The organism is Verrucomicrobiales bacterium (assembly GCA_016793885.1).
GTDB lineage: Bacteria > Verrucomicrobiota > Verrucomicrobiia > Limisphaerales > UBA11320 > UBA11320.
Map to the genome: position 1 here is coordinate 1 of JAEUHE010000017.1, position 57,636 is coordinate 57,636.

General features: G+C 59.7%; 33 protein-coding genes. 16 read left to right on the top strand and 17 right to left on the bottom strand.

Annotation, left to right across the window (positions count from 1 at the left end):
• Positions 1 to 700, top strand: a 700-nt coding sequence (locus JNN07_02315) for a hypothetical protein (protein MBL9166558.1), incomplete at its 5' end; no start/stop codon positions are given.
• 77 nt (positions 701 to 777) lie between these two features.
• Here the strand turns inward: JNN07_02315 and JNN07_02320 are convergent.
• Positions 778 to 2,055, bottom strand: a complete 1,278-nt coding sequence (locus JNN07_02320) for a hypothetical protein (protein MBL9166559.1) — start codon at positions 2,053 to 2,055, stop codon at positions 778 to 780.
• Positions 2,056 to 2,129: 74 nt separating this feature from the next.
• Positions 2,130 to 3,173 (bottom strand): MBL fold metallo-hydrolase, encoded by a 1,044-nt coding sequence (locus tag JNN07_02325; GenBank protein MBL9166560.1) that lies wholly within the window; start codon positions 3,171 to 3,173, stop codon positions 2,130 to 2,132.
• Positions 3,174 to 3,494: 321 nt separating this feature from the next.
• Here JNN07_02325 and JNN07_02330 point away from each other — a divergent pair, with 321 nt between their 5' ends.
• From JNN07_02330 to JNN07_02340, 3 genes are all read left to right on the top strand, one after another.
• Positions 3,495 to 5,699, top strand: coding sequence for a hypothetical protein (locus tag JNN07_02330; GenBank protein ID MBL9166561.1), 2,205 nt, complete (start codon positions 3,495 to 3,497; stop codon positions 5,697 to 5,699).
• Between the two features lie 36 nt (positions 5,700 to 5,735).
• Complete coding sequence (locus JNN07_02335) at positions 5,736 to 7,736, top strand: hypothetical protein (GenBank protein MBL9166562.1); 2,001 nt, start codon at positions 5,736 to 5,738, stop codon at positions 7,734 to 7,736.
• 644 nt (positions 7,737 to 8,380) lie between these two features.
• Positions 8,381 to 9,514 (top strand): hypothetical protein, encoded by a 1,134-nt coding sequence (locus JNN07_02340; GenBank protein ID MBL9166563.1) that lies wholly within the window; start codon positions 8,381 to 8,383, stop codon positions 9,512 to 9,514.
• Between the two features lie 288 nt (positions 9,515 to 9,802).
• Here the strand turns inward: JNN07_02340 and JNN07_02345 are convergent, their stop codons facing one another.
• Together JNN07_02345 and JNN07_02350 are read right to left on the bottom strand one after the other, a co-directional pair.
• On the bottom strand, positions 9,803 to 10,735 hold the full coding sequence (locus JNN07_02345) for an alpha/beta hydrolase (protein MBL9166564.1): 933 nt from the start codon (positions 10,733 to 10,735) through the stop codon (positions 9,803 to 9,805).
• Between the two features lies 1 nt (position 10,736).
• Positions 10,737 to 15,863, bottom strand: coding sequence for a ThuA domain-containing protein (locus JNN07_02350; GenBank protein ID MBL9166565.1), 5,127 nt, complete (start codon positions 15,861 to 15,863; stop codon positions 10,737 to 10,739).
• Between the two features lie 488 nt (positions 15,864 to 16,351).
• On the opposite strand from JNN07_02350, the gene JNN07_02355 reads away from it, so the two are divergent.
• Positions 16,352 to 17,839, top strand: coding sequence for a hypothetical protein (locus JNN07_02355; protein ID MBL9166566.1), 1,488 nt, complete (start codon positions 16,352 to 16,354; stop codon positions 17,837 to 17,839).
• Between the two features lie 227 nt (positions 17,840 to 18,066).
• Here JNN07_02355 and JNN07_02360 read toward each other — a convergent pair whose 3' ends face one another.
• Together JNN07_02360 and JNN07_02365 are read right to left on the bottom strand one after the other, a co-directional pair.
• Positions 18,067 to 18,429, bottom strand: coding sequence for a dihydroneopterin aldolase (locus JNN07_02360; GenBank protein ID MBL9166567.1), 363 nt, complete (start codon positions 18,427 to 18,429; stop codon positions 18,067 to 18,069).
• Positions 18,422 to 19,525 carry an NUDIX domain-containing protein gene (locus JNN07_02365; protein ID MBL9166568.1) on the bottom strand — a complete coding sequence of 368 codons (1,104 nt, stop codon included), beginning with the start codon at positions 19,523 to 19,525 and terminating at the stop codon, positions 18,422 to 18,424. The genes JNN07_02360 and JNN07_02365 overlap by 8 nt, the downstream gene beginning before the upstream one ends.
• A gap of 367 nt (positions 19,526 to 19,892) precedes the next feature.
• Here JNN07_02365 and JNN07_02370 point away from each other — a divergent pair, with 367 nt between their 5' ends.
• Both JNN07_02370 and JNN07_02375 read left to right on the top strand, forming a co-directional pair.
• Positions 19,893 to 22,097: a DUF1553 domain-containing protein gene (locus tag JNN07_02370; protein ID MBL9166569.1), complete on the top strand. Its 2,205-nt coding sequence runs from the start codon at positions 19,893 to 19,895 to the stop codon at positions 22,095 to 22,097.
• A 67-nt stretch (positions 22,098 to 22,164) separates the two neighbouring features.
• Positions 22,165 to 23,499 carry a DUF1501 domain-containing protein gene (locus JNN07_02375; GenBank protein ID MBL9166570.1) on the top strand — a complete coding sequence of 445 codons (1,335 nt, stop codon included), beginning with the start codon at positions 22,165 to 22,167 and terminating at the stop codon, positions 23,497 to 23,499.
• Here JNN07_02375 and JNN07_02380 read toward each other — a convergent pair.
• Both JNN07_02380 and JNN07_02385 read right to left on the bottom strand, forming a co-directional pair.
• Positions 23,496 to 24,722 (bottom strand): aspartate kinase, encoded by a 1,227-nt coding sequence (locus tag JNN07_02380; protein MBL9166571.1) that lies wholly within the window; start codon positions 24,720 to 24,722, stop codon positions 23,496 to 23,498. The genes JNN07_02375 and JNN07_02380 overlap by 4 nt on opposite strands.
• A 109-nt stretch (positions 24,723 to 24,831) precedes the next feature.
• Entirely contained in the window at positions 24,832 to 26,073 is a 1,242-nt protein-coding gene (locus tag JNN07_02385) for an argininosuccinate synthase (GenBank protein MBL9166572.1), read from the bottom strand.
• A gap of 350 nt (positions 26,074 to 26,423) precedes the next feature.
• On the opposite strand from JNN07_02385, the gene modA reads away from it, so the two are divergent.
• Genes modA through JNN07_02405 form a run of 4 tightly spaced genes read left to right on the top strand, consistent with a single transcriptional unit; the run spans position 26,424 to position 30,340 of the window.
• Positions 26,424 to 28,001, top strand: a complete 1,578-nt coding sequence (gene modA, locus JNN07_02390) for a molybdate ABC transporter substrate-binding protein (protein MBL9166573.1) — start codon at positions 26,424 to 26,426, stop codon at positions 27,999 to 28,001.
• Entirely contained in the window at positions 27,998 to 28,870 is an 873-nt protein-coding gene (locus tag JNN07_02395; GenBank protein ID MBL9166574.1) for an ABC transporter permease, read from the top strand. Before modA ends, JNN07_02395 begins: the two co-directional genes overlap by 4 nt.
• Positions 28,867 to 29,526 (top strand): ATP-binding cassette domain-containing protein, encoded by a 660-nt coding sequence (locus JNN07_02400; GenBank protein ID MBL9166575.1) that lies wholly within the window; start codon positions 28,867 to 28,869, stop codon positions 29,524 to 29,526. Before JNN07_02395 ends, JNN07_02400 begins: the two co-directional genes overlap by 4 nt.
• Entirely contained in the window at positions 29,516 to 30,340 is an 825-nt protein-coding gene (locus JNN07_02405; GenBank protein MBL9166576.1) for a HesA/MoeB/ThiF family protein, read from the top strand. The genes JNN07_02400 and JNN07_02405 overlap by 11 nt, the downstream gene beginning before the upstream one ends.
• Positions 30,341 to 30,618: 278 nt before the next feature.
• Here the strand turns inward: JNN07_02405 and JNN07_02410 are convergent, their stop codons facing one another.
• Positions 30,619 to 36,750, bottom strand: a complete 6,132-nt coding sequence (locus JNN07_02410) for a lamin tail domain-containing protein (GenBank protein ID MBL9166577.1) — start codon at positions 36,748 to 36,750, stop codon at positions 30,619 to 30,621.
• Positions 36,751 to 36,876: 126 nt separating this feature from the next.
• Between JNN07_02410 and JNN07_02415 the strand changes: the two genes are divergently transcribed.
• Positions 36,877 to 38,082: a 2-oxo acid dehydrogenase subunit E2 gene (locus JNN07_02415; protein MBL9166578.1), complete on the top strand. Its 1,206-nt coding sequence runs from the start codon at positions 36,877 to 36,879 to the stop codon at positions 38,080 to 38,082.
• Here the strand turns inward: JNN07_02415 and JNN07_02420 are convergent.
• The 3 genes from JNN07_02420 to JNN07_02430 form a co-directional block, all read right to left on the bottom strand.
• The gene (locus JNN07_02420; GenBank protein MBL9166579.1) at positions 38,079 to 38,897 is read right to left on the bottom strand and encodes a metallophosphoesterase; all 819 of its coding nucleotides are present in this window, start codon (positions 38,895 to 38,897) and stop codon (positions 38,079 to 38,081) included. The two genes, JNN07_02415 and JNN07_02420, sit on opposite strands and share 4 nt — an antisense overlap.
• A 98-nt stretch (positions 38,898 to 38,995) precedes the next feature.
• Positions 38,996 to 40,459 (bottom strand): adenosylhomocysteinase, encoded by a 1,464-nt coding sequence (locus JNN07_02425; GenBank protein ID MBL9166580.1) that lies wholly within the window; start codon positions 40,457 to 40,459, stop codon positions 38,996 to 38,998.
• Between the two features lie 79 nt (positions 40,460 to 40,538).
• Positions 40,539 to 41,717, bottom strand: coding sequence for a methionine adenosyltransferase (locus tag JNN07_02430; protein ID MBL9166581.1), 1,179 nt, complete (start codon positions 41,715 to 41,717; stop codon positions 40,539 to 40,541).
• Between the two features lie 228 nt (positions 41,718 to 41,945).
• Between JNN07_02430 and JNN07_02435 the strand changes: the two genes are divergently transcribed.
• The gene (locus JNN07_02435; protein MBL9166582.1) at positions 41,946 to 42,878 is read left to right on the top strand and encodes an ArsR family transcriptional regulator; all 933 of its coding nucleotides are present in this window, start codon (positions 41,946 to 41,948) and stop codon (positions 42,876 to 42,878) included.
• 141 nt (positions 42,879 to 43,019) lie between these two features.
• The gene (nifS, locus tag JNN07_02440; GenBank protein ID MBL9166583.1) at positions 43,020 to 44,264 is read left to right on the top strand and encodes a cysteine desulfurase NifS; all 1,245 of its coding nucleotides are present in this window, start codon (positions 43,020 to 43,022) and stop codon (positions 44,262 to 44,264) included.
• A 50-nt stretch (positions 44,265 to 44,314) separates the two neighbouring features.
• On the opposite strand, the gene JNN07_02445 is transcribed toward nifS, so the two are convergent.
• Together JNN07_02445 and JNN07_02450 are read right to left on the bottom strand one after the other, a co-directional pair.
• Positions 44,315 to 48,526 carry a lamin tail domain-containing protein gene (locus JNN07_02445; GenBank protein ID MBL9166584.1) on the bottom strand — a complete coding sequence of 1,404 codons (4,212 nt, stop codon included), beginning with the start codon at positions 48,524 to 48,526 and terminating at the stop codon, positions 44,315 to 44,317.
• A gap of 146 nt (positions 48,527 to 48,672) precedes the next feature.
• A complete protein-coding gene (locus JNN07_02450) occupies positions 48,673 to 50,340 on the bottom strand; it encodes a hypothetical protein (GenBank protein MBL9166585.1) in 1,668 nt (555 codons plus the stop codon).
• A gap of 333 nt (positions 50,341 to 50,673) precedes the next feature.
• Here JNN07_02450 and JNN07_02455 point away from each other — a divergent pair, with 333 nt between their 5' ends.
• Entirely contained in the window at positions 50,674 to 51,648 is a 975-nt protein-coding gene (locus tag JNN07_02455) for a TIM barrel protein (GenBank protein ID MBL9166586.1), read from the top strand.
• A 167-nt stretch (positions 51,649 to 51,815) separates the two neighbouring features.
• On the opposite strand, the gene JNN07_02460 is transcribed toward JNN07_02455, so the two are convergent.
• Together JNN07_02460 and JNN07_02465 are read right to left on the bottom strand one after the other, a co-directional pair.
• The gene (locus JNN07_02460; GenBank protein ID MBL9166587.1) at positions 51,816 to 52,607 is read right to left on the bottom strand and encodes a DUF4197 domain-containing protein; all 792 of its coding nucleotides are present in this window, start codon (positions 52,605 to 52,607) and stop codon (positions 51,816 to 51,818) included.
• A gap of 98 nt (positions 52,608 to 52,705) precedes the next feature.
• On the bottom strand, positions 52,706 to 53,215 hold the full coding sequence (locus JNN07_02465; GenBank protein ID MBL9166588.1) for a hypothetical protein: 510 nt from the start codon (positions 53,213 to 53,215) through the stop codon (positions 52,706 to 52,708).
• A 481-nt stretch (positions 53,216 to 53,696) separates the two neighbouring features.
• Between JNN07_02465 and JNN07_02470 the strand changes: the two genes are divergently transcribed.
• Complete coding sequence (locus tag JNN07_02470) at positions 53,697 to 56,330, top strand: PAS domain S-box protein (protein ID MBL9166589.1); 2,634 nt, start codon at positions 53,697 to 53,699, stop codon at positions 56,328 to 56,330.
• Between the two features lie 410 nt (positions 56,331 to 56,740).
• Here JNN07_02470 and JNN07_02475 read toward each other — a convergent pair whose 3' ends face one another.
• Positions 56,741 to 57,169 carry a GxxExxY protein gene (locus JNN07_02475; protein MBL9166590.1) on the bottom strand — a complete coding sequence of 143 codons (429 nt, stop codon included), beginning with the start codon at positions 57,167 to 57,169 and terminating at the stop codon, positions 56,741 to 56,743.
• Between the last annotated feature and the right edge of the window lie 467 nt (positions 57,170 to 57,636).

The following is a 57,636-nucleotide window of genomic DNA, read 5'->3' on the forward strand; positions in this document are numbered from 1 at the left end:
GGTGTTCACCAAAGGCTACACCTTGCTGGGATATGCAGCTCAGGGACTGCCGGCCGACGCGTTGACGGATTCGGCGGTGCACCATCTGGCGGTCATCCAAGGTCGCGACGGTCAGTGGCACAACAATCTTCCCCGTCCCCCCATCCAGACGGGAGACATTGGTGCGACCGCACTCGCCGTGCATGCCTTGCAGCGCTATCCGCTGCCTGGCCGTCGGATGGAGTTTGCCGGGCGGGTGGAACGGGCCCGTCGTTGGCTCCTGCGTTCCACCCCGCAAAATACCGACAGCCGGGCATTCCAGCTGCTCGGCCTCGCCTGGGCCGGGGAATCGCCTGCGCGGTGCCGTGACCAGGCGCGCGCGCTCACTTTGGAGCAGCGCGCCGACGGCGGGTGGTCGCAGCTTCCAGGGCTCTGTAGCGATGCCTACGCCACCGGCCAGGCATTGTATGCCTTGCAAGTGGCGGCCGGGCTAAGCGACTCTGACCCTGTGATCCTGCGTGGGCGGCGATTCCTGTTGCAGACTCAGCACGAAGACGGCTCCTGGCACGTTCGACGTCGGGCATTCCCCTTCCAGCCCACCATGCCCAGCGGCTTTCCACACAGCCGCGACTCGTGGATCTCGGCGGCTGGCACCAGTTGGGCGGTGCTGGCCTTGAGTTTGAGCCCCCGACCAACTTCCACCGTGGCTCAAGGAAACTAATCGACGAAACGAGAACGCCCGCTGCCGACCTCGAGTCGGAAGCGGGCGGGTGATGGGTTAACGGCTAGGAGGTGGGTTTAGTTCCTCTTCGCGCGATAGAACCGGAGCGGCTGGTTCTCCGTGGAGTAGAAGCGTGTGACGGTTCCGCCATTACCATTGATGGTGGCCTCGATGGTGGTCCAGTCCTGCAGATTGGCGGAGCCTTCGATGCGATAGCTGATGCCTTTGCCGGCATTGAAGCGGAATTCCACGGCGGTGCGGATCGACGTGGCAGACTCGGGTGTGCTGGTGGCTAGGGTCGGGTTGAATCCGCCTGCCACTTCCGCACCGTCGTCAAAGGCATCGCTGTCGGTATCGGCGAGCAGCGGATTGCTGCCCGTGTTCGTTGCGTTGACGAAGGTGCCGGTGTTCGTTTCCGCGCCGTCATTGAGCCCGTCGCCGTCCGTGTCGGCCTTGACGGGATTGGTACCGGTGTTGGTCGCGCTGACAAATGTGCCGGTGTTGGTTTCCACCCCGTCTTTCAATCCATCCTCGTCAGTATCCGGATTGTTGGCTTTGGTGAGGGCGATGTATTCGGCCAGATTGCTGAGGCCGTCATTGTCCAGGTCCAGCGCGCTGTCGTTGACCGACGAGTTCAGTCCGTTAGCCGCCTCGTAGATATCAGGTATGCCGTCGCCATCAGCGTCGTCGGGCGTACCGACGAGCTCATTGACGAGTCCGTAGTGATGGAAGGTGTCTCCATCGCTGAGGGCGTTCATGATCATCACCAGAGTTCCGTCGGCTGACGCGACGTAGTCATAGCTGATCGCGGCTCCCGGGCTTCCTGCACCGGTGGACTCATAGAAGTCCGGATTTTCGGGGTCGGGGACCCAGCGGGTTCCATCCCGGGCAATACGGGTACTCACCCCGGGAGCGTCACTGGCGGTGATGTCCACCGCCGGCGTGCCCCAGCCGCTGACGAAGAAGGTCAGCCGGTAAGTGTGGGCTTCCCGGAGTCCGGTCAGAGTGAGTGTTTGGATACCGTCCGCTGCTCCCGCATAGAAGAAGTCTGTAAACAAGTCACCTAGACCCGTGCCTGCGTAGGAGCCTTCGCCATTGTTCACAAAGTTTCCGCCCGGCCCGATGAGAGTGTAATTGGGTCCCGTTAGCCCTTTGGAAGTAAACTGGACGCCATTGATCGTCGCAGCTTCTGCATCCGAACCGAAATCGATCAGATGTGTGTAGGTCTTGGAGGCATCGATCAACGTATCCTCATCCGTGCGGATGTTTGTAAAACTGAAAGTCCCGGCCGAGACGTTCAGCGGAATGAGACCGAGCGCGATGGATAAAGTTCCTAAATGAATGGAATGTTTCATAGACATTAATGGATTGGGTGACTCCATTAAGAAGCCGGAATTTGAACCGCCCGTCGATGAAAATCGGGTTCAGTTCAGTACCATTTACGCAGCAGCACCTCGACGTCGAGGTCGGTTCCGACCAGTTGTTTGAACTGGGTGACGTTGCTGCTGGAAAAGTGGTAGGGGAAGACCCGGCGAGGCCGGAATTCGCGAGTGGCGCTGGCGGCTTGTTGGATATCCATGGTAAAAGGCAGGTTCATGCACACGAAGGCGACATCGATGTTACGCAGGGCGCGCATCTCGGGGATGTCTTCCGTGTCCCCACTGAGGTAGATACGCCGGTCCCCCAGAGTCAGCACATACCCGTTGCCCCGTCCCTTGCTGTGGTAGTTGAGACGTCCGGCGGTGAGGTTGTACATCGGGATGGCTTCGATGGTGAGGCCGGATACCGCCAGGTTGGCTCCATTGGCCAGCACCCGACTGACAGCGCGCACGCCGCTCGAGAGCATGGGGAGCACCGCGGAGGGGATGACCACGACAGCATTGGTTCCGCCGATGCCATTGATCGTGGTGCTATCCGCATGATCCCCGTGAATATCGGTCACCAGAATGAGGGTGGGACGGGGGAGATTGCGGTAGAGGGAGGCCCCGCCGACGGGATCTGCGTAGATGACCTGATCTTTCCAGGCCATGACGAGGGAGGCGTGGTTGACCGGGTGGATGATGAGATCTCCTTCGCTGGTGGCCAGGTGGTCTCCGGTAAGTGCGTTGGTCTCCGTGAGTTGCACGATTCGGTAGAACGTTCTCGCTTCGAAACGAGGGCTGGCGTCCACGTGCTGTTGCGTGGCGGAGGTTCGAGGGAAGGTGTAAACCCCGTTCCAGTCCACCAGGTTGGCGGAGCGTTCAAGCCGAGAGTTGAATTGTGCGGAAGCTTGGAACTTTAGGGCGATTTCGCCGTTGGTCAGCGTGGTTTGGGTGATGGTCGGAAGTGCCTGGGAATAGGCTGAGTTGATCCCGATTGCCACCAGGAGCATGGCCGTCAGCCCTCGTGTGAGACGACTTGGGAGTTGTTGCAGATGGGGCATCCGGTCGGGGCGGGCGACGCGAAACCACTGGGTGTGAGAGTGAGTGAGCATGAACCACTGTGGCACTCATGATCCGATGTCGCAACGCGATTTATTGGAGCGGAGAGTTGAGCAGGTGTGCTTAGGTTCGCGCGAACCTTGATCGCCGATGAACCCGACCTTCTTGCCGGTTGCTCCGACTTGTTCAATTCGGTGTCGGCCAAGGCGAGACGTTGACGGATGAGTGACGGGCGAGTGAATTCGTCGCTGGGGTGTCTTCGGGGAAGGACCTCAATACAAATTTTGTTGCTAGGTTCGATCGAACGTGACTTGATCGCCTCGTTCCGTAACACCCACAACTAACTAAGTACGTAAGAAGTGAAAGATTAACTTATGCGAAGACATCAAGATAATCGCCCCCCCACACGGTCCCGCGCTTCATCGAACGCTTGGATCGCCATCATTGCCTCGCTGACTGTTACCGGTTCGGCGGCGCAAGCTCAAAAAGTGTATTATGAATCCTTCGACTCGTTGCCACTTGGCCCGAACGTCGAGGAAGGCCTCGTCGGCCAGAACGTTTGGACCGAAGTCCCTCCCGCCGGTTGGGTCCTGGATGACTCGCAGGTTCCTGGAATCGGCACCGAACTCAACGGCATCACGGAGTGGGCCGGCTGGAGTTTTGCCAACAAGGATTGGTGGGTTCAGACCGCCGGCAACCAACGTCGTGCTGAATTTGCTTATGGTCAGCGAACCGTCATGATCTCTGATCCGGATGAATGGGATGATGCCGGCCACGCACCTGGATTGCTGAACGAATGGGCCACCTCTGGTCCGATCGCAGTCACCGGGGCGGTCGAGAATACCCTTGTCATGACGATCGACTCCTCTTGGCGTCCAGAAGCGTTCGATGATGGTGCTCCCAATTTCCCCATCGACCCCGAAACGGGCAGGCCCATCAACCACCAAAATGGGGTGATCTACCTCAAAGCGGCGGACGGCACGGAAACCGAAATCTTGAATTTTGATTCCGACACTGCCAGCCCGAACTTCCACGCGGACAATCAGTTCATCAATGAACATGTGGTGATCCCCCTGAACAACGCGGCCGGCAACTCCAGCTTCTCGCTGAAGTTTGCCATGCTGACGGCGGCGAATGATTGGTGGTGGGCAGTGGACAACATCGCGATTGGTGTGCCGCCGTTTGTCAGCGGGGTCACCAATGACGGGGTCAGCTTCTCGGCACGCATCACCGAGGCCTTAGAGAAGACCGTCGACGAATCAAGCATCACTGCCGAATTGGACGGCCAAGCGGTCGTAGGAGCGACGGTGGAGCGTGATCAGCAAGAAGGTAAGCCGAGCCTCGTCTGGGTGACTGTTAACCAGGCTCCGGTGGTTTTTGCTCCGAACTCCAAGCACGTGGTCAAGTTGAAGTACACCACCGGTGAGGGTAAATCGGTAGAGGACAGCGTCGATTTCTATGCGCCGGGTTACGTGACTGCCTCGGCCACCACGAAAACGGTGCTGGCTTCCATCACAGAAACCTCTTGGTTGTCCGTGGATGAGTCCAAAGCCATCACCTTGGTGTTGGACGGCAAGCCCATCGTGGCCAGTTCCCTGACCAGGGTCGACAACGCCGAGCCGGCGTATGACGTCATCAACCTGGTCTATGACAACCCTGAGCTGTTTGACTCCGGATCCGGGCACACCCTTAAGGTGACCTTCACTACCGCGACCGGCCAGGTCTTGGAGGAGACGGTGACCTTTAAGTCTCCTGTCTATACGACCCTGCCGGCCGCATTCGCGACCGATCCGGGAACGGGTGTTGACGCCGGCATGCGCTGGCGCACTCATCAGCTCGCTACCGGTCGTGCCACCGCTCTGAGCGAAGTCGAGAGGCAACTTCTCGGCGAGCTCGGCGAGAGCATTCACAACCCCGACGGACAGGGTGAAGACGGCTATTTCTTGATCGATTTCGTGAATTTTGATCAGCGTCCTGGACCGGCCGGGAACTTCCGGGAAGGTGTCGACGAGCCGCAGAACGTTCCCGATGTGCTGATGCCGGGCATCAGTGGACCGGGCGACAATATCGCCGGTGAGGCATTGACTTTCCTTGAGTTCACTGCCGCGGGACTATACCAAATGGTGGTCAACAGCGATGACGGCTTCCGGGTCAGTGCTGGCCCGTCCTCAAACCCGACCCAGCTCACCCTCTCTCAGTTCGACGGTGGTCGAGGTGCGGCTGACTCGGTGTTCTACTTCCGCGTAGACAAAGTCGGTGTCTATCCCTTCCGCCTGCTTTGGTTCGAAGGCGGCGGTGACGCCAGTGTCGAGTGGTTCACGGTTAACGCCGATGGCTCACGCGCCTTGGTTGGTGGAACTCAGCCCGGTTCCGTTAGCGCCTTCCGCCAACGCACCGAGGCTCCGGCGGGTGGCATCCAGTCCATTGCCCGTCAGGCCGATGGCAAGGTGACCATTACCTTCAGTGGAACGCTGAAGTCGGCGACCACCGTCACCGGACCGTATGAAGCGGTTCAGGGCGCGGTCTCGCCTCTCTCCGTCACACCGGGTGACTCCCAGCGCTTCTATCGTGCCGAGTAGTCGACTCCGGTAATACGGCGTCTTCTACGTCGTTGTATGCGACGTTTCGTTCAAGCGCGTCCTTCCGTTTACCGGAGGGACGCGCTTTTTTCTGTGGTGGCGACCCTTGCCGCCATCCTCCGCGTTCGCACTAAGCCTCGTCACCTCGGCTCCTCGACTTCGCCGGTAGGATCCGAGGCGACGAGGCTTTGCCTCGTGCTGGGCTTCCTCTGCTGTCTTGCAACTCATGCGGCGGAGTCTCGGACGGGCGACGGTTCGCTTCCCATCATTGGCCCCCGGGACAATTATGTAACCTCCACCGCTTGCCAGGAGTGCCATCCGGATGAACACGCCAGTTGGCATCGCAGCTTTCACCGCACGATGACCCAGCTGGCCACGACCAACTCGGTTCGTGGGGCATTCGATGGTACGTCGGTTGAGGCGGAGGGGTTGATTTACCGAGTATTTTTCGAAAACGACCGGTATTGGGCCGAGATGCCCGATCCAGATCTGATGATGTATGCAGTCGAAGGAAAGCGGAAGGTCCCGCTGGAGAAGCTTCCCCGGGTGAAGCGGCCGGTGGTGATGTCGACCGGATCGCATCACTACCAGACCTATTGGGTATCGAGTGCCAGACATCCGACCGTCCTGCACACTCTGCCCCTGGTCTTCTTGCTGGATGAACATCGGTGGATTCCGCGGGAGGCTGCTTTTCTCCATGGTCCGGACGATCAGGAACGGTTTGAGGTGCAGTGGAACAATCAGTGCATCCGATGCCACAGCACCGGTGGAAACCCGGGGTTGGATGAAGCAACCGGCGGCCTGCAGACCAGGGTGGCGGAACTTGGAATTGCCTGCGAAGCATGCCATGGTCCGGGAAAGCCCCATGTCGAGAAGCAGCGTGCTTTGGCGAGTGGCGGCGCGCCTGCTAAGTCCTCGGGACGCGGGGACAACACCATCATCCAGCCTGCTCGCTTGGCGTCCAGAGCTGCCAACGAAGTTTGCGGTCAGTGCCACGGGGAATATGTGACTCGGGATGAATTTGCAATGGAGAACGCTAAGCATGGCCCGCTCTACAAGCCGGGGGACAGCCTTCACCGCACACGCTACTATATCCAGCACCCTCGGCCTGGTTCCGCCCGTCAGCGATGGCAAGATCTGGAAAAGAATCCCCAGTTTTTTCGAGAGCGATGGTGGCCCGACGGAACTATTTTGGCGGGGGGCCGCGAGTATACCGCGCTCCGCGCTTCCGCATGTTATCTGAAGGGGCAAATCTCCTGTCTCAACTGCCATTCCATGCATGACAGCGAACCGGATGACCAGCTCAAGAAGAGCGGGGGAAACTCCCGATCGTGTCAGGAGTGCCATCGTGAGCCTAAGTATAACAGCGAGTTGACCCGGCACACCTTCCATGCCGCCGGTTCTTCGGGAAGTGATTGCCTGAACTGCCACATGCCTCATACTTCCTATGCTTTGTTGAAGGGGATTCGCTCACATCAAATCAGCTCCCCACGCTTGGACAATCCGTTACGGCTTGAAGTTCCGAACGCGTGCAACCTTTGCCATCTGGATCGCACCTTGGCTTGGAGCTCCGAGCACCTCGCGAAACGATACCAGCAGCCGACCGTTCCACTCCACGCTGACCAGCTGAGCGTGGCCGCTTCCGTCCTCTGGGTGCTGAAGGGGGACGCTGCTCAAAGAGCAGTCACCGGATGGCACTATGGCTGGGCTCCCGCACAACAGATCTCTGGCACCAACTGGATGGCTCCGATCCTGGCCTCGCTCTTGGATGATGCTTATGGGGTGGTTCGACAGATCGGCTATAAGAGCCTGAAGACTGTGCAGCCGGGGGCGGCGAGTGGGTATGATTTCCTGAGCGCTTCGGATGCGAGGCGGTTGATTGTGTCATCGATCCTCTCTAACTGGCAGGCCTCATCGAACAGTCCGCTCAGCTCTCGCTCGAACGTCCTCGTGGCTGCGGATGGGAAGCTCATGACGAACGTCCTATCTCGCCTTCTTTCCGAGCAGGATCGTCGTTCGGTGACCGTTCAGGAGTGAGCAGGGGGAGGAATTCATTCCGGGTGAGGGCGTTTCCGTCCCAGCTGAAGTTCCCGACACCGTCGGGTCGTGAAAAGCTGTAGAGGGTGAGAGCAGTCCAAGACGCTTCGCGATGCGCTTGACGCTATGGAGTGCTGTAGCCCTCTCTAAGCATTACCCACAAGTTTTGAAGATCTTCGACCCCTATCCCAAAGGGATTGCGCCTCAAAGCCCAGGGTTGCGAGGAACGAGCTACCCTGGGAAAACGCCATAGAATCCTCAACCCCATCGTGGGTTGCGGTTTGTTTTGGGAGTGTTGGCCGATCCAGCCGCAACCCGCGATGGGGTTGACCACGAAGTGGTCCGAGGAGGCTTATAGTTCACTCGTGTCAGAAAACAACGACTAACCCAGGGTAGGCGCTCCTGCTTCGCGCCAACCCTGGGCTCTGAGGCGGAATCCCCTTGGGATTCTAAGATTTGGTCGAGGAACTTGTGGGTAATGCTTAGAGCCCTCTACAGCTTTCGTTCCTCCGACGTAGTCGGAATCCCTGGTTCTCACCCGGAAATAATCACACCCGGAGTGAGCCGGGGGCTCCATCGAGGCTTGCATGGACCGGGGTAGCTCACGAGACTGCGCTCATCCTGCCAATGACCGTAGACCTGTTATGAAACTCGCCTCCTTCCTCTTGGTTCTTTGCGCTGCGCTCTCATCGGGTGCGGGGGTTCGGTTGGAACGAATTCCTGGCGGTGGACTGCAACCGCAGGTGGTTTCATCAGGCGATGGAACCCTTCACCTGGTTTGTTTGGTCGGAGATCCCAAAGCAGCCGACGTGGAGTATCGACGTCGAGAACCAGGAATTACGAACTGGTCGAACCCTACCCGCGTGAACAGCCAGGCCGGCAGCGCGATTGCGATCGGGACCATCCGGGGTGTGCAGGTCGCCCTTGGCCGCGAAGGACGACTGCATGTCGTCTGGAATGGTTCGCAATCGGCTGAGCCCAAGCCGAGGGCCGGAGGGTCGCCCATGCTTTATTCGCGCTTGGATAGCGAGTCGAAGGGATTCACGCCGCAGCGGAATCTGATGACCGCGAGCTATCAGCTCGATGGCGGCGGTTCCATCGCGGCGGATACAGAGGGTCGAGTGTTCGTGTTCTGGCATGGGGCTCCGCCAGGAAAAAATGGTGAGACCAACCGTGCCGTCTTCTTGGCTCTTTCGAGCGATGATGGTCTGTCATTTGCAGGGGAGCGTCCCGTCAACCCACAAAACTCCGGCGCTTGTGGCTGTTGTGGACTGACTGCTGCAACGAATCCCCGAGGGGATGTGTTCGTTTTGTTCCGCAGCGCTCGATCGTTGATGGAACGAGACATGACCTTCCTCGCTTCGGTGGATCATGGAGAGCGCTTTACCGAGGTCATGTCGGACCCCTGGCCGATTGGCTCCTGTCCGATGAGTAGCGCGGGTCTGACGGGGGATCAGAAAGTCCAGTGGGCCGCATGGGAAACCGCTGGGCGAGTTCAGGTATTGCGAGGGGAAGCTGGCCGATGGGAGGGGCAGCCCCGTACCTTCGGCCCCTCAAAAGGCGCCAAACACCCGCGACTCGCGACCAATCAACGCGGGGACACTCTGGTCGTATGGACGGAGGGTACCGGATGGCAGCGCGGCGGAGCGTTCGCATGGCAGGTTCTTGATCTCAAAGGGGAACCTACTGCTGAGAAAGGGAGACAGGAGGGGCTTCCCGCGTGGGACTTTGCCGCACCTGTAGCCCTTGCGAACGGAGATTTCGCGATCGTTTACTAACCCTAGGAAGGAGGATGGAAACCACGGATTGAACGGATGATACGGATCCGCAAAGACTTGGAAGGACGACCTTGATCACTCCGACAGGGAGTGCGAACTCGTGCTCAAGAATGCCGCAACACCATCTTAATCCGCGTCATCTGTGAAATCCGTGGTAACTCCATTCCCGGATTTAGGCTAACACCTGTAGGGACCGTTTGTCCCGCCGTGGCTTCAAGCGAAGGCGGAACTTGAGAAGAACTCGTCGCCTTCCACCTCCGGTCTTAACTCTGGCGAAATGAGCATTCCCTACCGTTCTGCAGAAAGGTTTCTCGGCTCGAGAAACTTTTGAGCTTTAAGCCAATGCAGGAGATCCTGCATCCAGGGATGGTCTGTGCCCATGAGTCCCGTGCCGTGATCACCGTGCTGATAGAGGTGGAATTCGTGTGGGATGGAGTGTCGGTGCAACGCCGCTGCATACAACTGCGCATGTTCCACGGGAACCAATTTATCTTCCGCTGTGTGCCAGAGAAAGCAGGGAGGTAGGCCGGGATGCACCTGGAGCTCGCTGGAGGTCTGCTGCAACAACGCCTCGCTGGGTGAGTTGCCGACGAGGTGTTCGCGCGAGGTGAGATGCGGTTTGGTGATCATGCTGATCACCGGATAGCACAGAATCGCCAGATCGGGCTTTGAACTGACTGGATCTAGGTGGGAGCGACCCGGAATCTCGCCGTCCTGTGGACGGTTGATCAGCGTCGACACTAGGTGCCCCCCGGCAGAGAAGCCCATAACGCCGACGCGGTTGGTCTGGATCTTCCACTGCGTCGCCTTTCTGCGCATAGTGCGGATGGATTCGACCGCATCTTGGAGCTGGGCTGGATAGCGGTAGCCGGCCGCGCCCAAGCGGTAACGAAGCAAGAATACCGTGATGCCCTGGTCGACCAGCCAGCGTGCGAAGGGATCAGCCTGGCCCTCGTAGATGCCCTGATAACTCCCGCCCGGAATCAACAGCATCGCGCTTCCGTTTGCGTTGGTTGGGACGTAGGTTGTCAGAGTAGGCATATCCCCGGGCGATTTACCCAGGGCTCCCGGTGCCCCGTTAGGCCAGAGGGGCAGGGGAGTCGGAGGGGCGTCGGCTAGAGCCCCAGCGACGCTGAGGCTCAGGATGGCGCACAGAACCACGCTCATTCCGAAGACGCGGTACGCGAGTCGGTGCAGCTTACTTTCTGGCGGAGGACGCATTCTACCGAGCCGCTGTGGCCTTCTCATCCGCGGCCCAACGAATGGCGTTAATCAACATCTGTTTGTAGGCGGGATGGTCATGGCTGAGGCCATCGTGTCCGAGGGTGATATTCGCGATACGCGCCTTGGGGTGCTTCGTAATCCATACCTGCGGATGGGTTTTTCCGGTGGTCAGATTCTTCCCGATCGCCAGCACCTCAATGGGGGCGCCTTGCTCATCTTTTTGGAAGTGATACAGCTCATCTGAGATCCGAAACGTGGTCGGGACTCCCTTCATTAGCGGGTGTTCGGGCTGGGTGACAGTCACTTCGAACTCCCCGTAACGGTCGTGGCTACGCGCGCCACCTCCTACGAGCTGCTTGTTCCACTCCGGCCAGTCGTTCCAGATGTACCAATTGCCAGGATGGAGCAGTACCAAGCCTTTGCCCGCGTTGGCATAGTCCAGCAGGCTTTGGCGAAGGACGGGATCCTTCTGGGGTTGATTGGCGCTCCAGCCGAGCACTTGGATCTGGGAGAGCGCGGGGATGACTTCCCCATACCGCTCGGTGTAATTCACACTGAAGCCGCCGGCTGCGCGCAGCGTGGCGACATCCGCCAGGTTGAACCAGCGGTTGAAGTCATGGGAGCTTCCGCCGCCGACCAGCAGCGTTCGGATCCCCGGAGGCCAGTCGAAGGCCTTGGGCGCAGGGGCGGGACTCGCTGCGGCGGCGGTGACAGCTGTTTTGGGATCGCCCACCTCAGCCGTCATCGCTACGAAGGTCGGGGCTACCTGGTTGTCGAAACTCTCCAGCGTGATGCGCTTCAGTTCGCCGGTCCGTTTCAGCGCCTTGGTGAACCAGCGAACTTGCTGGTGGCGGGGAACGAGTCCTTCCACCCGGGCTGATCCCGGAACATCCGCGTTGCCGTTGTAATCGGCGAATTCGACGCCGTTTTTTAGGACATGTTCCTCGCGGTTCCCGTCGGCGAACTCAACGGTAACCTTGGTGACCGGAAGATCCTTGTTCTCCCCGCAGCAGGGATAGCCCCAGCCGGCGACTCCACCCAGGAAATGAAGCCGGTTGGCCATGATGCCTTTGGCGGGGATCTCGAGCTTTTGGGGAAAGCTTCTAGCCAACCCTTCTCCACCTTTGAGCACGATGACATTGCGTCCCCCGGGGGTCTTGGTGGGCGTCAGCACCTCGAATGGGACGCCTCCAGCCTGAACGATCCCGAACTTGCGGAACTTGAGGCTTTCCTCCGTGCTCTCGAGGCTTCGGTAGATGCCCTTGGAGCTGTCGGCGGTGAAGGCGCTGCGCAGGTCCAGGATTCGGAACCGTGAATCGGCGGCCGTCATGAACGCCAACAGATCGCGCAGTCCCTCGGCGCCCAGGGACTCGAAGCCTTCCGGCATCAGCGATCGGCCGGTGTTTTTCTGAGCCTTCACGTCGTCCCGTTTCAGCTCCATCTCCCCTGCAGCGTTGCGCAGGAAAACCGACGCGCGGTTTTCGCGAGCCACGATGCCATCATAGGACTCGCCATCCTTGGTTTCAAAATTCCAGGCGGCAAAGCTGGGATCCACTTCGCGGTTAGGATCCAGGATGTGCACGAGCAATTCAGCTGATCCGTGAGCGCCCATTCCTGTGAGCGCCGGTCCTACCTCCTTACCTTCCTCGTTCAACCGATGGCAGGTCGCGCAATTTTGTGTGAAGAGCAGGTGACCCTTCGCCTTGTCCCCAGGCTTCTCGACCTCGGGCGTGAGCTTGGAGATCAGGGCCTGCTTTTCCTTGGCCTCGGGGCCGCGGAGAGCTTCGATTGTCTCGGTGGCGAGCTTGGCCACCGCCGCATCCGGGTGGTAGCGGAGGCGATGCACGTTCGCAGGGCCAATGCTTCCCAAGGGAACCTGGCCGGCCTTGACGGCATCCAAAAGGGCGATCGACCAGTCGTTGCGTTTGATGACCTGGTTGAAGGCAGTGTTCTGCAGTTCTCCAGCCAGTTTAGGAAACACCGTAGCCAGAGCTTTGCCGACCTGTGCGTCCGGGATCTCGCCCATCGACTTGATGATTCGGTCCTGGAGGGAGGTGGTTTCGCTGCCTCCCACCAATCCGGCCACGGTGGGCACGATCTCCTCGCTAAACTTGCGCACGCCCAGGAGGCTGGTGGCGATCTGACTGCGCGAGTCTTCAGAAATAGATCGATCCTTCACTTTGAGGAGCAGTCCCGACACCTCCTGCTTGACCTCCGATGCGAGGCTGGACTGGGTGTCCCAGCGGGCCACTAGGGGGAGTGCAGCCAATTTCGTGGCGCTTTCCGGAGACTGGATCAGGCTGCGGATGGAAGCCTTGAGTGAATCGGTCCAGCCGGGTGTGGTCTCGGGCTTCAAGGATCTGGCGAACTGCTGCAAGATCCCTTGCTTCAGCTCCTCATTGGCACCGGGTTCAGTCAGCGCGTTGACCAAAGCAACTGCATCCTGCGGAGTGCCGCTGCGCCCCACTGTTGCGGCCAAAGCGTTGACCAGATTTGCCAGGGAAGCGGCCGACTTGCTCTGGAGGGCCGCTTTGATGGTCGCTACAGGCGACGAGGCGGCCGCGGTTTGGGCGGCGGCTTCGAGCCATCGGTCATTGAGGGACGGGTAGAGGGCAACCAGTCGAGCCGCGACTTCATCGCCTGGTTTCTGAGCACTGAGCGCAATCAGGGCTTGCAGCTGAACGGCGGGAGATTCGTTGGTGGCGGCGAGGATGAGAGCGTTTTGTAGTTTGGTTCGAGCAACCCGGCCCGCCGGGGTTTGTCCAGCGATGCGCGCGGCCACCTTGCGAACCCCGGCATCGGGATTCTTAAGCGCGGCGACCAAGACATCCTCCTCCACCCCGTAGAGTTGTTCGGCCACCCACAGCGCATGAACCCGGCTGAGCGGGCTGGCATTCTCGTTGTTGGCGATTCGGCTGATCTCCGCGTTGCCTCGCTCCAGAAGCAGGCGATGGGCGGACATTCGCACGGCGCGGTTGGGATGAGACAGAGCTGCCATAAGATCCTCGGCGGAGGTCGGAACGAGCCGAGCGGGAGGAAGAGGTTTTGCCTCCCGATGATCAATCCGCCAGACGCGGCCGAAATAGTGATCTCGGTCGGGGCGGACCGCGGCGTTCACCGCGTTGTGGGCTGGGCCGCGGGTGTCATTGTGAATCACCGCTTGATTGTAAAAGTCGAGGACGTATAGGGCTCCATCGGGTCCGATGCGCGTCTCGATCGGCCGGAACCAGAGATCACGGGAACCGACGAACTCCTCCGTCCGGAGTTTACGGCCCTGGTAACCTGCGCCCGCGGCGGTGATCTCCTCATGATGCACGATGTTGATGGTGGGTTCGGTGGTGAAATAATGATTGTGGTAGGACGCTGGCCAGGAGCCTCCGTTGTAGATGGCGGCACCGGCGGCGGCGGTGAAGCTGCCCACCCAATCGATTTGAACGTAGGCCATGTTTTCCCACTTCATCAGTGGATGCGCCTTGGGGCTCTTGATCACGACCTGGTAGCTGGTGGCCTTTGAGCCGGGGCTCTTGGCCAGGATGGCTTCGGGAAGTAAGACCGTCATGAGCAGGTCTCCACTCGTGGGCTGGGTGTAAAACAGATCGCCATCCCAGGAGAAGTCCAATCCCCACGTATTGCCCCCCTTCGACGAATACTGCTCGAAGGCGGAGCCATCTGGACGGAAGCGAACCACTCCTGAGCCAATCCGGCCAAACTCCTTGGATCCATTGGCCGATTTGACATCCCCGGCGCTGTAGCCATGGGTAGCGTAGATCCAGCCATCCATGCCCCAGCGCAGATTGTTGATCACTGCATGGGTATCGCTGGTACCGAGCCCGGTGTAAAGTGGCGTTACTTCATCGGCCTTTCCATCGCCGTCTCGGTCGCGAATCCACAGGATGTCCGGTGCAGCGGAAGCGATGACGCCATCGCGGTGGAACACAAAACCGGTGACGAGTTCCAGTCCCTCGAACCAGACAGTCTTTTTATCCATGAGCCCATCGCCATCGCTGTCGACGAGAATGCTGAGGCGATCCTGGGCGGGACGCTCCTGCTTTCCGACTTGGGCCACCAGCCCGCCGCCGTCCTTCCACTCATTGCCTTGCAGGGCTGGGCGCATTCCGCGGCGGCCGTTGGGGTATTCCACAGTCTCGGCGACCCACAGGCGACCTTGGTGATCCCAGTCCAGGGCGATGGGCTTGCTGAGGAGCGGTTCGGCTGCGACCAGCGTCATCTTGAACTCAGGATGAATCTCGAGTTTGGAGCCCGCCTGGTTCGGGGCGGTGGGGCCGCCTTCCGGGTAGCGCAGCGTGGCGAGTTCCTCCGGCTTGCACAATGAGTTCTCCGGACGATGTCCGGCCCAGGCAATTCCGCGCAACACCACGGCTCGGTAGTGGGGGAGTTGGAAGGTTGCATACTTGTGGCCCGGGAGGGACACGAATGCTCGGTAGGGTTTTCCCCCTGCGAGAGTGCGCTCGTAGGTCCACATTTGCGGGGCGGTGTCGTAGATGTGAGGCAGGGGGCGGCCATCCTTGTTGTTGCGCTTATCCGGGATCCAGGTGGAGGCTAGAATCTTTGCCTCCGGCATCATGTGGAGGTCCCAATACATTTCGTCATCGACATCGAAATTGGAGCAGCCGGCGGTGATGGGATGGTTCTGGTTCACATAGTAGAAGGAGATAGGCCCCTCGAACCATTTGGACCGACCGTGCTCCCAAGCTCCTCCGATGATCGTTTTAAACCAGGGCGCGTTGGTGCCGCACACTGCGTCATGCAAGCAGACCATGCCGCCTCCTCGGGTCAGAAACTTCTCCAGGTTTTCTCGATCGGTTCCGGCAATGGAACCCGCTTCGGCGGCGAACATGACCAGCACATCGGTGCGCTCCAGTTGTTCGCCCGTCGGAAAATTCATCGCACCATCCACCGTCGCCCCGCGTTCGGTGAGGAGTTGGGTGAACTCGCCGAGGAAGCGCGGATGGTCATGTAGACCGTTTTCCTTGGGGCCATGGGTTTTGGCTCCACCTCGGATAAACACGCGCAACGGGCTGTCGGCGCCCCAGGCATCTCCGGTCAGCCAGAGAGAGGATGCCAGAATCAAGACGGCAAACGATCTGAACGATCTTGTTTTCATAAGCGATTTGATGGGGTGACTCTAGACCGCCCTCGGTTCCAGCCAAGGGAATAGTGCAGGGGGGGAGGGGGGGGATTGGAAGTAGGGGAGAAAGGTGGTGGAGTCGCGACGGACTCGGCGGCCTTGTGCCGGGCTTTCAGCCCTTGATCGATGGAGGGATGGCCACCTGGGGTGACAACCCCAGGTTTCATCACCCCACACACGTTGAGGGCTGAAAGCCCGCACCATCGCAGGGAGTTACCCGCTGAATTCAACCTTAGCCTCACCCATTTATAATCGCACCCGAAGTGGGGTGTGATTTGAATTCGGTCAGACTCTGGAAAATCTGTTTGCGTGACCTGCCTGCACGAACCACTGTTTCGCCAATTATGGCATTCCCTTTCTGGTTGCGGTCACGGGGTGGTTTTGTCGTCATGGTCGGGCTGATCTCTACATTTCTTGTGGGGTGTGCGCACAAGAATGGAGCGGTGTGTGGTTGGTCTAAGGACATGTTCGTTCCACGAGATACCAACGCTCCGGTCCGGTTTGTCGTCCACTTTCCAGCAGCAGTGCATCCGGAACCGGTGACGGGCCGCGTCATTCTCTTCCTCTCCCGTTCGGCAGGTCGTGAGCCGCGATTCGCCCTGGATTTCTTCAATCTCCAGCCGGTTTATGCCATCGACGTGACCAATTGGGCCGCGGGCACTCCCTTGGTGTTCGACCGCCAGGCTTTTCGCGATCCTGACGCTTTGGCATTCCCGGGCCCGTTGCACCGTCTCCCCACCGGTGCTTACCAGGCTCAGGTCTTGATCGATCTGGACGGAACGCAACGCGATTTTGCCACGGGTCCCGGAAATCTCTTCAGCAAACCCATGGCCTGCACCCTGTGGGGCGATCGCGGTGGCGAATGGCGGATCACCTGTGATCAGCGCGTCGAGCCCGAGGGGGAGTTGACCGATACTGACTGGATCAAATGGGTTAAGGTGAAGAGCGATCGGCTCAGTCGCTTCCATGGCCGGGATGTGTATCTTCGAGCGGCAGTTGTGATTCCGCCGGACTATGCCAAGGAGCATGAGCGCCGATTTCCCACCTGTTACCTGGTTCCGGGTTTTGGTGGGAGGCATACCGACGCTCGCGGCTGGCTCGGTTCCGAAGCGGGCAGACGTTGGCAAGCCGGCCAGGCGCCGCTCCGCATGCTGCGGGTCTTCCTGGATCCGGATGTGCCGATGGGACACAGCGTGTTCGCCGATTCCGCCAACAACGGCCCGGTTGGTGAGGCCTTGACGCAGGAGTTGATTCCGGAGATCGAACGCCGTTTTCGAGCCATCCCGAGCCCCTATGGGCGTTTCGTTGCGGGACATTCCTCAGGCGGCTGGTCCTCCCTGTGGCTGCAGGTCACTTACCCGGAGGTTTTTGGGGGCTGCTGGAGCACGGCTCCGGACCCCGTCGATTTTCGTGCGTTTCAGACGATGAACCTTTACGAGGATCGCAACGGTCACTGGACGCGGGAGGGCTATCCACGTCCCGTGGCGAGAAATCGAGAGAAGGTTATGCAGACCTTCCAGCAGCTGAACTTGTGGGAGCTGGTCACGGGCTATGGCGGTCAGCTGGACTCCTTTGATGCGGTGTTTAGCCCGCGAGGTCCGGACGGCAGGCCCCTCCAGATCATGGACAAGCGAGTTGGAACGATCCATCGAGAGGTGGCCGAGTCTTGGAAGCGCTATGATATTAGGCTGGTTTTGGAGAGCCGCTGGGCGGAGCTTGGTCCCAAGCTCCAAGGGAAGATCCATGTCATCGCGGCGGGCTGGGATAGTTTCTACCTAGATCCTGCTGTTCAGTTGCTGCGGGACTTTTTGTCGACCAAAGACCATGGCGGCTATGTTGAAATTCTGCCGGGCGACCACGGAAGCGTCATGACCGAGCGCGTGAAGGATCGGATCCTGAAGGAAATGGCGGAGCAGTTCGAGCGGAGCCGTGCGTCCGTTTCGGCACCCTAATTCTCGGTCGGAAAGCGATTCACCACGGATTGCGCGGATGACACGGATCCGCAGAGACTTGGAAGGGTGACCCCATCACTCTGAAAGGGACTGTCACAACCCCTTTTTAATCCGTGTCATCTGTGGTATCCGTGGTCAGTTCATTCCCGGTTTTAGGTTCGATGTTTTGCCCATCCGTGCGATCCGAGAAATCCGTGGTTCTATTTGTCGTTTCCGCTGGGTCGACTTCAAGCGCGAAGCGGGCGACTTCGTTCGAGTCGGACCGACACATAGCGTGTTTCCGGGATGATGAACTTCTTCACCTCCACCGCGACGCGCTCGCAGGGGAATTCGGCGAGGATGAGCGCCGCGATGTCTCCCGCCAGTTTCTCGATCAACTTCCACTCCCGATGGTCTCCTAGCCGTTTCAGTCGTTCGCTGATGGCGAAGTAGTTGGTGGTGGTGTCGATCGAGTCCGTCTGGATGGCGGCGTTGAACTCTCGGAAGACTTGGATCGTCAGCAGCAGGCGTTGGGGGTTCTGGCGCTCCTCATCGGGCACCCCGACGCGGTAGCGAACCTCTAAATCGCAGAGGGTGATGCAATCAGTCATGGGCGGGCGGGGGCTGAGTGGGACGGCAAGCGCGTACCTGCTCGAGTAGGATTCGGGTAGGGGTGTTGAGCTTCATCGCCAGAGCTTGATCAAGTTCAACCCACCGATAGGTCTGAGCTTCTTCGTTGAGCCGAACGGTTTCAGAGGTGCCAGGAGCGACACGGCACGTGTAGTTGAGGAGCAGGAAATGGGCATCTCGGTAGAACTCCGTGGAATGGATACAGTCCTGAACCATAACGAATTGGATATCGGTGATGGCCAGATTCGTCTCTTCCTCGATTTCGCGAATCAGGGCCGATTCCGAAGTTTCCCCCCACTTGATCTTGCCTCCGGGAATCCCCCAGAGGTGGGACCACTTGTGAGTTTGTATCATGAGAACCTGGCCGGCGCTGTTGAAGATCAGGGCGCCTACCGTGCCGATCGGATGTCGTTCTCCCGAGGTCGCGAGCGGGGCACTGGGAGGAAATTGAAGCTGGCTCGCCTGGAGCAGACCCTGCAATTCGCCAAGGTGCTCGACGATGAGGTGGGGCTTCTGGGTGCGCAGTTGTGTCACCCCGGTGTAGCCGGTGAGTACGGCGCACGAGAACACCCCGGCGTGATGCGCGGTTTCGATGTCATGCTCCATGTCTCCGATGAATACCGTCTCGTCCGCTCGCAGACCGTTTTCCTGAAGGACTCGGTGGATCCACTCCTTCTTGTTCCAGGCCTCGATGTAGGGGCGATGGACGAATTGATCGAAACCGGTGACTTCGCACTGGGTGGCGTAGTGATCGCGATGGATGGTGCTGAGGACGAAGGTCTGGAGCTTTCGTTCCCGGCAGAATTCGAGAAAGCGTCGCGCGTGGGGAAGCTCGCGCACTTGGTGTTGAACCTCGCGAAACTTCCCATGGTACCATTCCTCAAGCTGGCTTAGTGCAATGTGAGGTGTATGACGCTGGTAAAAGCTTTGGAACGGGAGACGAAAATCACTGCGAAATTGCTCCAAAGTCAGCGGAGCAAGGCCCGCCTTCTCGAAGACATGATTGGTGGACTCCCAGACCGCAGGGAGATCGTCGATCAGCGTGCCTGACCAATCAAAGATGATGTTACGTAGCACGAGGCCAATCTAGATTCACTCTGTTCACGGAATCGAGGTAAATGAGTGGGCAGCCCGACTGGTATTTTATCTCTGGTTCTCGTTCCTCCTGCTTTTATTGGAGTTCCATCTTGAGCAGGTTCGGCGCGCGGACTTGCTTCGTGGCCGCATCCGCCTAAAGGCGGGACTCCGTACGGGGGACCGAGGCCTTGGGGTATGGAGTTCCTGCTTCAGCAGGTTCGGCGCGCAAGCTTACTTCGTGGCCACATCCGCCTAAAGCTAAAGGCGGAACTCCGTACGGGGGACCGAGCTTTCTCCAGAATTGATCACCCTCCCAAGCTCGTTGCCTTCGCTTGCGCTGGCCTGGTAAACCTGGTTGAATCCTGCCGTGTTCACGTCCCACGCGCCACTCGTCTCTGGTGAATGCCGCTATTGGCGGAGGCTGGCGTGTGGTGTGGTGGTTCGTTGCTTACTTCTCATCTCGCTCACTCTCGGACTTAGCGAGGCCAGCTTCGCGATCGAGCGCACCAAGGTTGAGGACCTCTGGTCGCTCAGACCCGTGGTGCGCCCCCCGTTGCCGGCCGGTACCGCTCCTTCGACTCATCCGATCGATGCGTTTCTAGGTGAGGTCCAGCGTGAAAAGGGCGTTCTGCCTCTTGGCCGGGCTGATAAGCTAACCTGGCTACGAAGGGTCCACCTGGATCTGGTGGGGCTGCCGCCCTCGGTCGAGGAGCAAGATCGGTATTTGGCGGATGAGTCGGCGTCAGCAGAGCAGGGCGTGGTGGAACGATTGCTCGCGAGTGAGCAACATGGCGTTCGCTATGGGCGTCGCTGGCTCGACGTTTTGCGCTATGCGGATCAGGATGAGTTCATGCCGTCCGAGTCCGGCATCTATCTGTGGCGGGACTGGGTGATCGATGCGTTGAATCAGGATCTTCCGTACGATCAATTTGTTCGGGCCCAAGTCTGTGGCAATCGCGCGCCTCGGCGGCAGGTGATTTCTCCGGCTGGGCATCTGACTCGAGTGGAACCGCGCCCGGAGGATGTGTTTGCCTCGGGCTTTTTGGCTCGTGGCGCGCTGACTCAGGCCAATGCCGATCAAGAGTTGGCGCTAGCGGCGGTCGATACCGTCTCGCTGGCATTCATGGGTCTTACGGTCGGGTGTGCCAAATGTCATGACCACCTTTACGACCCCATCTCTCAGAAGGATTTCTACTCGATGAAGGCTCTCTTCGACCCATTGGTGCTGCGGCCGATGGATCTGGCGACACCGGAGCAAATCGTCGCGCGCGGGCGCAAGATGAGGGAGTATGAGGATCAGCTGAATCCGGTGGTCGAGGCCATGCGTCGCTTTGTTGAGCCGTTTCACTCACGTCTGTATGAGGAGCGGCTTCAGATGATGACTCCGGAAGTGCAGTCTGCAATCCGGAAGCCGGAACGGCAGCGGAATGCTGCCGAGCAAAAGCTCTATGAGGATTATTATCCGATCCTGCGCATCGATCCCCCCAAGATCAAAGCGCTGATGAATCCGGATCAGATTAAGGTGTATGATGATTATCTGAAGCAGATTAACGGCATCAAGCCACCGGAGCCGCTCCCTCGGTTTTGGACGGTCGCCGAAGATTCGAAGCGACTCACCGAGACGAACTATGTTCTCGGGACCGGAGATCCCCAGCGTCCCAAGCTCCAGCAGCCCGTGACCCCAGGGTTCCCCTTTGCGCCGCAGACCTTGGACTTTCGGGCTGGTCGCAGGGAGACGTTTGTGGATTGGCTGACCGCTCCGGAGAACCCACTCTTTGCGCGCGTGGTCGTCAACCGGATCTGGGCCTGGCATTTCGGCACGCCGCTGCACGCCTCGGTGAGTGACTTCGGGACGCTTGGGGGTATTCCGGTTCATCCCAAATTACTCGATTGGCTGGCGGCCGAGTTTGTGAGCCACAACTGCAGCATGAAGTGGTTGCATCGTTTCATCGTGACCTCGGAGGCCTATCGGCGCAGTTCTGCCGGGGATCGGACGGCTGAACAGGCGGCTCGGGCGCTAGATCCGGCCAACCTTTCTCTCTGGCGGTTTCCGTTGCGACGGTTGGAAGCGGAGCCCATCCACGATTCACTGTGGGCTGCGGCGGGCTCTTTGGATTTGTCCTTGGGTGGGCCGGCCTTTAATGAAGCCAAGCACCAGAACCGGGAGGCAGAGAAAGGTGGCGGTGCTCAGCATCGTCGAGCGGCCTTCATGTCACGCGGTTACCGCTCCTCGACGGACGCGATGCCCGATTCACTGGAGACCTTCGATGCGGAGGACGGCCGAGCTGTATGCTCCCGTCGGAACGAAACCGTGACGCCGACCCAGGCCCTCTATCTCATGAATCATCCGAGTGTGGAGGTGGCTTCGGCGCAGCTTGCGGCGCGCCTTGAGCAGTCTTGTGCCGGGGATGTGGATGCAGCGATCACGCTGGGCTACCGCTGGCTGCTGGGACGTCCTCCACGAGGAGACGAGCTGACTCAGGCGCAAGCATTCGCCTCCCAATCGGCTGACTGGCGGAAAGGGTTTGCTTGGATGCTCATGAACTTGGATGAGTTTCTCTATGTCCGGTAAGGCGCCCCATTCCTCAGGTCATCGCTCAGACGGTTCTTTGCTTCCACGGCGGAAGTTTATCCATCAAATGGCTGGTGGATTCACTGGCGCGGCCATTGGGAGTCTCTTGTCCGGTCAAGCACGGCTGGAGGCCTCCTCCTTGTCATCGCACCGGCCGGCCAAGGTCAGATCAGTCATCTACTTGTTCATGTGCGGAGGGGTAAGCCACATTGATACCTTTGATCCGAAGGATAACCGTCTCGCGGGAACCCTCATCGATGCGGTGGGATTTGGTGACAATCTAGCGGAAATGAAGCGGCCGGTTATCCCCTCGAAGCGCACGTTCACCCGCTATGGGCAGGCAGGGATCCCGGTGTCCGATTGGTTTCCTCAGGTGGGATCGGTGGTCGATGACATTGCCGTGATCCGATCGATGTGGTGTCACGAGACCAATCATTTTCCCGCGGTCATCGAGACGGCGACGGGCCATCGGAACCGGGTTGTGGATCATCCCACCTTGGGCAGTTGGATTGCTTACGCCTTGGGAAGCGAGAATCGCAACCTTCCCAGTTTCGTTCACATGGGCCGTCCGTCATCCCCGATCCAGCTGAACGGGGGATATCTGGGTGCCACCTATGCCGCGACCCCTTTTCAGCCGGGCGTGGTGCCGATCCGAAACCTTCAGCCCCCGGCTGGAACGTCCGCCGCCGAGCGCGACGAGCGCATGCGGGTGCTGGCTGAGCTCAATCGAAGGTTTCGGGAGGACTACGCTCTGGAGGATGGGATCTCGGCGCGGCTCCGATCGTACGAACTGGCCGCCCGGATGCAGTTGCATGCCCCGGAGGCTTGCGAGTTCGGGTCCGAGCCAGAGTCGATTCAGCGCCTGTACGGGATTGGCCAGAAGGAGACGGAGGATTTCGGACGCCAGCTGTTGTTAGCTCGACGGCTTGCTGAGCGCGGGGTTCGTTTTATTCAGATCTGCCACGCCGGTGGCGGCAACGGATCCTGGGATGCTCATGGTGACATGGAGACTCATGGGCCGCTGTGCCGTCAGGTCGATCAGCCCATTGCTGGACTCATCCGCGATCTTAAGCAGCGAGGCATGTTGGACGAGACCTTGGTGGTTTGGACGAGCGAGTTCGGACGCACTCCCTGGTCTCAGAACACTACCGGTCGAGACCACAATCCGAAGGGCTATACCTCCTGGATGGCTGGAGGCGGGATTCGCGGCGGCATGATTTACGGCAGCACGGATGAATTCGGCTATCATGCGGTGGAGAATCGGGCGTATGTCAGCGATCTCCAGGCCACGATCCTAGCCCAGATGGGTTTGGATCATCGCCGCATGGAGGTTCAGATCAACGGTCGGGCGGTGCGATTGGTGGAAGAAGGCTCCCAACCTATCGCGGGGATCATGGTTTAGACTTTCGGGCCGATGAAGGCCTCGTGCACGGCCTTCATGGCTTGCTCGCCCTTCTGCAGGTCGATCACCACGGAGATCTTAATCTCGCTGGTGGAGATCATGTCGATGTTGATTTGCTCGCGTGCCAGCGTCTCGAACATCTTGGCCGCCACGCCGGAGTGGCTGCGCATCCCGACTCCTACGATGGAGAGCTTGCCGATCTTGTCGGTGCAGATGGCCTGAGAGAATCCAATGTCCTTTTTGAGCTGCTCGATCACTTTTTCCGTCTTGAGCAGCTCCGCTTTCTCCACGGTGAAGGAGAGGTCGGTGGAGGGTGAGCCGGTCCCATGGCTGATATTCTGGACGATCATATCCACATTGATCGTGGCATCGGCCAGAGCTTTGAAGATATGGGAGGCAACCCCGGGTTTATCGGGCACCGCGACGAGGGTGAACTTGGCTTGGTTTTTGTCGAGCGCGACGCCGCGGATGACGACGTCCTCCATATTCTTGGTCTCTTCTTTCACAATCGTGCCGGGGTTTTCGTTCAGGCTGGAACGGACTTCAAAGATTACACCGAATTTCTTGGCGAACTCGACGGAGCGGGACTGCATGACCTTGGCGCCGAGGCTGGCGAGTTCGAGCATCTCGTCGTAGGAAATCTCGGACAGCTTGTGGGCTGATGGGACGATCCGTGGGTCGGCAGTATAGACCCCATCGACGTCCGTGTAGATCTGGCACAGATCGGCCTTGAGCGCCGCGGCCAGGGCGATGGCAGTGAGGTCTGAACCTCCGCGACCCAGAGTGGTGATCTGGCCTTCCCGGGTTTCGCCTTGGAACCCCGCCACGATCACCACATTCCCAGCATCCAACATCGAATGGACCTTCTCGGGGCTGATGTTCTTGATCTTGGCCTTGGTGTGCACACCGTCGGTGACGATGCCCGCCTGGGCTCCCGTAAGCGACACGGCGTCGACGTGGATCGAGTGGAGCGCCATGGCCGTCAACGCGATGGTCGTTTGCTCTCCGGTTGCCAGGAGCATGTCCATTTCACGCTCGCTGGGCAGAGGCATGATCTCCTTAGCCATCTTGATCAGTCCATCGGTGACGCCGCTCATGGCGGACACGACCACCACGATCTGATCCCCGCGTCGGCGGTATTCCGCCACCCGTCGGGCGACGTTCTTGATTCGTTCGGGGTTCCCGACCGAAGTGCCGCCGTATTTTTGGACAATGAGCGCCATTTTTATTCCCAATGCAAATTGATAGGCCCGGTAAGCCGCCTCTGCGGTCCGGAAAGCCGAACTTTCACTTTACTGAAAGCGCGGGCCTTTGAAAACCAATTTTGAGGGACTATTTCACCCGTCGCAGACTCTTGCTCCCCTGAACCTGTGCTGCAACTCGGAGTCGCAGGCCGTTCAGCCGGATGAAGCCGGTGGCGTCGTCCTGGTTGTAAGCTTTGGTGGGATCGGCCTCCATGGTCGCAATATGAGGGTTGTAAAGGCTGAGCTTCGATTTGCGGCCGGCAGCGTAAATTCCACCTTTGTACAGCTTTACGCGGACGGAGCCGGAGACATTCTGCTGGCTTTCCTCGACGAGGGCTTGCAGGGCAAGACGTTCGGGGGCGAACCAGAATCCGTAGTACACCAGTTCCGCATACTTGGGGATCAGTGAATCGCGGAGATGCATGACCTCCCGGTCCATGGTCAGGCTTTCGATCTGACGATGGGCGAACTGCAGGATCGCGCCGCCGGGCGTTTCGTACACGCCGCGGCTCTTCATGCCGACAAACCGGTTTTCCACCATGTCGACCCGTCCGACCCCGTGTTTGCCACCCAGTTTGTTCAAGGCACGCATGACCCCCAGCGGGTTGAGTTTCTTGCCGTTGACGGCGACACAGTCACCTTTGACGAAGTCCAGGGTGACATACTCGGACTTGTTAGGGGCGTCTTCCGGAGCGACGGAGAGCTTGAACATGCCCTTGTTCGCCGGGGCGAAAGCGTCGAACCACGGATCCTCCAGAATGCCGGCTTCGAAGGAGATGTGGAGGAGGTTCCGGTCCATCGAGTAGGGCTTTTTGGCGCTGGCCTGGACTGGAATCCGTTTGCGCGCGCAGTAGTCGATCATTTCGGCGCGGCCAGGGAATTCGGTCCGAAAGCGCTCGTCGCGCCAGGGCGCAATGATTTGTAGTCCGGGAGCCAGTGCGGCCGCGGTGAGCTCGAAGCGTACCTGATCATTCCCTTTGCCGGTGGCGCCATGGGCGATGGCATCCGCCTTTTCGATGCGGGCGATGTCCACCATGCGCTTTGCGATGAGGGGGCGGGCGATGCTGGTGCCCAGGAAGTACTGGTTTTCGTAGATGGCTCCGGCCCGGACCATGGGATAAATGAAGTCGCGAGCAAACTCCTCTTGCAGGTCATCGATGTAAATCTTGGAGGCTCCCGTTTGCAGGGCCTTCTTCTCCAGTCCCTTAAGCTCTTCCTCCTGACCGATGTTCGCGCAGAACGCGATCATCTCGGCGTCATACTTTTCTTTGATCCAGGACATCAGCACCGAGGTGTCCAGGCCGCCCGAATATGCAAGAACGATCTTCATAGATTGTTAAAAACAGGGGCGCATCATCCCGATTTGGCGCCCAGAGGAAAGGAGAAAAAGTGAGGGCTTGGTGACTTGGGCTGTTGGACCGATTTCGGGAGCTACTCTAGGGACAGCCATTCAGTCCGCGCAGATCCACACCATGGATGACATCCCAGCTGGGGAGGGTGTTGAATCGCGAAGGACGCAAAGGACGCGATGTCCGAGGGGGAAAGAAGAGTCCTGCCTGGGTCTTCCCTCGAGTTTCCCCATCGCGTCCTTTACTATGAATATGCCGAGGGAATCGATTCCCATCCCGTCGGAATGTACCGTGGTCCGTGTCGGCCCATCGGGAAATGGTCGGCTCCTACATGCCCCGTCCCCGATTGCCTTGCCCCTTTGCCTCCTTCCTTTGGGATTGTCTTGCCGGCGGCGAATCGCAACGATCGCGTCGCTTGAATTTCGGACGCAACATCGTCATCGCCTCGCTGCTGCTCGCGGCCGCCTGCATCGGCCTGCTTTGGTGGCGTCCTTCGCCACAGGTGACTCATCCCTCCGCTCCGCTGGTCGTGTATTGCGCCGCTGGGCTGAAACCGCCTGTTTCGGAAGTCGCCCGGCGCTACGAGGCCCGCTTCGGTGTGCCTGTGCAAATTCAGTATGGAGGCTCCGGCACGCTGCTCGCCAATCTGCGCGTGGCCGCGAAGGGGGATCTTTTCATCGCGGCCGACCAAAGCTACATGGATGCTGCCCGCTCGCAGCGTTTGGTGGATGAGGTGCTCCCGCTCGCCTACCTGACGCCGGTGCTGGCCGTACCGCGTGGCAACCCCAAGAACGTTCACTCGCTGGAAGATGCGATCGAAAAAAATCTCACGTTCGGTATGGCGAATCCTGACGCGGCAGCGGTTGGGAAGGTGGTTCGAGATCTGTTAGTGGCCTCGGGCGATTGGGCCATGTTCGAAAAGCGGGTTCGGGTCATGAAACCCACGGTTAACGACGTCGCCAACGACCTCAAGCTAGGGACGGTGGATGTGGGCGTCGTGTGGGATGCGACGGTCGCGCAGTATCCGGAACTGGACGCGGTTTCGGTGGTGGGCTGGTCGGGGGCTCGGCAGCAGGTTCAAAGTGGGATCCTGAAGTCGTCGCAGCAGCCTACCGCCGCCTTGAGATTTGCTCGATTCATGGGAGCCAGGGATGCCGGGCTCCTGGTCTTTGCCACCAACGGCTATCGGACGGTAGTCGGGGACTTGTGGGCGGAGCAGCCGGAACTGGTGCTCTACAGCGGAGGCATCAATCGCTTGGCCATCGAACCTACCTTGCGCGAGTTCGAGTCGCGCGAGGGCGTCAGGGTGAATCGGGTTTACAATGGGTGCGGCATTCTGGTTGCGCAGATGAAGGCGGGAGTGACGCCGGATGCCTTTCTGGCCTGCGATGCTTCCTTCTTTGAGGGGGTGAAGGAGCGGTTCGGTGTTCAGTCGGTGCTTTCGGAGACCGAGTTGGCGATCCTGGTGCAGAAGGGAAATCCGCGCGGACTGGTTCGAGTGGAGGATCTGGCTCGTCCCGGGCTGAAGGTGGGGCTCGGGCATCCGGTGCAGAGTGCGTTGGGAGGGTTGACGCAGCGGGCGCTGGATTCAATGGGGCTGTTGCGGACCGTTGGCTCCAATGTGGTGGTGCAGAGTGCCACGGCTGACCTACTGGTCAATCAGCTGAGAGCTGGGGGGCTTGACGCAGCCGTGGTCTTTCGTTCGAACACCACGCCGGTTAAGGACCATTTGGATGTCGTGGAGTGGGATCGATCGAACATCACGGCGACCCAGCCTTACGCGGTGAGCCTCACCTCCTCCCACCGCCTGACGGCGGAGCGCCTGTCGGATGCGCTTCACTCGGCTTCCTCTCGTCAGGCGTTTAAGCGCGCGGGCTTTCGGTGGCGGGCGGGCGGAGGGACTCCATGAGTTTCCTTCCCGAGAAAAGCCCAAGCCCACCTCACAGCCCTCCCGGCGGTCACCTGCCTCCGGGAGCCAGTGGGCGGGACCGAGTTTTCTTTGCCTGTCTGTGGATTCTGGGTGGGGTCTATCTGGTGCTGATTCTCGCCATGCTGATTGCCGATCTCACCTACACGTCACCATCGCATTTTCTTCAAGCGCTCCGCAGTCCGGAGATCCGCTATTCCATTAGGCTGAGCCTCCTGAGCTGCACGCTCACGACCGTCTTATCCCTGTGGGTGGCGGTTCCGATAGGCTATTTGATGTCGCGAACCCATTTTCGTGGCAAGGGGTTGGTTGACGCGCTGCTCGACATTCCGATTGTGCTTCCTCCGCTGGTGATCGGACTCAGTCTGCTCATCCTTTTCCAGACTCCTCCAGGCAAGGCTTTGGAACGATGGATCTCGGTGACCTATGCCATTCCCAGTGTGATTCTGGCTCAGTTTATGGTGGCGGCGGCTTTCGCGGTCCGCACGCTGCGGGGGACCTTTGACCACATCAGCCCGCGGCAAGAGCAGGTGGCGATGACACTGGGATGCAGTCGTTCCCAAGCTTTCTGGCTCATCGTCCTTCCCGAGGCTCGACGGGGATTGCTAACGGCTGCGACCTTGGCCTGGGCCAGGTCTCTCGGGGAGTTCGGACCCATTTTGATTTTTTCGGGGGCGACCCGATTCAAGACCGAGGTGCTGCCGACCACTGTTTTCCTAGAACTCAGCGTGGGGCATCTGGAGGCCGCGGTTGCGGTGTCGCTCCTGATGGTGATGGCCGCGGTGGCGGTGTTGCTGCTGATTCGGGCTTTCGGCGGGAGCCGATCCTTGGAGCAGGGGGTGCGGCCATGATCGACGTCGAGCGTCTTTCGGTGACCGCTGGGCAGTTCGGACTCCAGAATATCTCCTTCCGAGTCGCGGCGGGGCAGCATGCGGTCTTGATGGGGCGGACAGGTGCGGGCAAGACCACGCTCATGGAAGCCATCTGCGGGCTTCGTCCTACCGTGGGGGGAAGTGTGCGCCTGCGGGGACGAGACGTTACACGCGAGGCTCCGGGCGCGCGCGGGATTGGATTAGTCCCTCAGGACGGAGCCCTGTTTCCCCACCTCTCGGTGCGCGAACATCTCAGCTTTGCCCTGGCTTTGCGCCGATGGGATCCCCGGCGCATCGAGGAACGGACTGCGGAACTGGCCGAGTGGCTTCGCTTGGGAAACTTGCTCGACCGACATCCTCAGGGTCTCAGCGGAGGCGAGATTCAGCGCGTCGCGCTGGGACGCGCCCTTTCGTTCCATCCTGAGGTCCTGTGCCTCGACGAACCGCTGAGTGCTTTGGATGAGGAAACCCGCGAGGAGATGTGTCAATTGCTCCAGTCGGTGCGCAAGCTGTCGGGGGTGACGATTCTTCATGTGACCCATAGCTTGTCGGAAGCGCGTCGGTTGGCGGACTGCGTCCTTAACCTAAGGGATGGGCAGGTGATCCCTACGTTCAACGAGGCCTATGGACACTGAGCCGGCTTCTGGCAGCAGGCCGGATCCTCGGGCCGCGAGGGTGTCGGCTTCCGAACCCTTCCTCAGTGAGGCGGAGCGCGACCGATATGGCTGGCAACTTCCGGTGACCGGGTTTGGGGAGGCTGGGCAAGTGCGGTTGAAGCGCGCGACAGTTCTGGTGTCCCGCTGTGGCGGGCTCGGCGGATCGGTGGCTTACCAACTGGCGGCCGCGGGAGTGGGGCGCTTGATCCTGGCGCACGCCGGGGATTTGAGGCTCGACGATCTCAATCGGCAGATTCTGATGACCCACGATTGGGTGGGCAAACCTCGTGTCGAGTGCGCGGCGCTCCGGCTGAAGCAACTGAACCCAGGGCTGGAGGTCGAGGCGTTTCCCGAGAATGTGACACCGGCCAATGCGGATCGCTTGGTGGGAATGGCAGATCTCGTGGTCGACTGCGCGCCTTTGTTCGCGGAACGCTACGCGATGAATCGGGCCGCGATGCGATTGGGAAGACCGATGGTAGAGGCGGCGGTCTATGAGTTGGAGGCGCATCTGACGACGTTTGTCGCCGGACGGACCGGGTGTCTTCGCTGCCTCTATCCGGAGCCTTCCACGACCTGGGAACGGCGCTTCCCGGTGTTCGGCGCGGTTGCGGCCACCGTGGGAGGAATGGCGGCGATGGAGGCGATCAAGGTGTTGGCGGGCTTCGGAGAACCGCTCTGGGGGCGACTGCTCGCTTTTGATCTGAGAGCTTTCAACTTTCGACAGTATCGAGCGCCTGCCCGCGAAGGATGTCCCGATTGCGGTGGGGGGAGGGGGAGGGTAGAAGGATAGGTTTAGGCCTCGGCCTATGGAGTTCCTGCTTGAGCAGGTTTGGCGCGCGGACTTGCTTCGTGGCCACATCCGCCTGAAGGCGGAACTCCGTACGGGGATTGGCCCCTCGGGGTATGGAGTTCCTGCTTTAGCAGGTTCGGCGCGCGGGCTTGCTTCGTGGCCCCATCCGCCTGAAGGCGGAACTCCGTACGGGGATTGGCCGCTCGGGGTATGGAGTTCCTGCTTCAGCAGGTTCGGCGCGCGAGCTTGCTTCGTGGCCGCATTCGCCTGAAGCACTCTCACTCCGGGACCAGTCGATAGAACTGGCTGGCTGAACCGGCGGGTGGCGTTTCGGTGAGATGCTCCACGCGCGCGTTCGCTGCTGACGGTAGAGTGCGTACGGCGCTCCAGGAGCCGGTGTCCAATCGCGCTCGTGATTGCAGTTGATGTGGCCTCCCTCCGGGGACCACGGCGCGGAGATCCAGCGTGCCGTCGTTGTTTACGTCGATTTCCAGCTGCGGGGTGATGTCGGCAGCGGTCCCGGGGCTTCCCCCCTGACTGCTGCTGGATTGCCAGTTCAGCGAGGTGTTGGCGGATCCTTGGAACGACAATCGTTCGAGGGATTTGCCCTGCCCGTCGGCACTCTCCGGCCACTCGCCACTATCCCCATAACGCACTTCATCGATCACGGTTCCAAAGCTATCCGCCAGCCGCAGCCATTCGCCGCTGTTGTCCAGGGATCCGGTGTACCCGCCTGCGATCCGGGTGGAGTTCGGATAGCGGAACGAGAAGGCGGCGAGGTTCTTGACTACCACCACGCGTTGGCCTGGTTCGAGCTGAGAGATGTTCAACCCTTGGAAAGTGAAGCGCACCCCGGATACGAACTGAGCGCCTTTCAGAGAGACTGGTGCAGCGCTGATATTGGCGATCTCCACGAATTCGAACTCGTCCGAGTCATTGAACCCGGCGGCGATCTCCGCTTCGGTGGGATCGGAGGGATGATACATGATCTCGGAGATTCGCAGGCCGTCGAACTGTGGACGATCGCTGAAGGTGGCGTCGATCTCGATGGAATCGGCTCCCACGACCGCTCCGCTGCGGTCGAAAGCGGTCAGGGAAAGGATATTGGTTCCCGGTGCCAACGCGACCGGGAGTTGCCATGTGGCCGCATCCAGCCAGGCCAGCTCCACCTCATTGGAGGTGGTTCCGAGGGTGACCTTGAAGACGTCGACCCAACCCCGTCCGGAGATGATCCCGACTGGAGAGTTGGTGCTGAATGATTGTCCGCCATTGCTGGTGATCTCGAAGGGAATCTGCTTGCCGATCTGAGTTCGAGCCGAGGTGCTGCGGTTGCCGATGTAGTCCAGATACCCGCTATAGCTTTCACCGGTCAGGTTCCCGTAGTGCTGCGTCCAGCGAGCCATGTAGGCGCGATTGAAGGTGGTGTTCAGCAGGTGAAGAATGTTCCCGTAGTAAACCCGGCGGTAGACCGGAAGGTTGAAAATCTTGGATAAATTCTGAATGCCGATGAGCGGCGAGCCGGTATCCCTTTGGAATGGGAAGCTCCAGTCGTTTTGAAGAGCGAGCATGCGCCCATCCGTTGGCCGAACCATGTAACCCAAGTTGTGAGGGTTCTCCACGGTGTAGACATCGGCCACCCCGCACAGCGATTGCAGGCCGAAGACCTTGGACCATTCGTCGACGTCCATGACGGCAGGCACGTTGCGCTGGAGATTTGTCCCGGTCATGCCGAAGACTTTGCTCAGGGCGATATACCGTGAGTAGTCATCCTGGGCGCGACGGTTGGAAATCATGGTCGTCCACCGGTACTGCTCCTGGTCGTTCCCTTGATCGATCAGGTCGAAGGATTGGACCCATCCAATCGGTATCGCCAGTTTGTATCCCTCGGGAGTGCCGTTATCAGTGGTAGTGAACTCGCGAATCCCCTCCATCTTGTAGACCTGGGCGGACTGGCCATCGAACTGGGACTTGGCCCAGATGTCGTCGTCGTTGCCGAATAAGATCCGGGTGACGCTTCCGGACCCCAGGGGCGGGCTGACCAGGTAGGCCAGGTCATCGTAGTTGCCCGGCACATCGGGCGCGTTGGCGAGCATGTGACGGCAGACGATCTCGCCAAGGTCGCGCCGTCGTAGAATCAGGGAGGTGCGGATCCCACGATAGGGGTGATCGGCTGGAAATCGCAGGGTGAAACTGTTGTTGTCCGCGGTCTGGCGGCTGTGCATGCTGCCATGAAGCCGGAACCCGCCACCATAGATGACTTCTTTCTCGCCGAGAACGATGGTGCATTCCACGAAATCATCGCTTAGCAGATTGGTCATGGGCATGAGTCCCTGCGCCTCCTTCGGATCGGCCAGGATCCTCAGGAAGGGAACACGTGCGGAGGGCAGTGTGTTCTCCACCTTGATATAGGCTCGGGAGTTGGTTCCGCCCGGCGGATACAGGCTGGTCACATTCAGGCCATCCGTCGCGGAGATATAGAACTGCAATTGAACGACATTTGATTGCCCGGGGAGGGTGGCTTCATAGAAGCCCGTGGATGACAGCGTCATGTTCGTGCGGTTCCAGGCTTTGCCCGTTGCCGCATAGAACAGGGTCATCTCGGTTACGCCATCCGGATCGTCGGCCTGGACTCGTACGGTGACGGGTGTGCGGAACCGAGGGACTGCCGGCTCATGCGCCAGGCACTTAAAGGTGGGACCGGAGTTCGCGACGAAGCGTGAGTTGCGTCGCCCGGGCGTTCCATGCTGGGCGGGGAGGCTCAGACGTGTGGTGGCTGCGACCTTATTGTAGTAGAGTTCGGCACGCAGCAAGGGGGATCCTGAAATCCATTTGGCATCGAAAGAGATCTGGTATTCCCTTCCCGCGACCACCGGCGCGGCCAGGGTGCCGTTCTTGAGCGTCGTCTCGATGATATTGTTGAGATAACTCCCTGGTCCGGTCGCCACCAGGCGCAGGACCCGATTGCCCGGATGATCGGGGTCCGAGTCCACGAAGGTGTGGATATGGGTTCCGGTCTTGCGCCATTTGGTGAACCCGGTCTCGAAGGTGCCGTTTTGGATCAATTCTTTGGGGGTGAACCCCGGCTCTTCCACCACGGACACGTTGTCGATGAGCGCCTCGCCGGAATCTAGGAGGCAGAGACGCAGTTCGTTAAATCCGGAAATGGCGGGGGTGAAGGCGGGTGTTATGGCGGTGGCACGAATGCTGTAGCGCTGCCACGGCGAGGCTCCGGATTCATCGCTTGCTTGCCAGGACTCCGGCACGGCGTTGTCGGCCCGCGGATCGGTGAGTTCCAGGCTGGAGCCGCCCCCATCGGCCGCTTCCGGCCAAGGGCTGCGACCGTAGTAGCGAACTTCGTCGGCCGGATTATGATGCGCATCGAGCAGCAGGATTCTCTCCGACGAGTCAGAGAGCTTGCCTTGGTAATCTCCCAGAATGGCGATGCCTGGGTAGTGAGCGCGCAGTGGTGCGGCATCCCGCGCCACGACCAAAAATCCTCCGGCCGGAATAACCGTCCCGTTGGGAAACTGGAACTCAACCGCCTCCGCCAACCGCCATCCGCTCAGGTTGACTGGGTCGGTAGAGCGGTTGTAGAGCTCGATCCATTCCTCCTCGTTCTCGGCAAACGGCTCTCCTGGCGTGCCCGGTGCGAGCGTTTCACTCAGGTGAAGTCGCGCCGCCATGAGGAAGTCAGCTGATGCATTGGTGACTGCTTGATGCACCTCCACCGCGAGCGTGTTTCGGCCCAGGACGAGTGCGTCAGCAGCAATGGGGAAGGGGAGCGACATGCTCGCTGTCCCGATGTTGGTGATGGCTCGGGTGGTGGACGTGACCGGTCCATTGGTCAGGTTTCTCCGTAGCACCTCTCTTCCATTGAGATAAAAAATGGCTCCATCGTCGATCAGCGAGGTGAGCAAGAGATTGAACTGGGCTGGCTTGGCGGCCACTTCGAAATCGGTGCGAAAGTAGATCGTGGTGCGGCCGTTGGCAGAGATTGGCGTCTTGATTGGTAACGGCAGCGTTCCGGTCATCATGCCGAGTGGCGCGGGTCCGTTTGACCAGGCGGTCACATCGAAGTTGGGCTCCCGCCAGGCCTGGCCTTGATCCGGGGACTGATTGTCGTAGCTCCAAAGGCTATCAAACCCCACCAGCAGCGTATTGGTCGTGGAGGGGGAAGTGCCGGCTCGGGGGTAGGAGGGAGCGCGATGATACATGATTTCGTTGATCACGACTCCCTCCTGCCAGTCGAATTGATTCGGAGCTCCGGGAGTGGCGGTCGACGGTCGGAACCATTCGCCGCGGGGATCGACCTCCCGGCGAGCCTGCAGCAGACCAGCCACGGTGGCCGAATCGATCCAGGACTTCTGGTCGGCCGAGATCAGGTGCAGCCGATCGCCCGCTTCCGGCGCGGCTTCGGAGGCAGGCCATGGGATGAGAAAGGTCTGCTTCGGTCCCACCTGGGTGGCGGGAAGAGTGGCCACGGCTCGGGAGCCACGCCGGATCTGGACGCCGGTCAGGTCGGCGGGCGTTTCGCCGTCGTTGTAGAGTTCCATCCAGAACGGCTGCACGAGGGCCGATGGCAGTTCATGGAAGGAGACTTTCAGGACATCCGTGTCGACCGGCAGTTCACTCACTCGCAACTGGGCGGTGAAGAGCAGGTTGGTCTCCTGTGCGCTCCGGTTCAGCGCCTGAACGGCCAGCACATTCGGGCCGGACTTTAGTACGGCGACGTGGTTGGAAAGGTTGATCGACTCGGTTCGAACCGCGGTCAGTGGGGGGCGGTCATCGGTCGCGGCGGAGTTCCAGTCCAACAGAGTGGGGGCGTTTCGGCGGGCGATCTCCCGCCCGTTGAGCCAGGCCACGAATCCGTCGGCGTATTGGACGTCGAAGTTCAAACCGCTGTAGTTGCCTCCCGACGGCAGCGCGAACGGCGTTCGCAGCCACAGCGAGCTGTTGATTCCAGCCAGCACGGAGCGGACGTCCGTGCCGATCAATGAACCCAGGCCATTGAGGAGCAGTGGGGAGGCACCGCCGGCCAGGGCAGCGATCGCCTCGGGCGACAGCTCTTCATGCCAGATGCCGATGCCAGAAAGCTGCCCATCGAAAAAGGACGGGCTTTCCCCTCCGTTGCTGCCGAACCGCCACTGATCACCCCCGCTCCACAGGTTTCCGATCGTCCGCTCGGATCCGTCCCGCACACCGTTCAAGAATAGCTTCATCGATCCCCCGTTCCGTGCGGTGATGGCGACGTGATACCAACGGCTGCGAACCAGCACATTGGTGCCGGCGACCAGTTGGCCCGCTCCGTCGAAGACATAATGCTGGAGCTTGCCGCCTGAGGCCATTCGGAGCTGATGCGACCATGTCGCGGTGGGACCGGCGGCATCGGTTCGCACCACCAGGCTGCAGACCCGGATAGAGTCGAAACGCACCCATCCCGCGATGGTGTAAGCAGCGGGATCAACCGGGTCCGGTATCTGGAGGTAGGCACTGGTGCCAGAGAAGTCGGTGGAGCGAGTCTGAGCGGATCCTGGGGGGACGTTGGTGGAGAAGGTGGTGGACGTAGAAATGGCATCGAAACCATTGCCCGAACCATCCGCCAGAGTGCTATCGAGTGAATAGTAGCGCTCGACGGGTGCGTTCGTGCCGGCCGAGATCCCGGAGAGGTCGTAGCCCACCGCACTGGTTCCGGGGAGCCAGGAGCTATCATCGAAGGAAACCTCGGTCCAGGCGTTCGCGGCGACACTGGCGGTTGGCACGAGGTGACGGCTGGGAGATTCACGTCCGACGAGGGTCCGGGTCGTCGCCGGTGCGCCGTCGAGGAACGGAAAATTAACCCGGCCTGGCGTCCCCCCGAGTTGGGAGCTGGCGCGCCAATTCGAGGCCGGGCCGCTAGGAGTCAGTCGCCTCGTCTTGGCGAGACTCGCTCCGGACCCGTCGGCACCGGGTGGCCAGGGAGAATCGTCGCTGTAGCTGATCTGATCCATGAGTCTGCCGTTGTGGTTGCGGAGTGTGATCTGGTCCCCGGCGTTGTTCAGCTTACCCAACCAGGGACCGCGGGCGGTGGTGATCCCGTAGCGTTGCTCCAGGTGGGAGGGAGAGGCGGCCACCAGGACATAGCCGCCCGCGGTCAGCACCGTGCCGGGTGTGAATCGGAACCGGACCCCACCGGTCAGCTCCCAATTGGAGAGGTCGACATCCACCGCCATTTGGTTGTGCAGTTCGATCCACTCCTCAGCGGGATCGTCACTTTGTGAGTGGTACATGATCTCGTTGAAGACCGCCACACTATCGGCGGGCACTTCGTTTTCCGGGGCTGAGGTTGCGCCTTCTCCGTGGTAAAGTCCGAAGGCCAGCAGGCTCAGGACCATCCAAGCCGGAGCACGAAGAGTAGGGTGGCAGGTATTCATCACAAATTGAGACATGAATGGGATCTGGCCAAGAGAGTGGCAAAATATGAGAAAAAATAAAGCTTTAGATTTCCTTTGGCCTGGCCAAGCAGCTTGATCCATGATTCCGGTCACTGAACTGACATTATGGCTCAGATTCCGATCATTATGCCGCAGCTTGGCGAGTCCATCGCCGAGGCAACGCTTATTCGGGCCTTGGTTGAGGTTGGGGATTCCATTTCGGCCGATCAGGATGTGCTGGAGGTAGAGACGAACAAGGCCACCTTGACGGTCCGCGCCCCGGCCGCCGGGCAGTTGGCGGACATCCAGGCATGTGTGGGTGAGAGCTATCCGGTCGGGTCCGTTTTGGGACACCTGGAGGTCAGTTCGACGGAGCTGGACCGCTTGGGGCTAAGTCAAGTCACGACGAGTGGGCGACCGGGTGCCAATGACTCACATAGCGGAGCCACCGTGGCGAATGGGGCCAGCCGACAAGCGCATGTGGAGCCGACCGTGCGTGGGCTTCCGGTGCCGGCCAACGTGGGTGGAGCGGGTTATATGTCTCCGCGGATGAAGGCGCGCATGGCCGAGTTGGGCCTGCATGCCGCTGACCTGGCCGGCGTGGCCGGCAGCGGGGCCGCTGGGCGGGTGACCATTGAAGATTTCGAGACCTTCCTGGCCCAGCTCGAGAAGCATCGGACCAGTCCCGCTTCAACGATGCGCGTGGCGGTGGCGGATGCCATGCGCCGCAGTTGGTCGCGTCCGTTGGCAACGGTGGCCCTTCCCATTTCTATCGATGCGCTCTTGGCGCATCGCCGGCAGTCGGATCCCAAGCCGGGTCCCGCGCTTTATGCATTGCGCGCCTTGGCCGTTGCCTTGGCGGAGAACAGTGCTCCGGCCGGCCGGTTGGTCGGGAACCGTCTGGTTCATCCCACGAGCATTGACCTGGGGTTTGCGGTGGAGGCGGAGGACGGAGTGCTGGTGCCGGTATTGCGGCAGGCCGACCAGCGTTCCTTGAAAGATTTGGTCGACCGCTACAACGAATTGGTGGACATGGCTCGGAAGCGCCGATTGCCTCCTGATGCGACGGGGCAATCGATTGCCACTGTGACCAATTTTGGCACCTTCGGCCTGACGTGGGCGACTCCCATTCCCCTCCCGGAACAGACCATTGTATTGGGCATGGGGGCGGGACGGCGGGTCCCTTTTTGGGATGAAGCCAAGCAACAGTTCGTTCCGGTGATGGAGGCTAACCTGACGCTGAGCTTCGATCATCGGGTGCTGGATGGCGGCGCGGCGGGCCGGCTCCTGGCTCGCATCGCCAGCCTCATGCAGAAGCCGGAACTGCTCTAGGCGGGCATCTCGACAAACCGATGCTGCAGCTCGCCGTCGCGGGCTGAACACAGAAAGTAACCCTTCTCCTTGGAGCCGTCGTGATTGCCCCGAATGCGAGCGCAGCATCGGTTGGTGGTGAAGGCTACACCCTGGTCATTCTGTCTCAAGGTCAGCGCGTGGTAGTGACCGCTGAAGACCGCCTTCAAGTTGAACCCGCGGAACTTATCCAGCAGCGTGTTGGCATTGGTTGGACAGTAGTTCACCCCTTCCGCCAAAGGGAAATGGGTAAAGAGCACCGTCGGGCGACGGCGGCGCAGTTTGCGCAGATTCTTGTCCAGCCAATCCAGGGTGGCGGGTTGAATTGAGGTCTTCTCGTATTTCTGTCCTTCGGTGGTGTCGACCCCCACGAACTGCCAGCCGCGGTGGCGAAAGAGGTAGTTCAGCCGGTCCGGATGGGTCTCGGTATAAGCGGAGCGATCCGTAGAAGTGGCATAGTCGTGGTTGCCAATCTGCACAAAGAATGGTTTCCCCAGGTCCTCGAATGTCCTTTTGACCGCCTGATGGCTGCTCTGGGTTCCGAGATCAGTCAGATCGCCGAGGATGAGGGCGAACTCGGCGGTGTGGTGTGCTTTGAGCTGGGCGACGACTTTTTTCAGCCAGGTGGTGCACTCCGGAGCGACGTGGTGGAGGTCGTTGAGGATCAAGAAATCGAAGGCGGAGGAGGATGCGGCGGCGGATGCGACGGCTCCCGGCCAGAACCCGGCGGCCAGCAAGGCCTGCGAACTCCAGCGGAGCATGGTGCGGCGGGAGACTGCTGGAATAGGCTTGAGCATGCACAGGCTTTAACGCTCCCGCCGGCCGTCAACAAGAGCAAAAAAAAGGGCGCACCGTGGTGGCGGTGCGCCCGTTGAATTCTGTTGGACCCGGCGGCTTAGTAGCGGTAGTGCTCGGGCTTGTAGGGACCGTCCTGCGAAACGCCAAGATATTTGGCCTGCTTGTCGGTCAGCTTCGTGAGCTTCACGCCGATTTTCTCGAGGTGGAGCCGGGCGACCTCTTCGTCCAGCTTTTTGGGCAGACGGTAGACCGCCACCTGGTAGCTGTCCCGGTTCTTCCAGAGGTCCAGCTGCGCCAGAACCTGATTCGAGAAGGAGTTGGACATCACGAAGCTCGGGTGCCCGGTGGCACAGCCGAGGTTCACCAGGCGACCTTCAGCCAGCATGTAGATGCAGTTGCCCTTGGAGAAGGTGTAACGGTCCACCTGCGGCTTGATGGTCAAGCGCTTCACGCCCGACTTCTTGTTCAGACGATCCACCTGGATCTCGTTGTCGAAGTGGCCGATGTTGCACACGATGGCTTGGTCCTTCATCTTCTCCATGTGCTCGAGTGTGATCACATCGCAGTTGCCGGTCGTGGTGACATAGATGTCCGCCTCGCCCAGCGTGTCTTCGATGGTCGTGACCTGGAAGCCTTCCATCGCCGCCTGGAGGGCGTTGATGGGATCGATTTCAGTCACGATAACCCGTGCACCGAAACCGCGCAGTGAGTGGGCGCTGCCCTTGCCGACGTCGCCGTAGCCGCAGACGACGGCGACCTTGCCGGCGACCATGACATCGGTGGCTCGCTTAATGCCGTCCGCCAGAGACTCCCGGCAGCCGTAGAGATTGTCGAATTTCGACTTGGTGACCGAGTCGTTGACGTTGATGGCGGGGACGAGGAGTTTGCCAGCCTCGAGCATCTGATACAGACGATGCACACCAGTGGTCGTCTCTTCAGAAACGCCATGCCAGGACTTCACAACTTCGTGCCAGAAGCCGGGACGCTCCTTGGCGACACGCTTCAGCAAATCCTTGATGACCTGCTCCTCGTGGTTGCCGGAAGGGGTATTAACCCATTTGTCGCCCTTCTCGAGTTCGTAGCCTTTGTGAATCAGGAGCGTGACATCGCCACCGTCATCCACGACGAGTTCAGGGCCCTTGCCGCCGGGGTGGGTGACGGCATCCAAGGTGCATTCCCAATACTCTTCCAGCGTTTCACCTTTCCAGGCGAAGACCGGAATTCCGGCGGCGGCGATCGCAGCGGCCGCGTGGTCCTGAGTGCTGAAGATGTTGCAGCTGGCCCAGCGCACCGAGGCGCCGAGGTCCACCAGCGTCTCGATCAGGACAGCCGTCTCGATGGTCATGTGCAACGAGCCCGTGATGCGCACGCCTTTAAGAGGTTTCTGCGCGGCATACTTGCGTCGGATGGACATCAGGCCGGGCATTTCGTGCTCGGAGACATCGATCGTGCGGCGGCCCCAATCAGCCAGGGTGATATCCTTGACCTTGTAGTCTTTGAATTTGCCATTGCCGTTTTTACCGGCTTTCGCGCGGGTCGGCAGGAGTTTTACGGTAGCCATAGTATCGGTTTCTTAAGTGTTTGGACGTGTTTCAGTGCCAGGACCGCTGCGGGGGCAGTGCCTGGCCTCTGAAACGGTGTTACTTGACGGCCTTACGCAGAGCGGCGGCCTTGTCGGTCTTTTCCCAAGTGATGCTGTTGGTATCCGAGACCTTGCCGAAGTGCCCGTAATTGGTGGTCTTGGAATAAATGGGTCGAAGCAGGTTGAGCTGCTTGATGATGTGGGCCGGTTTGAAGCTGAACACTTCGCAGACGGCTTTCTCGATGACTTCGTCGGGAACCTTGCCGGTGCCGAAGGTGTTGACGCAGACGCTGACGGGGTCGGGATAACCAATGGCGTAGGCAAATTGGATTTCAGCGCTGGTGGCGAGACCGGAGGCGACAATGTTCTTGGCGACGTAGCGCCCCATGTAGGCCGCGCTGCGATCCACCTTGGAGGGATCCTTCCCAGAGAATGCGCCACCGCCGTGGCGGCCCATGCCGCCATAGCTATCCACGATGATCTTACGGCCGGTGAGGCCGGTATCGCCCTGCGGGCCACCGACCACGAACCGTCCGGTAGGGTTAATCAGAAAGGCGGTGTCCTTATCGAGCAGGCGCTTGGGCAAAACCTTCTTGATGATCTCCTCGATGATGAATTCTTTGATAGTCTTGTGTTTGACCTCTTCGGAGTGCTGGGTGGAGACGACTACGTTGGTGATGCTGACCGGCTGATCATCCACGTAGCGGACGGAGACTTGGCTCTTGGCGTCGGGCCGCAGCCAGGAAACCTTACCGCTCTTTCGGACACGGGTGAGTTCACTGCCCAGTTGGTGAGCATACATGATCGGCGCCGGCATCAGTTCCGGCGTCTCATTGCAGGCGTAACCGAACATCAGGCCCTGGTCGCCGGCTCCCTGTTCGTCGGTGTCCTTGCCCACCGCGGCGCGGGCGTCAACGCCCTGGGCGATGTCCGGGCTTTGGGACGTGATGGCGTTCATGATGAGCACCTTGTCGGCATGGAACACATCGTCATCGTTCACATAGCCGATCTCGCGAATGGCCTTGCGCGCAATCTCGTTGAAATCGAGCTTGGCCTTGGTCGTGATTTCGCCGCCTACAACCACCAGATTGCTCTTGGCATAGGTTTCGCAAGCCACCCGGCTGTGCTTGTCTTGGGCGAGGCAGGCGTCCAAAACGGCATCGGAGATCGTGTCGCAGACTTTGTCTGGGTGCCCTTCACCCACGGACTCCGAGGAAAAGATGTAATTCTTGCTCATGTTGTTGTGTTGTCTTTATTCAGCTGGACTGGAACGCATTCACGTATCTGGATTTGAAGATATATATGAACTAGCGCCGGTCAAACGGAATTTCCAAAAACTCTGTCTTTGTCCCCGAAACTGTTTTCTGTTTCTTGACTCCATCCCGATATCTCCAGGAGGATTCGGCCGGATCTTCCTGGCCTGAAGGGTTTTTCTTCGATGCGGCAGGTTGGGATGGACCGAGCGATGACCACCACACTTAAGTCTCTGCGAGCCTTGGCCGACCCCACACGGCTGCGGATCATTGCCCTTTTGGAGCGCGAGGAGCTGTCAGTCAACGAACTACAGGAGATCACCCGGCTGGGACAGTCGCGTATCTCGACGCATGTGGGCTTATTGCAGGACGCTTCGTTGCTGTGTTCGCGGAGGGACGGGAAACGGACCTTTTATCGTTCCAATCCTGAAGCGGACCCGATGGCCCGCGAGTTTCTGTTGCTCGCGGTGCGAGGGGCGAAGGAGTTGCCGGAATACGCGGGAGATCAGATCAATTTAAAGCGCGTGCTCAACCGTCGTCACGAGCAGGCTACGGTTTATTTCAACCAGATCGCCGGGCGTTTCGATCGGAGCTACGGTCCGGGTCGCTCTTGGCAAGCCTTTGGCCAGCTCCTGCTTAGGACCTTGCCGCCCTTGACGATTGCTGATTTGGGCTCCGGGGAGGGGCTTCTCAGTGAGTTGTTGGCTCGCCGGGCGAAGCGTGTTATTGCGGTCGATAACTCCGAACGTATTGTCGAGTTTGGAGCGGCGAAGGCCAAGAAGAATGGCCTCAAGAACCTCGAGTTCCGTCTGGGGTCCATCGAGAATCCACCCGTCGAGGATCAAAGCGTTGATTTGGTGGTATTGAGCCAAGCCCTGCATCATGCGGAGGTTCCGCTCCAAGCCTTGGCCGCGGCGTATCGCATGTTGAAGGCCGGCGGGCAAATGATGATCCTGGATTTAGCCGCCCATAAATTCGAGCGTGCCAAGGAGCTTTACGGCGACCGCTGGCTGGGTTTCGCGGAGAGCGATCTCCATGCCTGGATCGAGAAAGCTGGCTTCAAGCGGATCGAGATCAGCGTGGTAGCGCGTGAGGAACAGCCCCCTCATTTTGAGACGATTCTCGCCGTGGGTGAACGGCTTTAGGAAGTTGGGGGTCGTCGGGTCCGTCAAGACTTCACCGCCTGTCTCACCCCCCGGACCTCCCCCCAAAGGATGTTCCTTGCGCTTTGGGTCTCGGTGTCTAAACTAAGTTGGTCCTCTGTTCATCGGAGGATCAAGCAATCTATGAGCGATCGGAAAGTCTACTATCTCGACAACAATGCCACAACTCGCGTCGCACCCGAAGTGGTGGATGCCATGTTGCCGTTCCTACGCGAGCTTTGGGGGAATCCCTCGAGCGCGTACGGATTTGGCGCGCAGGTCCATCAACATGTCGAGAATGCCAGGGCTCAGGTCGCTTCGCTGATCAACGCGGATCCTAAGGAGATCGTCTTCACCAGCTGCGGCACCGAAAGCAACAACTCCGCGATCCATAGCGCGCTGATGCTGAGTCCCGCCAAGAAGCACGTGATCACCACTGCGGTGGAGCACTCTGCGAACATCAACTTCTGTGAGTTCCTCACCAAGCGTGGGTATGAAGTCACCTATCTCCCCGTCGAAGCCGACGGCTCGCTTGATGTTCATCTGGTGGAGAAGTCCATCCGCCCTGACACGGCCATCGTTTCGGCGATGTGGGCGAACAACGAGACGGGGGTGCTGTTCCCCATTGAAGAGATGGCTGCCATTTGCCGCAGCAAGGGTGTTCTCTTTCACACGGATGCAGTTCAAACCCCGGGCAAGCTGAAGATCGATGTCAAATCGCTGGGGGTCGATTTTCTGTCTCTCTCGGCCCACAAACTTCATGCCCCCAAGGGAATCGGGCTGCTTTACGTCAAGCGTCGCACCAAGTATCAGCCTTATGTGATCGGGGGACATCAAGAGCATGGGCGTCGAGGCGGTACGGAGAACGTTGCCAACATTGTTGGTTTCGGCCGCGCGGCTGAGCTGGCGATGGCTACGCTCTCGGACGAGAACACCCGCGTCCGCGCCTTGCGCGACCGCCTGGAGACCGGGATCATGAGCGCTATCCCGAATGTCTTGCGCAACGGTTCGCGCGACAACCGTCTTCCGAACACCACCAACCTCTGTTTCGAGTTCGTCGAGGCTGAGGCGGTTTTGCTGAAGCTGGACCTGCTCGGCATTTGTGCCTCCAGCGGCTCTGCCTGCACCACCGGCTCGTTGGATCCCTCCCATGTATTGTCGGCCATGGGCCTCACCCCGATGCGCGCGCGCGGCAGCGTTCGGTTCAGCCTAGGCATTTACAACTCGGATGAGGACGTCGACTACGTCCTGACGCATCTTCCGAAAATCATCACGGACTTGCGCGCCATTTCGCCGTTGAACCCGGAACACCCGGACAACGACAACTACGACATCGAATCGGCTCGTGCGAAGCACGAGGAGGATATGGCGAAGGCCAGCGCGTCGTAGCCGAGGGTCGGGAGGGCGGAGTTCAGTTGCGGATCGCGCCCCATCCATCATCAACCCTGCTTCAGGATGAGCCGGTAAAACGTTCCCACGCTGCCAGGATCCAGAGGGAATGTGCGGCGCAACTGTGGTTCAGACGAGGTGGGTGCCACGGTCTCAAGAACCTCCCACGGACCTTGCTCCAGGCTCTGCCGTCGTTGTAGCTCATAGACCTTGCCAGGTACTAGGGATGCTTGTAGGAGGAGTTGCGGGGATCCTGGATCCCCCTCGCTCAATGCGGTCAGGGCGAGGACGCTTGCGGGGTTCCGCGGATCGGTGCCTGCCAGGAATTCTAAGTAGTTGCTAGTGCCATCCAAGTCCGAGTCGATTCTAGATTCGTCGGTGGCGGTGCTGAATCCATACTGAGCTTCCCAGTCATCGGGCAGGCCGTCCGAGTCGACGTCGCCGCGATTGGTGCGTTCCGGGGTTCCGCCGATGACGAGCTTTTGAATCGTGCTGGAGCCGTCCGGCCGGCGTCCTTCGGAAACGCCGTCCGTCTGAGGACCGAAAGTGACGGAGTCAACCAGTTTGCCGGCCGGATCATAAAGCAGGATTGACTCGCCACTGCCACTGAGCCGGAAGCGGACGTGGTCAGCTCCCTGTTCCGGATCGCTGTCAGCCTGGAAACGAGTAAATGACCAGGGGGCGAGGAAGCTGAGCGCCGGCAACTGAGTGTTGGTGGGTTGATTCGCGGAGTCACTCAGATAGCAGCCGGACACAGCCACCGCTGCCAGTTGGGGATTGAAGAGCTCGAACCAGTCGGGCCCGGAACTCGGATTGGCCATCCACTCGTTGACGCGCACGGCCTCGAGACTGCCCAGCGCCTGCGACTGATTGACCTGCCCCGGGGTGGGGTGGGTGAGAGTCCAGACTCCCTCGGTATCCGCAATCCGGCCGATCGAATAGTTCGGAGGCTGCAGTCCGTAGCGGATCGAGTCCTGCTGGATCCAGCCTCCTTGGCCGTCGGGAGAATAAAGCCAGATTCCCCCTCCGCCGGGGCTAAGCTGGATGGGGGCGATGAATCCAGCGGGACGGTCGGGAGGGTTGCACCAGACGACGAGATGAGATTTCGGCCCCAGCAGAGTATCCGCGGGGAAAACGTATTGGGCGGGTGTGGCGGGATCGATCGTGAGAGCTGTCCCGGCAAGATCGGCCGTTTCGTTGGAGGCGTTGACCAGCTCGATCCAGTTGGGATGAGTGGCGCCGTGTTGGATCGCGGTTTGGTTGAACGCCATCAACTCATTAAGCCGGACTGTTCCTGTCCCGGTTTCCACGGTGACCTCGAGTTGCGCACCGAACACCACATCCGGGCTGGCGTTGGCGCGTTGGTGGACTTGAACGGCGATGAGGTTTTCACCCGTCACCAGGTTGGTGGTGGGAAGATTCAGCGGGAGTTCGAACGTGGCATCGGGAATATCGCGTGAGGCCGTCTGAGTGGGTGGGAGGGCGCCGATCGGGAAGAACGCGGACACGTTCACTCTCAGGGCCTCCGCTCCGTTCAAATAGTATACCGCTCCATCGTCGAGATAGTGTCGGACGCGGAGGGTTACCTTTTGGGGATCGGCCGGGAGAGTGAAACTTTTCCGGAAGTAGTACGTGCGAAAGCCCAGGGGGAGGGGAGTCTTGATGGGGGCGGTCAGCGTGGACGTGCTGACCCCGAACAGCCCTGCGCCCTGCTTCCAAGAGGAGTCATCGAAGGCATTTTCCCTCCACACCTTCGTGTAGTTGGTTCCCGAGTCGTCGTACTTCCAGGAGTCGTCGATGCCGATCAGCTGGAGTCGGCGAAAGTTACCCCCGTAGCGGAAGGAGGACTCCTGAGAAACGATGGAGGGATGCCCCTCGCCATCGAGGTGAACGACTCTCCAGAAATACTGCCGGCCGGGCTCCAGCTGTGCGAAGGGGATGGCTATGGACGTGCGAGCGACTTGGCTCGTCTGCGCGAAAACCGGAAATCGATAGCTTCCGTTTTCTGCCCGGATCTCCCAGTAGGTAGCTGTGTGGGCGGAGCCTGAAGCCAGGCTGTGCTCGTAGGCGCTGCTCACGAGCGACGCCGGGCCCACCACCGATTCACCTCCCGTGGGAGAGACGTTGACCGGACGCTTGGGGCGATGGAAGGTTCCGAACGTCTGGTCATTGATGGATTGCTGACGTGCGGGCGCATAGGTGATCAGGTTGGCATGGGTCAGCCCGTTGGCGGCCAGGGTGTCGGGATGCAACGCCGTGTTGTTCAGCCACCACAGACGTTGTTTGTATTCCTCCCGGAATGCCTTGAAAATATTGTCTTTGAACCAGTTTCCGTTCTCGCCATTGAAGATGGAACTGGTCACCTCGGTCAACTCACCGTCGAAATCCCAAGGCACCATGGTCCATAGACCGTTGGATTGCCTCCACTCCATGTGGTTATGGTAGGTATCATCCCGAACGCTCATCCACGCGCGAATCGCCACGTAGTCAATGGTTCGAGCGACATCCCACTTGGCGGTCAGATAAGCCCGGAGAGCCGGGATATCCGTGGCGGGCAAGGGCCCACGAGCGGCCCACATTTCGTCAATCATCGACTTCAGCGGGACGTAGCCTTCCCAGTCCTCGTTCTTCGTGGAGTAGACCCACTCATAACGTTCCAAAGGAGTCCACCCCTCGTTGGGCGGTAAGACTGAACCATCGGCCGGCCCGAACGGTCCCAGCACTTGGAAGCCGCTGGCCTTGTAGAGAAGTCCGGTCCCGGGTTTCGGTTGATCCGGATTTTGTACCTTCTCGGCGTCGGCCCAGCGTTGCAGCATCTCCTCGTCGTTCTCCTCGAACTCGATGCGGCTGACTCTTCCCTGGTTGTTGAGATACAAGTCCACAATGCGGGTTCGAACGGTGGGGAATCCGAGTGCCTCGAACAGTTGGTGGCCGAACATGTTTTCTGTCCCTTTGTCGAGGATCAGTATGGTGTTGTGGCCGGCCAGCTTCTTGTAAGCGGGCAGTTCCACCTTGAACGAGTTGCGTGAGAAATCACGCCGATAGAAACTCCCGCTGTGGCGGATTTCCACGTCGTAGATCTCTCCTCGGTAGGCGAGCACCGCGGGCTCCGTCAGGTTGAATCGGCCGATAGGCTTGGTCCCGAGGGGTGGATTCCAGCCCTGGCCCGGGTTGTCCTGCTGGTTCTTGACCAATTGGGTGAGCGTGTTGGTAGAGGCGAACAGGTCGTAGGCGTCGGTTGGGGACGTTCGGTTGGTGACCACGAAGAATCCGTTCCAGGCAAAAGGGTCATCCTCGCGGGGCAGGATTCGCTGTTCGAAGTTGCCCAGATCGGCGGTGGTTCGTTGGGCCATGATCCGATAGCGAATGATGCTTCGTGGAGCGAAGCCGGGGAGTGTCGCGCTCAGTTGGCTCGATGTGCCCGACATCTCGACGGAGTTGATGGTCTCGTTGGTCCGATTGATCTCATCCACGAAGTAGTCGACGCGAACCTTGCCCAGCTCGTTGGTGCCGGAAAGCGTGATCTCAACTCTGGCCGGTTTGCCGGCTTGAATGGGGAAAGCTTCCGTGTCCACCTGTGCGAGACGCACGCGGGTGGGCAGGGGCAGGGGTGTGGCGCGGGTGACCGCGTTGGGTTTTCCCGGGCTGGGATTCCCGGGAAAGGGGGAAGCCAGCCAGTTTGCTGGGTCGGCCGAGGGATGGCTAACGCTGACGCGTTCCAGCGAACGCCCACGGTACTGCCAGTCCAACGGATTGATGCCAGTCCAGCGCTCCGACGCACCAAAGCCATCTGCTCCTACGGCCCAGGGAAAAGTGGCCCCATAGGGAACCGCGTCTTGGATGGCTCCGGCGCCGTCTTTGAGGCGGACGGTCTCTCCGTCCCCGTTGGCCAGTGTGCCGGAGTAGGGGCCGTAGACGGCGCCTGCTAGACTCGGGTAGGCGCTCAGCGCCGTCAGGCGGGACGGCGCTTTCGCGACCACGACAAAACCCGAAGGGCCGATGACGCTGCCGTTGGGAAAAGTGAACAAAACCCCGCTGTCGAAGTGCCAGCGACTGAGGTCCACCGCCGTCGTGCCGGTGTTGTGCAGTTCGATGAACTCATGCACGTCCTCGCTCAGATCCAGCACGGGAAGCCCGTTGGTGTCGAACACGGCCTCCTCCACCGGGTGGTAGTGAATCTCGTTGATGATGACGCCCGCCGTCGCGGAAGCAGCGGACAGGAGTAAGCCAAGGCTGAAGATGGCGCAATGCGTGGAAATCATAGGCGCGTTTGATTTGAAAAGAGGTGAAAGGGGGCATCCAGAACGCACCACGCGGTCAGGGAGCCAACGAGGTTCGGTGGATGAGGTTCATACGGAGGTTACGTTGAAGTTCCTTGGTCAACATGCCTGGGGTGACTCGACATCGTTTACCTTACCCTAAAATAATTGTGGTCTGAGGTCATTCGGATCGCAAAGGGGCTGCTCGCTCCGGGCACGTCCTGCCATGGACCGCCAGGATCGGTCGAGCTTTGGAGCGCGCCACCACCTTCCCAAGTTAGAGTCATGTCCCCACCCATGACCCTGAAGTCCAGGGTGGTCCGGTTTCCTGCCAGCTCAAAGATGCGGAGGGCCACCACGCGGGACGATACGTTAGGAAAGCTTGTGCTCTCCCAGGCAATGGCTATCTGGTTTCCACGCCAGGCGACACGGGGGTGGCGAGAATCGCTCGTAGCCGTGGTGGGGGTTTCCTTTTCGCTCACCAGGAAGGTTGGGCTCATCGGACTGCCGTCGGCGTTGAACAAGCGCGCTTGAACCAGGCGGGTGGTGGAGAACTGGCTACCATCGAAGGCTACGACCACCCGGCCATCCGGAGTCATCGCAGCGTCAACGCGCGCGGTGTTGGCTTTCGGAAAGTCATCCGCAACCTTTCGGGCGTAGCGGAGCGTCCCATCGGCATTGATCACCATCACGTAGGGGGTGTTCACATTGATTTCCGGATCAGGGTCCCGGGTCTTAGCCACGACCACGTAGGCATCGTTGCCATTGCCGTGGAAGCCGACGCTGTCACCGCGACCGCCCGTGGCGTAGATCTCCGAGCCGGCGAGGGTTCCGAGGTCGATATCTCCGGTGACTGGCGTGCCGTCGTTTTTGAACAGCCGCACGGTGGCGCGGCCGGTCGTACCTTTGGCGAAGCGAACAGCGAACCCGTCCTTCGTGACACCTACACCCTGCCAGAGTTCCGTCTTTACTGGGGTTTCTCCTACCAAGGTCAGCGGTTTCACCACCGTGCCATCGGGTTTGAGAATGCGGAAAGCCGCATGATTGGCGGGAATTTCGCCGCCAAATAGCTCTACCAAATCCTGTGCTTGGCGACTCTCTGAGACAATCACCAGGTTTCCATTTGACAGAAAGTCCCAGTCGCCGCTGCGAACGTCACCTGGCCGATCCGCATCCAGCTCGCTATAACCCGATAGCGTCTCCGCGGAGGGTTGTCCTTCGTTGTCGACCAGCTGCACTGCTGTGAACTCGCCAGCGGCCCCGCCGAGTGATGCTTGGAAATTGACTTGAGCCAATTCGGCGATCTCGAGCCCGAGTGAGAACGCGGTGGCACCGAATCCGAGTCCATCTCCAAAGAGGTTGGCCTTGATGATCGGGCCGTAAGCTGTGTTCGCTGGGGTAGGACTCTCATTCTGGCGGAAGAACGCGCGGTATCTGGAGAATATATTGATCGACGGGGTTACCAGCGATGGGATCGCCGCCTCGGGGGTTAGTACGGATCCATTGGGATCGATAAGCATCCAGACGCCTCGATAGTCGGTGAGGTCGGCGCCATCGTCCTCCCAGCCCACCATAACGTTGCCATTGCTACCGATACCAATCCCAATGCCCTGGACTCTCCCGTTGTTCAGCGGGAGTTCTCCGGAGCCGGGGGGATTTAGGTAAAGGGTAGGAGTTTTGGGTTGCAATCCGCTTTCCTCCGCCAAAGGGGGCACATCCGCTCTCGCGAGCACCGTTCCCAAGGCTGACAGCCCTAGCAAGCGAACAACACCTCGAGTCGATTCGCCAACAAGCTGCCCACATCTACTATACTTCATATGACTTAGGTTCAATCCCGCTGATGTCGCATCTGCCGTCTGATCTGTCCAAAAGGTGGGCATCAGCTCGGTATAGCAAACGCAACTGAGCGCCGCTGGACCCTATCCAGCTTTAGGCATGACTGAACACGGGATTGGATTATGGCTCGAACTCATACAACCTGAACGGCAAAATGGGAAATAATATCGTTAATCTCCACTGGTTGGCCCTTTCGGTCAAGACGCAATGGGAAGGTTGTGTTCCCCGGCAGGCTCGGGCTGATCACGGAGAGGGGAACTCCTGCTTCTCCGATCCCGCTTGCCTGAAATCAAACCGGACGGTAGTGGCTAGTGATGCGAGTTACCACGCGATCCACAGCACTTTCATTACGGGCCTCCTCTCTCTATCCAACTCTCCTCTCCCTGCTCTGCGTCGGCCTTTGCTGGGCTTCATTCCCGCTACGACTGCCCGCCGCGGTGGCCTCGGGTCTTTACGCTCGGTCGAATCTGGTCGCGTGGTGCATCGTGCCCTTTGATTCCCGGAAGCGCGGACCGGAGGAGCGGGCCGCCATGTTGGAGAAGATGGGCGTCAAGCGCTTGGCTTATGACTATCGAGCTGAACACATTCCCACGTTCGACGCTGAGATGGAGGCGCTGAAACGCCATCAGGTCCAGCTGCTCGCCTGGTGGTTTCCGACCGAGCTCAATGCCGAAGCCAAGAACATCCTGGAGGTGCTGCGACGCCACGGCATCCGGGCTCAGCTGTGGGTGACTGGCGGGGGAACGGCCAGCAAAACCCCGGAGGAGCAGCGGGCGAAGGTAGCCGCTGAAGTCAGGCGTCTGCGTCCCATCGCTCTGGCCGCGGCAGAGATCGGATGCAGCGTGGCTCTCTACAACCACGGAGGATGGTTTGGCGAGCCGGACAACCAGATTGCGATCATTCAGGCGCTCGGGTTGAAGAACGTTGGAATTGTCTACAACCAGCACCATGGGCATGACCATCTGGCGAGCTTTCCACAACTTCTCGAGCGCATGAAGCCCTACCTCCTCGCCTTAAATCTCAATGGAATGACGGCGGAGGGCGACCGGAAAGGGAAAAAGATTCTTCCGCTTGGGCAGGGTGATCTGGATCTGTCGCTGCTCCAGGCGATCGAGTCGAGTGGCTGGTCGGGACCCATCGGCATTCTCAACCACACGGACGAGGATGCGGAGGCGAGGCTATTAGACAACCTGGAGGGGCTTGAATGGCTGGTGCCGCAATTGCACGGGAAGCCGGCAGGGCCCAAACCCACCCCACGCAGTTGGCGTGAGCCACAGCCTACCAGGTGAATGGGAAGCAGTATGTGGTCATCGCGGCATCCGGAGGCGGCAAGTTAGGTGGCCCGACCGGCGATGCATGGGTGGCGTTTGCGTTGCGTGAGTGATCCCGGCTTAACGGAGGAGCATTCACCGGCGCCCTACCACGGGAGAGTGTTGTTGGCGGCTATTCCTTGCTGCTAGGGAGCGACCGAACCGAAAACTTTCTTCAGCACATCCGTGGTGCGAGCCAGTGGGTTTTCGCGAATGCGTTTCTCCTCTTGCGCCATCTTGAGGAAGAGTCCGTCCAAAGCCTTGCGAGTGACATACCCGTCCAAGTCGAGGTTGTCGCGATTGAGCATGCTCAGCATGGGTCCCGCCTGTCCGGCCATTTGTTTGTAGGCGCTGGTGACGCCGGCGGAGGCCGTGGCCTGCTGGACAATTGGCAGAAACTTGGCGTAGAGGTTGGTTTCGCTGGTGCGCCTGAAGTACTGAGTGGCTGCGTTGTTGGTCCCGCGAAGGATGGATTGGGCGTCTGCCACACTCAGCTGCCGAATGCTGGACGCCAAAACTTCGGCGGCTTGCGGTGTCGCTTGCTCGGCCGCCCGGTTCATGGTGGTGATAAAGTTGTCCACGAGCTGGTCCTGCCCCAAGAACCGCAACGATCGTTCGGCCTTTTTCACCGCATCCGGCAGCGGAATCTTTACCTCGAGGTCACGAAGAAACCCGTCACTGCGTCCGAGGTTGGTCACAGCCTGTTGCACACCTTTGGCCAGGGCCTCCTTGAGACCGGTGATGACTTGGGAGTCGTCCAAAGCTCCCACTGCTGCTTGCGAAGCCGACTTGGATCCCCCACCTAGCCCCAAACGCCGGAAAAAGTCCGATTGAGCCTCCGCCCGTTGCGCATTGAGGCCGGCTGCCAGGCTCAGAACGCCGACCAGGAGGGACATGGCTCGGGAGCGTACCGTGGCTCGAAATGGGACAGTATTCATAAGACACACACTCAAAACGGTGCTAATTCTGCGGAGCCGGCAACACTTGCTACCGGGGCGCGGAAGGCGGAACGCTTCGAGGCTGGTCGAACCCACCTCTACTTGCCGCCATCCCCGTTCAGCTGGAGACGCTGATCCTGTTTAAGCTGGGCGTCGAGGTTTTCCCATCCCGCCTGGTTAAACTGATTGAAGGCGTTGAGGTAAATGGTTACGGCATCGGCCGGGTACTTCGCCAAAAGGGCGTCCACGGCTGACTTCAATGGCGCGTCTCCGACCGAGCTGGGCAGCTGTTCGACGACCCCTTTGTTATTGGCGATCCCGAGGCTGGTCAGGAACTCGGCCAGCATCGAAGAGTGCTTCTCTAAGAGCCAGTGGCGTATGAGGTTGTCAGCGATTAACCCCATCTCCGGACGCTTCAAGGCGCCGATGAAGGTCGGGTTCCGTTCGGCCCTCGACTGGCGCTCCAAGAACACCGGTCGCAGTTTTCTAAACGATGCAACCGCTTCCAAGACAGCTCGATAGAGCTTCTTGTCGGTCTCATAGGCGAACTCAACGATCTCGGTGGCGGTGCCAACGGCCATGCGGCCAAATAATTCGTGCGAAAGCATACTGGATTTCTAGTGAGCACCCGCGGCCTGTATTCCTGTTTTTCCCTGCCGCCCGAACGGTGGGCAACTACAGATTTAGGGTGCCGGTGCCGAACAATAAGAGGAAATAGGCGCGGTGAGAATGGAAAAGATTCATGCGTTGAGGTCGGGACCGGTGGCGGTGACTCACCATCACTCGTTTCGGCCGGTATTTTGGAATGCTTGAGACGGCTTCATCACCACCGACGAACACGGGCGGGCATTTGGGTATCGGAGTGTTTGGTTCGATGTTTATGGCACGTCCTGATGAGGAGATGGGATAGCTATCCTGCTCCATCCTTGGCTCTTGCCCGTTCGTGTTCGTCGGCGGTGGGATGGCTGGTTTCCTGCTTTATGATCAGGTGAGTTGTCGACTGAAGGACTTCCGTGGGGTGCAAGCTCCTCCGATCCTGTTTCGTCCGGAGTTTGCCTCTCGCGCAGCGTGTTCGGCTCCTGGTTGGGAATGAACTCAAACCTTAGACTGTTGGTTGGCTCCAGTTCCATCGTGGCGGTAACGGTGAGCCTGGCGCTTTGGCTGATCTCAGGGCCGAGCTCGACACTGGGCTGGCTCAAATCGGTCTCGCTGGTGCTCGTGCTGTCGGCCGGCAGCGCCGCCCTGGTGGGGCAGCTTGTTCGCCATCTGGCCGCCGAAAGGCTGAATCAGCTCATCTCGCACCTCCAAGCCATTGATCGCGACGGTGACTACCGTTTGCGCTCGCAGCTCGCGGGTTCTGACGAAGTCGCTCAGGCCGCCGCGCATCTGGACTCGATCTTTGCGCGGGTTTTGCAGCAGCTGAGCGATGTTGCGCTCGAGCGTTCCAAACTCGAGACCCGGCTGGAAGCCTGCGAACTGCGGCTGGTGAAAGAGGTGGAACAGCGTCAGATGTTGGAGGCCGATCGAGACGAGGCGGTCGCCGCATTCGAGAAACGCGTTCGAGAACGCACCGAGGAGCTGTCGCGTGCCAACCAGGCTCTAGTCGAGGAAGTGACTCAGCGGACCCAAGCCGAGGGTGCCCTGCGCGAATTTCACGTTGAACTCGAGGAGCGTGTTCAGGAGCGGACTTTCGAGTTGGCGCTTGCCAACGAGATGCTCGTCAAGGAGATCGAAGATCGTCGGCAGGCGGAGGGCGAGCGTCAGAAGCTGGTGTCCCTCGTGGAAAATGCCAATGACTTCATCGCCCTGGTCAGCCTCGAGGGACAGATCACTTTCCTGAATGATGCCGGACGCAAGCTGCTGGGACTAAAGAACCCAATTCAGAGTGTCGCGCTCCGGGTGGACCAGATCGAAGGTGAGTCCTCGAAGGGAGCCTTCCGTGATATTATTCTGCGCTCCGTGGTGGCCCAGGGTGCTTGGATGGGAGAGATCGAGCTGCTGTCGTCGGATCCCGAGTCGAGGCGGGTGGCTGCCGAAGTGAGCGCGGTACTCGTGCGCGATCACGAGAATCATCGTCCCCTCTGCGTCGCGCTCATCATGCGCGACATCACGGATCGCCGGCTTGCCGAAGCGGCCCTGCACGAACTCGAAGAGCGTTTCTCGAAGGCTTTTCACGCGTCTCCAGCATCCGTGGCGATCATCAGTCTCGCGGGGGGAAGGTTCATTGATGTCAACCGCCGATTCCTCAGCTCGCTCGGCTATGAGGAGCACGAGGTGGTGGGGAAGACCATGGACGAGATTCACCTCTGGCTCGCGTCGGAAAGCCAAGGCAAGCTGCTTGAGCAGGTGGAGGTGCATCGGTCCGTGAGGGACTTTCAATGCCGTTGGCTCACGCGCTCCGGCGAGGCTCGTGATGTGCAGATTTCGGCCGAGCCCCTCGAGCTGCGACGCGAGAACTGTGTGCTGATGGTGGCGGAGGACACCACGGAGCGATTGAAGCTGGAGGATCAGCTTCGTCAGTCCCAGAAGATGGAGGCGGTGGGGCAGCTGGCGGCGGGCATCGCCCACGATTTCAACAACATTCTGACGGTGGTTCAAGGGCATGCCAGCCTGCTGTTGAACGACCAGGTGAACACCGAGAAGTCCTCGGAGTCCATCAAGTGTGTTTCCAGTGCCGCGGAGCGCGCGGCCAACCTGACCCGACAGCTGCTGACCTTCAGTCGGAAACAGGTCGGGCAATGGCGGGAAGTGGATTTGAACTCGGTGGTTCACAATCTTTCGAACATGCTGCGCAGCCTGATCACCGAGAACATCAATTTGAGCGTTCATTGCTACGAGAACCTGCCTCCGGTTCGAGGGGACGTGAACATGCTCGAGCAGGTGATCTTGAACCTGGTGGTGAACGCGCGCGACGCCATGCCCAAGGGCGGTACCTTGGTCATCGACACGTCGATCGAGGAAGTGACCGAGGAGGGAGTGCGGGACAATCCCAAGGGCCGTCCCGGGCGCTTCGTGTGCCTGACCGTCATGGATTCCGGGTGCGGGATGGACGAGGCCACCTTGGAGCGAATCTTTGAGCCGTTCTTTACGACGAAAGAGTTTGGTCAAGGCACAGGCCTGGGCTTGGCGACGGTCTACGGCGTTGTGACTCAGCACAACGGGTGGATTGATGTCACCAGCCAGCCCGGCAATGGCACGCTGTTCCGAATTTTTATCCCCGCCCTGGCCTTGCCCCCCACTAAGAAGCCCGACCCGCACGTGGAATCCCCGGCGGAAATTCGAGGAGGGAGTGAGACGGTTCTGGTGGTGGAGGATGAGTTGGGCTTGCGCATGCTGGTTGAAGCGGTGTTGCAAAAGTATGGATACAACGTCGTGCTGGCCGAGCATGGACCTGAGGCGTTGGAGCTCTGGGATAAACATCCTGGCAAGATCGACCTCTTGCTCACCGATATGGTCATGCCGCAGGGTTTGACCGGGCTGGAGCTTTCGGAAAAGCTGCGGGTGAAAAATCCGGAACTTCGGATCATCTACATGAGCGGCTACACGGTAGACTTCATGGGCAACGAAGTAGCCGGCATCCGGGAAGGCTTCAATTTTCTACAGAAACCGTATCGGCCTGAGCAGCTCGTTCGGGCGGTGCGTCAAGTGCTCGAAAGCGAGCCGCAGCCTCTTCCCCGACGCATTGCGGTCGGAGCCCCCAGCGATCAGGCCAAGGCGGCCTGAGGACGCGCAGCGTTTGTTCCTACCCCTGAAGAACGCCCAAATCTCTCGCGGAGGCGCGGAGTTCGCGGAGTTCGCGGAGAGGGGATGGGTATGAATGGAAGAGCCGGTTCTGAGCTCGTTGATCTGGCTGATCGGTCGGTTCCTAAAGAACTGGTGTTCCTCCGCGTTCTCCGCGTCTCCGCGAGAAAAAGTCTTGTCCCGTGCTTCTGAAGAAAGGCCCCCAAATCTCTCGCGGAGGCGCGGAGAACGCGGAGAGGGGAGGCGGCATGAGCGGAAGAGCTGGTTCTGACCTTATCGATCTGTCCGATCGGTCGCTTCCTAAATATCTGGTATTCCTCCGCGTCTCCGCGAGAGTAATTTTTCTCCTCTGATCCTTAGGAACAGTCCCGAATCTCTCTGTAATCGAACTGCTACCGTTCTGGTTGTTGGTTGACTCTGAGCGTTGGTGAGTCGCACGCCGCGAGTTTGTTCACTACTCGGTGTAATCCTTCTTTCATCGTCACAGCTCCAAAGTTCATCAATAGGCCCACTGGCTGCTTGAGTAGTCTGAGATAGGTGAGGATCTGTTTGAAGTGTACGGGTGCTAGAGTCTCTAAGGATTTCAGTTCTAGCGGAACACGACTCTCGACCAATAAATCGACCTTGAACCCGTCGTGGATGATGAGCCCATCATACTCGAATTGGACGAGTTTCTGACGCTCGACCTGCAGCCCACACTTGTCTAGATCCCTAGCCAGGACCAATTCGTAAACAGACTCCATCAATCCAGGACCGAGATCTCGGTGGATCTTGACCGCGGAGTTAACAATAATACCGGTAATTGAATCGAGCTCTAACATGGCTTCTGCCTCCTTTCTAAGATCGTCTCATTCGAGAGAAGTTCTTATGCCTCGTCAAGCTCGAGGTTGCGGCCCTGAAATCACGTCCCGGCCCCGAATCTCTCGCGGAGGCGCGGAGTTCGCGGAGAGGGATGGGCATGAATGGAGGAGCCGGTTCTGAGCTCGTTGATCTGCCTGATCGGTCGGTTCCTAAAGAACTGGTGTTCCTCCGCGTTCTCCGCGTCTCCGCGAGAAAAAGTCTTGTCCCCTGCTTCTGAAGAAAGGCCCCCAAATCTCTCGCGGAGGCGCGGAGTTCGCGGAGAGGGGATGGGCATGAGCGGAAGAGTGGGATCTGACCTGAATGGCAGTTAGTTAGCGCTTCGAAGAAATGCGGTATTTGGGACCGAAGACGCTGTTTTTGTAGTATCGGTTTCGATGGGAAATTTCGCGAAACGTTCTCCGATGTTTCATCAGGAGCGGATAAGGCT

Bases quoted from the DNA above. Each gene is read 5' to 3' on its own strand.
- JNN07_02395 (MBL9166574.1), top strand. From the start codon at position 27,998: ATGAGTTTCCTTCCCGAGAAAAGCCCAAGCCCACCTCACAGCCCTCCC.
- JNN07_02380 (MBL9166571.1), bottom strand. From the start codon at position 24,722: ATGGCGCTCATTGTCCAAAAATACGGCGGCACTTCGGTCGGGAACCCC.
- JNN07_02325 (MBL9166560.1), bottom strand. From the start codon at position 3,173: ATGCTCACTCACTCTCACACCCAGTGGTTTCGCGTCGCCCGCCCCGAC.
- JNN07_02400 (MBL9166575.1), top strand. From the start codon at position 28,867: ATGATCGACGTCGAGCGTCTTTCGGTGACCGCTGGGCAGTTCGGACTC.
- JNN07_02420 (MBL9166579.1), bottom strand. From the start codon at position 38,897: ATGCTCAAGCCTATTCCAGCAGTCTCCCGCCGCACCATGCTCCGCTGG.
- modA (MBL9166573.1), top strand. From the start codon at position 26,424: ATGCCCCGTCCCCGATTGCCTTGCCCCTTTGCCTCCTTCCTTTGGGAT.
- JNN07_02455 (MBL9166586.1), top strand. From the start codon at position 50,674: ATGCGAGTTACCACGCGATCCACAGCACTTTCATTACGGGCCTCCTCT.
- JNN07_02375 (MBL9166570.1), top strand. From the start codon at position 22,165: ATGGCTGGTGGATTCACTGGCGCGGCCATTGGGAGTCTCTTGTCCGGT.
- JNN07_02425 (MBL9166580.1), bottom strand. From the start codon at position 40,459: ATGGCTACCGTAAAACTCCTGCCGACCCGCGCGAAAGCCGGTAAAAAC.
- JNN07_02465 (MBL9166588.1), bottom strand. From the start codon at position 53,215: ATGCTTTCGCACGAATTATTTGGCCGCATGGCCGTTGGCACCGCCACC.
- JNN07_02345 (MBL9166564.1), bottom strand. From the start codon at position 10,735: ATGCGTCCTCCGCCAGAAAGTAAGCTGCACCGACTCGCGTACCGCGTC.
- JNN07_02445 (MBL9166584.1), bottom strand. From the start codon at position 48,526: ATGATTTCCACGCATTGCGCCATCTTCAGCCTTGGCTTACTCCTGTCC.
- JNN07_02460 (MBL9166587.1), bottom strand. From the start codon at position 52,607: ATGAATACTGTCCCATTTCGAGCCACGGTACGCTCCCGAGCCATGTCC.
- JNN07_02405 (MBL9166576.1), top strand. From the start codon at position 29,516: ATGGACACTGAGCCGGCTTCTGGCAGCAGGCCGGATCCTCGGGCCGCG.
- nifS (MBL9166583.1), top strand. From the start codon at position 43,020: ATGAGCGATCGGAAAGTCTACTATCTCGACAACAATGCCACAACTCGC.
- JNN07_02340 (MBL9166563.1), top strand. From the start codon at position 8,381: ATGAAACTCGCCTCCTTCCTCTTGGTTCTTTGCGCTGCGCTCTCATCG.
- JNN07_02320 (MBL9166559.1), bottom strand. From the start codon at position 2,055: ATGAAACATTCCATTCATTTAGGAACTTTATCCATCGCGCTCGGTCTC.
- JNN07_02450 (MBL9166585.1), bottom strand. From the start codon at position 50,340: ATGAAGTATAGTAGATGTGGGCAGCTTGTTGGCGAATCGACTCGAGGT.
- JNN07_02475 (MBL9166590.1), bottom strand. From the start codon at position 57,169: ATGTTAGAGCTCGATTCAATTACCGGTATTATTGTTAACTCCGCGGTC.
- JNN07_02435 (MBL9166582.1), top strand. From the start codon at position 41,946: ATGACCACCACACTTAAGTCTCTGCGAGCCTTGGCCGACCCCACACGG.
- JNN07_02470 (MBL9166589.1), top strand. From the start codon at position 53,697: ATGAACTCAAACCTTAGACTGTTGGTTGGCTCCAGTTCCATCGTGGCG.
- JNN07_02335 (MBL9166562.1), top strand. From the start codon at position 5,736: ATGCGACGTTTCGTTCAAGCGCGTCCTTCCGTTTACCGGAGGGACGCG.
- JNN07_02415 (MBL9166578.1), top strand. From the start codon at position 36,877: ATGGCTCAGATTCCGATCATTATGCCGCAGCTTGGCGAGTCCATCGCC.
- JNN07_02410 (MBL9166577.1), bottom strand. From the start codon at position 36,750: ATGAATACCTGCCACCCTACTCTTCGTGCTCCGGCTTGGATGGTCCTG.
- JNN07_02330 (MBL9166561.1), top strand. From the start codon at position 3,495: ATGCGAAGACATCAAGATAATCGCCCCCCCACACGGTCCCGCGCTTCA.
- JNN07_02430 (MBL9166581.1), bottom strand. From the start codon at position 41,717: ATGAGCAAGAATTACATCTTTTCCTCGGAGTCCGTGGGTGAAGGGCAC.
- JNN07_02355 (MBL9166566.1), top strand. From the start codon at position 16,352: ATGTTCGTTCCACGAGATACCAACGCTCCGGTCCGGTTTGTCGTCCAC.
- JNN07_02350 (MBL9166565.1), bottom strand. From the start codon at position 15,863: ATGAAAACAAGATCGTTCAGATCGTTTGCCGTCTTGATTCTGGCATCC.
- JNN07_02360 (MBL9166567.1), bottom strand. From the start codon at position 18,429: ATGACTGATTGCATCACCCTCTGCGATTTAGAGGTTCGCTACCGCGTC.
- JNN07_02385 (MBL9166572.1), bottom strand. From the start codon at position 26,073: ATGAAGATCGTTCTTGCATATTCGGGCGGCCTGGACACCTCGGTGCTG.